Below are 57,671 nucleotides of genomic sequence, written 5' to 3'. Positions count from 1 at the left end.
AATCCACTTTTCTGAAATTTAAAATTCCACGAAACCCGTGCGTAAAAGTACAGGGTTTTTTATTTTTTGAATTTAAGGAGGAGTTTTAAATTATGAGAGGGTCAATTAGGAAAAGAGGAGCTACTTATCAAATCAGAGTTGATCTAGGCAAAGATCCGCTAACAGGAAAAAGAAAAGAAAAATCTATGAGTGGCTTTAAAGGCAAAAAAGAAGCAGAAAAAGCACTGGCCATTTTAATAGCTGATATAGAAAAAGGTGAGTACTTCGAAGCAGATAAAATGACACTAAAGGATTACCTATACTACTGGTTAGAAACCTATGCCAAGGTAAATGTTGCAACTTCTACTTTTATAAGATACAAAGAATTTTGCAATCATATTATAAAACATATTGGTAACTTAATACTTGATAAAATCAAGCCTGCAAATATACAGAAATTTTATTCAACGTTGCTAAGTTCTGGTAAACTATCAAGTGGAACTATACTTAAAATTCATAGAATGTTTCACCAGGCATTAAAGCATGCTGTAAACTGGGAAATTATAAATACTAATCCAACGGAATATGTGACAGCTCCAAAAGCCAATAAAACTCAGATGACTGTCTGGGAGCCTGAGCTAGCTAATAAATTTATGAATGGTGTACGCAATACGAATGCTTTTATTCCTGTAATGTTAGCATTAACTACTGGAATGAGAGCTGGAGAAATATCTGCACTAAAATGGTCCAATATTAACTTTGACAATGAATTTATCTCAATAACTCATAACATGCAAAGAGTTGAAAATGGTTACGAACTAAAGCAGCCTAAAACAGATAAGTCTCGTAGGACTATAGCCATGATGGATATGACAGTAAAAGAATTAAAGGAACATAGGAAGAAACAGCTGGCACTTAAACTTTATATGGGGCCAGATTACAAAGATGAAGATTTTGTATGTGCTTGGGATAATGGCTCCCCATTTAGACCTCACTATATATCGGACATATTTAGGGATAATGTAAAAAAATTAAAATTTCCTAAAATTAGGTTCCACGACCTAAGACATACGCATGCTACTATTATGTTATCTAAAGGAGTGCATGCAAAAGTAGTTTCTGAAAGGTTAGGTCATTCAAATATAAGTATAACCTTAGATACTTATTCTCATGTCCTTCCAAATATGCAGAAAGAAGCTGTTAGCAAAATAAATGATGTATTTGAAAAAAGGGCTTAGAAATAAGCTCTTTTTTTATGCGGTCAAATGGCGGTCAAAGGTCTTTTAGACAAAATAAAAAAGACTTTGAAAGAATTATAAAATTCTCTCAAAGCCTTGATATCACTTTGGCGGGAATATGTGAGAATCGAACTCACCCGTCGTGGTCTTAGCACGGCAACTCGGTTTTGAAGACCGGCAGGCACACCAGCACCTATCTACTCCCATAATCAATTACATCTTGTATTATAAAGTATGCAATTGATTATGTCAACATTTTTAGACAGAATATATATATCATTTTCTGATAGACCATATAAAATTTAGTAATACTTAAATCAAATAGTAAATTACTTAGAAAAATTATACTTTAGTAAAGAATTCTCTTATCCTCTAATCTTTTTGTCAATTTTATGTTGTCAAAATGTTCAATTACAGCCATGGCATATTTTCTGCTTGTGTCTAGCTGATCTCTCAATTGTGCTAAAGTGATACTTTCATTACTCTTTATGAACTCTACCACCAATTCCTTTGCCTTGTTGTAATCTTCTAGTAATAGGTAACAATCCTCTGATACCTTTACTAACATTCCTTCATCTACAATTGAATCGAATACCATTTTAAAGGCTTTTTTATCCTGTTGACTTCCTTCTAAATCTACATATCTAGGCGGTGAAAATTTTGCCTTTTTAAATTCTTTTATAATGTAATCTCTTATTAGTTTTTGTTCTTTGCTATACCTTATAGTAAAGCCTACCACAGATACAAAATTGCCATGCAGGTTTATTTTATTCTCTTCTACAAGTAAATCTAGTAGCTCATCATATATTTTTTGTTTTATATTCTTTCCGAAGACTCTATTCTTTATTTCTTCTTTAGATATTCCCCATTTTAAAGGATTAGTTTCGTGGAATTTATTTAATGTGTCTAGCATTTGCTCCACTTTTTCTTCTAAAAATCCTTTATGAATGTATATTGCTTTATCTCCATTATCTAACTTTATTACTTTATTTTCCTCTATTAGAATGTTAAGCTTTTCCTCTATATTCTGTTCATTTTTTCCCAAGGCCTTAAGTATATCAGAAGCTTTTGGATAACTATCACTAAGGTTCTTAATAGTATTTTCTAAGATACTCTCTGTTTTACCGCTTTCTTTTATTTTTAATTCTTCAATGTATTTTTCATTAAATCTTTTGGCTTTCTCTGCTAAAGGCTCTATTATAGAACCTCCCCCTATAGTGTACATTGGAGAATAGCTTCTTATTACAAATCTATCGTTTCGCTGAGCAGTTAGCGGCTTTTCTAATCTCAGTTGCACATAACCCTCTTCTCCTGGTTTTATTTCCTCTTTATCAAGTATTACCACTCTACATAAAATCTCACTAGTGCCATGATAAAGTCTTACTCTTTGTCTATTTTCTAATGGCCTTGGAGCACTCTTTAGATAATAAAGGTTACAATCGATCATAAGAGAGGGTTCCATTATATTTTCTACTGAAACTACATCTCCTCTATCTATATCGCTAACTTTAATATTAGCTATATTCACAGCACATCTCTGCCCTGCTTCTGCTATCTTTACCGGTTGATCATGTACATGAATTCCTCTTACTTTAGATACAATCTTTGAAGGATAAAGTTCTACTGTTTGGCCTTCTTTAATAGAACCACTTATTACTGTTCCAGTTACTATAGTTCCAAAACCACTTACAGAGAAAACCCTATCTACAGGAAGTCTAAAGTGTCCATGAGTATCCTTAGCTTCTACTTCTTCTGTAAGCTTATCTATTTCCTTTATCAAGTCATCTAAGCCAACCCTTGTTTTTGAAGAAACAGGATGAATAGGAGCTTCTTTCATGAAGGTATCTTTAAATTCATTTCTGATATCCTCTTTTATCATTTGAAGCCAGTCTTCATCTACTAAATCAGCCTTTGTAAGCACAATTATACCCTTCTTAACATTTAGAAGCTGAAGTATTTCAAAGTGTTCTCTAGTTTGAGGCATTATTCCTTCGTCTGCAGCAATTACTAGAAGAACTATATCCACACTACTTACCCCAGCTAACATGTTTTTAACAAACTTCTCGTGGCCTGGTACATCTATAATCCCAGCTCTTCTGCCAGAGGGTAAATCAAAGAAAGTAAAGCCAAGATTTATAGATATTCCTCTCTGTTGTTCTTCCTTTAAGGTATCAGTCTCTCTTCCTGTTAAAGCTTTTATAAGGGTAGTTTTTCCATGGTCTATATGCCCTGCAGTCCCTATTATAATATGCTTCATAGTTATCACCTACTCTTTCTCCATCTTAACCTATTAGTAATGCTTTATAAGTTAACAAAGGCATTTACAATAGTATCAAAATCCTCATCAAATAAGGTTCTTAAATCCATGATAACTTCATCATTGGACACCCTTATGATTATAGATACTTTATTTCCTCTAAGCTTTTTCTCTAAGTCCTGTGGAGAAAATCTACTATTTTTAACCTTTATTACATAGGTTGGAATCTTTTCTGCTGGCATAGATCCTCCTCCAACCATAGAATAGTCCTCTTCAATAGTAAAATCAAAGCCGCTAACCTTGCTTTGAAGCTTTCTCTTAAGCTTCTGTGCTCTTCTTTTATGTAAATCTTTATCACTTAATATCATATGTAAGGTAGGGATATTTTCTACAGCCTCTTTCTCCTCTAGGTAATATTTAAGAGTTCCCTCAAGTGCTGCAAGAGTCATCTTATCTATTCTTAGTGCTCTTGTAAGCTGATTTTTCTTCATTTTATCTATGTACTCTTTTTTACCTACTATTATACCTGCTTGTGGTCCTCCTAGCATTTTATCTCCGCTAAAGGTTATCACATCTACGCCTTTTCTAATACTTTCCTGAACTGTTGGCTCATAAGTAAAACCGTATTTTGAAAAATCTACTAGAGTTCCACTACCTATGTCTTCTATAAAAGGAATCCCTTTGCTTCTTCCAAGCTCTACTAACTCTTCTACGGATACTTCTTCTGTAAAACCAAGAATTTTAAAGTTAGAAGTATGAACCTTTAATAATACTCCTGTGTTTTCACTTATATTATTTTCGTAATCATAAAGATGAGTTCTGTTAGTTGTTCCTACTTCTATAAGTTTTGCACCGCTAAAAGACATAACATCCGGTACTCTAAAAGACCCTCCTATTTCAACTAATTGTCCACGTGATACTATAGCTTCCTTATCCTTACATAAGGTGTTTAGGGCAAGCATTACTGCTGCTGCATTGTTATTTACAACCATAGCTGCCTCAGCACCAGTTACCTTTTTAATTAGTTCCTCCACATGGCTGTACCTTGAACCTCTTTGACCCTTTTTTAAATCGTATTCAAGGTTATTATAGCTATCTGCAATAGTTATAACATTCTCTAAGGCCTTCTTAGCTAAAAGGGATCTTCCTAAGTTGGTATGTATAACAACTCCTGTTGCATTTATTACTTTTCTAAGTTTTGATGCACTGTTTTCCTCAAGTATTTCCATAAAAGTTTCTAATATGTTTTCCTTTGTAAAATCTTCTATGGAATCTTTTAAAATAAGCTCTCTGTAGTTATCTATTGATTGTCTTAATGAATCTATGACCATAGTTCTCATTGTACTTTCAAGTTTGATTTTTACTGCTTCTTCTTTTAAAAGCTCATCTATTTTAGGAAGCTTTCTTAGTAATTGCTTCTTTTCCATATTATTACCCCCTGTTTAAAATTGGGAATGAGGAATTGGGAATGAGGATATAAATAAATCCTCACAGCAGAAAAATACTTTCTGTTTCATCCCAACCTATGCCTAGTGTTCCTGATTCTTATTAACTAACTCCCCGACATACTATAATTACTACTTTTACTATTTGTTCTTTAGTGTCTAATTTAATCTTATCCATTACTTACTCTACTACAATACACTTTTCTCCCTGCTGCTCAACTATTTCTCCTACTACAGCTGAAGGCATATCAAGTTTAGCAAGTTCAGACATAATCTTTTCTCCTTCTTCCTTTGAGCAGGTAATTAAAAGTCCTCCTGAAGTTTGTGGATCAAATAGAATATCCTGCATCCATTCTGGAGTATCTACAAATTCATATTTTCCAGAAAGATATTCTTTATTTCTATAAGCTCCTCCAGGAACAAGACCCATTTTAGCATATTCCTTTGCTTCTTCTATATAAGGAATTCTATCTGCAAATAATCTTAATGTAACTTTTGAAGCTGAGGCCATTTCATATCCGTGACCCATAAGTCCAAATCCTGTTATATCTGTACATGCAGTAACATCATATTTAACAATAATTTCACCAGCATATTTGTTTAGCGTAGACATAACCTTAATTACTTCATTATACGCCTCTTTAGACGCTGCTCCTCCTTTTATTGCAGTGTTTACAATTCCACTGCCTAAAGGCTTAGTTACTATAGCTATGTCTCCTACTCTAGAACCATAGTTTTTAAGCACTTTGTCTGGATGAATAGTGCCCATAACTGATAGACCATATTTAGGCTCATCGTCATCTACAGTGTGCCCTCCAATAACTACTGCACCTGCTTCTATTACTTTATCTGCTCCACCTCTTAATATTTCTCCTAAAACATCAATAGATAAGCAAGATGGAAAACATACTATATTTAAAGCTACTGTTGGTTTACCACCCATAGCATAAACATCACTTAGAGAATTTGCTGCAGCAATTTGACCAAAGTGATATGGATCATCTACTACTGGCGTGAAAAAGTCTAAAGTTTGTATAACAGCAAGTTCATCATTTAATTTATACACTGCTGCATCATCAGAAGTTTCTATTCCAACTATTAAATTTTTATCTTCCATCTTAGGTAATTTACTTAATATCTTTGAAAGGGTTCCCGGCCCTATTTTAGCGGCTCATCCAGCTGTTCTTGATAACTCAGTAAGTTTTTTCTCTGTCATAACGACACCTCCAGTCGAAATTTTTCAATTTTTATTATATAATACTTTACTAAATTTTTAAACAATGAAACTATCTAACATCTATTTTGTCTTTCATGTTTTCTACAGTTTTATCTCCAATTCTATCTATATTTTTTAAATCTTCGATAGAGGAAAATCTGCCATTCTTCTCTCTATAGTCTAATATTTTTTGTGCAGTAACATCACCTATGCCTGGTATAGTTTTCAACTCCTCCTTAGTTGCAGTATTAATGTCTACTTTGCTATTTTGCCCTGTTCCTTTATTAATAGTACTTTGTGAAGCTGTCTGAGAGTCTTTTATTTGATTTTTTCTATCTACATATACATAATCCTCATCTTTTAGCTTTTTAGCTAAGTTTAATTTATCTTTATCTGACTCTGAGTTAAAACCTCCAGCGATTTTAACCAAATCTTCTACCCTACTATCATTTTTAAGCTTATATACTCCTGGATTTTTAACTTCTCCATTTATATACACTGTTATATTACTCTCCTTACTTTCTACCACTGTGGTTTCATTAAATACTTCCTTAGTATCTACCTCTTTATAAGGTCTTGATAAAAAATATCCTAATACTAAAAAAAGTGAAAATATAGTGAAAATAACAATAGAACCTATAACTTTTTTCTTATCTCTCATTATTATCCTCCAATAAATCATGGTTTTCTTGCTTATAACTTAAATTATTGACAGCTTTATTAAAATTCTGTCGCAAAAACGAAAGTTTTTTGATATAATTAGGATTAGTATCGCTTTAGGAGGCTAAAATGAGAAAATTAACAATGTTTATAATATCGTTTACAATTATGCTTTCAAGTATTACATATACAGTTTATGGAAAGGAAGATCCACCTTCTGTTTCTGCAGACAGTGTAGTTTTAATGGATGCTTTAACTGGTGAGCTCTTATATGCTAAAAATCCTGATACTGCTTACCCACCAGCTTCTACAACAAAACTTATGACTGCTCTTTTAACTTTGGAAAGATTAGATTTAGATGATACTGTGAAGGTTGGAAAGAAACCACCATTAGCTGATGGAAGTAAAATATATCTTTTCGAGGATGAAGAAATAAAGGTAAGAGATCTTCTTTATGGACTGCTCCTTGCCTCTGGCAACGACTGTGCTGAGGCACTAGCTGAAAAAATAAGTGGTTCCGTAGATAATTTCGCAGTAGAAATGAATAAAAGGGCTCTAGAACTTGGTGCTAAAAATACTAATTTTATTAATCCTAGTGGTTTATTTCATGATAAACATAAAACTTCCGCAAAAGATTTGGCACTTATAATGAGAGAGTTGTCAAAAAATCCTGAATACACTAAGATTGCAACTACCAGTTCTTACAAGATAGCTCCTACAAACAAATCTTCCGCTGAAAGACCTCTATGGAATGAAAATAAATTAGTACAAAAGTCTTCTATGTATTATTACGAAGGCTGCCAAGGAGGAAAAACTGGCTACACCGTTCAATCTCAGCACTCCTATGTTTCAGTAGCATCAAGAGGCGACCAAAAACTTATAGTAGCTTTAGTTCATGACAACAATAAGACATTTTTCCCTGATGCAGTATCTTTATTTAATTATGGATTTAATAATTTTAAACTTACTCCTTTATTTAAAAAAGGAGATTTCATTACCAATTATGCTAGTGAAGGTTTAACAATTCCACTACTAGCTGCCTCAGACTTTTATTATATTCAAGAAAAAGACAGTACTGGTATTCCTAAGTGCACTTTAAATGATAAAAGCCTAGGGAACAAATATTTTAAAAAGGGTGAGACCATAGCAGATGCATCAATTACTTACAATAATAAAAATATTGGTACATTAAAGCTAATGAGTGGCAATGATCATGAATTAAAACAAGTCTTTCAGGATAATGTTTTAAATAAAAACTACTTAAAAACCAAATATGTAGTTCCAGCATCCATAGTTGCTGTACTTGCTCTCCTATTTTTCGTAAGAAAGTTGAACTCTAGAAGATAACATCTAGCTGAATATAAAATAAAGAGATGATGACCTTATTGTCAATAAGTCATCATCTCTTTATTTTTTCTATTAGTTTTTCCATATCTTCAGGAATAGATGTTTCTAATTCTATATTTTCTCCTGTTCTAGGATGAGGAAACTTAAGTCTATAAGCATGCAAAGCTTGCCTTTCAATATATTCCTTATCATCATCTATGCCGTATAAGGAATCTCCATACAGCGGGTGACCTAAATGGGTTAAATGTACCCTTATCTGATGAGTTCTACCAGTTTCCAATGTTAGCTTCACTAAATCCCCACCATTAAAACTCTCTACAACCTTGAAGTGAGTTATGCTCTCCTGTCCTCTCTCATCAACTATTCTCTTTATGCTATCTCCACCAGTTCTGTAGATAGGGAGATTGATAGTGCCTTCCTTTTCCGTTAAATTGCCATGTACCACCGCTAGATAACTTTTCTCAAAGCTTTCTTTACTCATTTCTCTTGCTAACGCCATATGTGAAAATTGGTTCTTAGCAATTATAATTAGTCCTGAGGTATCCATATCTAATCTACTTACCAGTCTTACTATGCAATTTTCACCTTTTTCTTTAAAGTAATATAATAACCCATTAGCTAAGGTTCCTGTAGGATAACTTTTTGTTGGATGAACTACAATTCCTGGCTGTTTATTTACTACTATTAAATCCTTATCTTCATAAACTACTTTTATATCAATCTTTTCCGGTTCAATATTTTGGCTTTCCTCCTTGACTAAATCAAAGGCAACTTCATCATTTTCTTTAACTACATAATTGAGTTTAACCACATTGCCGTTTACAGTAATTCTCTTTCCCATAGCAGCACCTTTTATAAGTCTACTAGAAAGATTTTTTTCAAGCTTTAAATATTCTCTGAGCTTTTTTCCATCTTGGTGCTTTTCAACTTTAAATACAAGTTTGTTTTCCATAGTCTACTCCCTCTATAAATAATCTTATAACAGTGATATACCCTGTTATATTTATCCTATATAAAAGAGTGAACCTTTTATCAGTTCACTCTTTTATATATGTTCTATTACTCAGCTAATGCTATTACTTCTATTTCAACTAAAGCATCTTTTGGAAGAATTACCTGTACACATGATCTTGCTGGCATATCTTTGTCAAAGTATTTTGCATAAACTTCGTTAACTGCAGCAAAGTCACCCATATCTTTTACAAATACAGTTGTTTTTACAACTTTATCTAAAGATGTACCTGCCTCTTCAAGTATTGCCTTTATGTTTTCTAATGATCTTTCAGCAGCTTTCTTAACATCTCCTGAAACTAATTCTCCTGTAGCTGGATCTAGTGGAATTTGACCTGATGTAAATACAAAGTTTCCAACCTTAACAGCTTGTGAATAAGGTCCAAGTGCTGCTGGTGCTTTTGCTGTGCTTATTATTTGCTTTTCCATAGTTTAAAACCCTCCTACATATTCAAGCGGTAAACGATTTACCACTTTTTAATAAAATTTTTCAGCAATACCATTATACCAAAATTTTTGGTGTTATGTTAAATTAATTCTATATTCTTAATATTAAATTATCTTTTTCTAGTTTTCAATTACTATCGGCGATTTTTTGAAAGCAAGTGATTTCGTCCTTCTATTGTATTTATATGCAAAAGCTGCCCTCTTTCAACAACAAACTTTATAGTATTATCAAAAGCCTTTAATAAAGCCTTATCTAAGTCTTCAAAAGCAGCCTTTCTTAATTCCTCTACACCTTGAAAATTTCTAGATGGTTCTATATAGTCTGCTATATATATTATCTTCTCAAGAAGGCTCATATTTTTTCTTCCTGTAGTATGATAAGTTACAGCATTTAATACGTCTTCATCCTTAATTCCCATATCTTCCTTCGCCATTATAGCCGCCACTGTTCCATGAAGCAGTTGTGGACTAATTTTACTTATGTCATCAATTTCTATTTTATGTTTTTTAACTATTGAAATAATCTGATCATCACTCATATTTTTCGCACAATCATGTATAAGTGCTGCAAATCTTGCCTTTTCAGTATCTTCCTTGTAGTGCTCTGCAAGTTTAATAGCAGTATCTCTTACTCCTAGTACATGCTCATATCTTTTAGTTCTAAGATTTTGTTTTAAATAATTTTTTATTTGTTCCTCGCTCCACATCCCTAATCACTCCAAAACAATAAATAGTTAACTCTTTTTATAAAGATTGAGTTCCTTAATAATATTATAAACATTTTCAGGTAAAAGATAACTTACATTTTTTCCTTCTACTATTTTATTTCTTATATCTGTAGAAGATATATCTAGCAAAGGAATATCTAAAAAGTAGATTTTGTTAAGGTACTTCTTCTCCAGTTTATCTTTTTGTTCCTGTATATTCCTTATAGTATAGCCAGGTCTATTGAAAACAATTAGTTTACAAAGCTGAAAAATTTCTTCAGTATTTTTCCACTTTTCAATATCCATAAGACAATCAACACCAGTTAAAAAGTACCATTCTGTATTCTTTTCAATGGTATTAAAATATTTTAATGTTTGATAAGTATAGCTTAAACTAGATTTATTCATCTCATAATCACTTACCTGGAAACATTTTTCTCCCCTAGTAGCTATCTTCACCATTTCATACCTAAAATAAGAATTAGTTATATCTTTTCCAAGCTTATGAGGCGGTGTTCCTGATGGCATGAATATAATTTTTTCTAATTCTAGCTTATAAAGCGCCTCATAGGCAATATGTAAATGGCCATTATGAATAGGATCAAAGGTGCCACCAAAAATAGCTTTTTTAATCATACCTATCCCACCTTTTTAGTTAATAAGTTAAGAGCTAATAATTAAGATTTTGTTTTTACTGTTCCAAAAGCATGAGGAAAATCTTCTTAATTATTAACTAATAACTATTAATTTTACTTTGGTAGTTCTATTTTAGGATTTTTCTTAGATTTTCTATAAAGTACAATTTTACTACCTATAGACTGAACTCCTTCGCAGCCTAACTCTTGGCAAAGCTCATCTGAAGCTTCCCTTGCACCATAATCGCTATTATTTAGTACTGATATTTTTATTAATTCTCTTGCTTCTAAGGCACTATCTACTTGCTTAATAAAGTTTTCTTCTATGCCTTCCTTACCTATCTGAAATATAGGGCTCATTGTGTTTGCAAGAGACCTTAAATAACTTCTCTGTTTACTCGTAATCATATAAATTACCCTCCAAATTATAATAAATATTCAAATTCAAAATCATTAAGTCTTACTACATCTCCATCCTCAATTCCCATATCTCTAAGTTCTTGAAGAACCCCTTTATTTTTAAGTACCTTATGGAAATATCTTAAAGCGTCTGGATCATTTACATTTACGCTGGCTAACAATCTATCAACAAAGCTTCCTTCTACAATGTATATACCATCTTCTTTTCTTATAGCATAAGTGAAGCTCTTTTCTTCTGGTACGTATCTTTCTTCTTCACTTATTTCTATGTCTGTAACTGGTATTTCACTTAACATTCTAGCAGCTTCCTTCATTAGGTCTTCTACACCATGTCTTGTAGCTGCAGATATCTTAATTACTTTATTGTAGCCAAGCTCTCCAACCTTTTTCTTAAATTCCTCAAAAACAGATTCATCATAAAGCATATCACTCTTGTTTGCAGCAATTATTTGAGGTCTATCCGAAAGCTTTACACTATACTTCTTAAGCTCTTCATTTATTTTCATGAAATCTTCGAAAGGATCTCTTCCTTCTAGCCCGGATATATCAACTACATGAATTAAAACCCTAGTTCTTTCTATATGTCTTAAAAACTTTAATCCAAGACCTACTCCTTCTGCTGCACCTTCTATTATACCTGGTATATCAGCAATTACAAAGCTTTGTATTCCCGGCAAAGCTACCACTCCAAGGTTAGGATTTAAAGTTGTAAAATGATAGTTAGCTATTTTAGGCTTTGCTTTGGATACTACTGAAAGCAAGGTTGATTTACCTACATTAGGGAAACCTAATAATCCTACATCTGCCAATACCTTAAGTTCTAAATATATCCATCTTTCCTCACCAGGCATTCCAGGCTCAGCAAAGTCAGGTGCCTGTCTTGTTGGTGTAGTAAATCTTGTGTTTCCTTTTCCGCCTTTTCCACCCTTTGCGATTACATATGTATCTCCTGGATGAGCTAAATCTGTCATAATTTTATTTGTTTCTACATCTCTAACTACAGTTCCCATTGGAACCTTTATATATAGCGTTTCTCCATCCTTACCAAAGCATTTTGATCCAGCTCCGTTACCGCCTGCTTCTGCCTTATATTTTCTTTTATATGAAAAGTCTAAAAGTGTAGTCATATTAGGATCTGCTACTAAGACTACATCTCCACCTCTTCCTCCATCTCCTCCATCAGGACCACCTAGTGGTATGTACTTTTCTCTTCTAAAAGAAATAGATCCATTTCCACCATCTCCAGATTTAACAAATATTTTGGCTGTATCTACAAACATAATATTTCCCTCCTTTTTTTAAATATTTTACCCATATTTTTAGGTTTTAAAAAAGCACCCTTCATCAGGGTGCTTTTATTATTATTCTGCTACTACTTGTTCTACATCAACTGGGTATACGCTAGCTTTTTTCTTGTCTCTTCCTACTCTTTCGTATTTAACTACTCCGTCAATCTTAGCGAAAAGAGTATCGTCTGAGCCTTTTCCAACGTTATTTCCTGGATGTATTCTTGTTCCTCTTTGTCTAACTAGTATGTTTCCAGCTAAAACAAATTGACCATCAGCACATTTAGTTCCAAGTCTTTTAGATTCACTGTCTCTACCGTTTCTTGAGCTACCTACCCCTTTTTTGTGAGCAAATAACTGAAGGTTCATAACTAACATGTACTACACCTCCTCTACCTTTACATTTATATATTCACCGTAACTTGTTTCTACACTTTTCAAACCAAGTAACATAGTCTCCATAAGTACCTGACAATCTTTTATATTCTTATGTGATAAGTTTTCTAGTGAAAAACTTAAAAATCCATCATCTATAGAATAATCAACTTGAAATTTTAAAACCTCAAGTATGCCAATTAACATAGTCTGAGATATGGCAGAAACAGCACTGCATACCAAATCGTATCCTTCATCTACTGACTCCGCATGTCCTTTCAGACTAACAGAAACTAGGCCACAGGCCTTCTTGCTAAAAACTACATCGACCATAACTATGCATTAATTGTTTCAATTTGAAGCTTAGTGTAAGGTTGTCTGTGTCCTTGCTTTCTTCTGTAGTCTTTCTTTCTCTTGTACTTGAAAACTATAACTTTCTTATTCTTTCCTTGAGATAGAACCTTAGCTGTAACTTTAGCTCCTTCAACTACAGGCTTTCCAACAACTACCTCTCCATTATCCTTGCTTACTACAAGAACATTGTCAAGTTCAACTGTTGAATCTACTTCAGCGTTAAGTTTTTCAACGTATACTACGTCTCCTTCTGTAACTCTGTATTGCTTTCCTCCAGTAACTACAACTGCGTACATTAAAATACACCTCCTCTATACGGTCTCGCCATCCAAGGTACATAAAGATAAATATAAAATTTATTGTTATGATTTAATAACCTCTTCTGTGCGGTCTACAAAAGCCATTCTATCATATATGCATAGGTTTGTAAAGTATTTTTTATCCATTGATTTTAACTCTTGCTACTTATAGGATAAACCTTAAAATTCTGCAAATTTTCTATTTGATTAATAAAAATAAGGGGCTCTACTTTAAAGTTTTCGTTATTTACATAGGTGATATATATTGTCTTATCTAGTGAGTCTATATTGGTAATAAAACTAAGTATATCCCCTTCTATGTCTTTTTTATAGGACTCATCAATTTCTATATGTATATTCTTTATATCCCTTTGTTCATCTATCCTTATTATTTCGTTTCTTATAAGCATAGCTATATAGGATAATTTCATTCTTTTCCCTCTTCCAGAGCAACATTCACAATTTTCCTCTATGTATTCATATATAGACTTTCCTGATCTTCTTCGGGCAATCTGAATTAAGTTTAATTCTGTAAAAGGGTATATTATAGTTTTATTTTTATCATCTTCAAAACCTTTTTTTAATTTTTCCATTACTTTTTCTTTGTTTTCATCATTATCCATATCTATAAAGTCTATTACTATAATACCACTTAGATTTCTTAGCCTTATTTGCCTTACTATTTCTTCTGCTGCCTGATAATTTGTGATATAAGTTGTTTTTTCAATGGAATTACTTTTAACGTTTTTTCCTGAGTTAACATCTACAACATACATAGCCTCTGTCTTATCTATAACTATGTACCCACCGCAATTTAGAACCACCTTATTGTTTCTTAAACTTAGTATTTCTCTTTCAATACCATAGTAGTTAAAAAGGCTTCTAGCTTCCTCATGCAGCTTTATATTTACTTTTATATCTGGTATGCCCTCCGAAAACTTTTTTACATAGTTGTAATCTTCTTCTGTGTCTACATATATTTTATTATTAGTTTCGTTTATTCTATCTCTCAATACTCTTCCAAGAATACCTCCTGCATCAAACAAAAGGCCAGGCTTTATAGAATAGGACCCCTTATTACGCATTTCTAGGTACAAACTATAGAGGCTATCTATTTCTTGATTTATGATATCTATAGAAACATTTACAGCATTTGTTCTTACCATAATACCTATATCCTTAGGCTTTCTTATATTGCTGCTGATAAATTCTTTTTGAGCCTTATCATCTATTTTTTTCGAAAAACTTATATCTTTGCTTAGGGTAAGTAAAACGCAATATCTTCCTGGAATACTTATAGCATTAGTAACCTTTGCACCTTTACTTCCTAGGTCTTCTTTGATCACCTGAAGCAGTAGTTCCTCTCCCTTTTTAATATTAGTGTTTTTGAACTTATTATCTAAGTACATATATACGTTCTTTTTATGCCCTATATCTATAAAAGCAGACTTTATAGCTGGTACAATATTCTTTACAATTCCCTTATATATCTCACCGGGATATGGTTCTCCTGTTTCCTCTTCTATAAGACATTCCTTAAGTTTATCCTTTTCTTTAATAGCAATTCTTAGCAGTTCCTTTTGCCTTTCTATGAATATCTCTCTCATTATGTCACCACCCTTTTAAATAGGAAATGGGAATGATAGAAAATCCCTACATTCCCATTTCTAAACTTACTATCTGATCATTTCTGCATATTTATAAAGCGGAACTAATTTTTTTCCTACCTTTGCATACATCTCTTCTCTTTTTATATTAACAAAGGCTTCTTTATTTGCTTCTCTAGTATTTTCCTGAATAAACTTAGCTAGAAGTTCCGCAGATAAATTCTCTCTGCTGCCGCAAGCAACTACAGTATTAACAGTTAAGATATTATCCGTAGTAGTATAGTTAAACTCTTTAACCATAGGCTTAATATTTACTTCGCCTTCACCACTTTTGCTTTTCTTTAAAATAACCCATTCATTGCTATTTAACAATTTTTCTATATCTTCTTTTAGATAACTTACTTCATTATATTTAAGTTTTATTCTATACTTTGCAGCATCAATTGCTGCCATAGACTTAAATACTTTTTTATTTTGCTCATCTATTATTTTTTTAGCCTCTAAAACTTTTATTCCCATAGGAGCACTTTCATTTAACTTTTCAATTATTATATTTTCATCTATTTCTTCTTCAAAGTATGCATCCATATAATCACCAGATGAGTATACACCTACAGCTAGTGGTTGGGCTAGGGATAAATTTATATGTGGATTAAATCCTTTAGAATATTCTACAGGAAGGCCTGACCTTTTCATCATTCTTTGTATTGTTCTCATAAGGTCTAGATGAGCCACAAATTTTATGTCACTTTCTTTACTGAACTTGATTAAATAATGCACCTTCAAAGCACTTCCCTTCTAACTTAACATTTACTCCACATTTTTCACAGCCTAATCTGCAATCTGGAGTTATATCCGCTTTCTTCGCTCTCTCATTTTCTCTTATTAAAAATTCCTTAGATACACCTACATCTATAAAGTCCCATGGAAGTATTTCATCATAACTTCTTTCTCTATAGGAATAGAAATCTCCGTCTACACCACTTTCCTGTAAGGCTTCCATCCATATGTCAAAATTAAAGTATTCTGACCAACCATCAAACTTAGCACCTTTTTCAAAAGCTTTAACAAGTACATCACAAAGCCTTCTGTCTCCTCTAGCAAATACAGCTTCTAGATAACTTACAGGAGTTTCATGCCAGTTGTAATTAATACTTCTGCTCTTTATCGCTCCCCTTAACGCTTTTATCTCTTCTCTTACATCTTCCATTTTTATCTGAGGTATCCATTGGAATGGAGTAAATGGTTTAGGTACAAAAATAGAAGTACTTACTGTAACCTTTAAACCTTTCTTTCTCACATTCTTCGGAACCTGGAAATATTGATCTACAACTTTTTCCGCTAAATCTGCTATACCAATTACATCTTCCATGGTTTCATAAGGAAGACCAATCATAAAGTATAATTTAATAGTAGACCATCCTGATTCAAATGCATTTCTTGCAGATTCCATTAGGTTCTCTTCTGTTACGCCCTTGTTTATAACATCTCTCATTCTTTGAGTTCCAGCCTCTGGTGCAAAGGTTAATCCAGTTTTTCTAACCTTCTGTATTTGATTTATTAAATCTACAGAGAAAGAGTCTATTCTTAATGATGGAAGAGAAACCCCTACTTTGTCCTTCTCATGCTTTTCCATTAGCTTATATATTAAGTTCTTCAAGTCCGAGTAGTCACATATACTTAGTGATGTTAATGAAACTTCAGAATATCCAGTACTTTTTATTAACTCCTCGGCCATCTCTAATATCTTATCTGTTTTCTTTTCTCTAACAGGTCTATATATTATACCAGCCTGGCAAAATCTGCATCCCCTAGTACATCCTCTAAAGGTTTCTAAAACTATTCTATCATGAACTATTTCTGTATATGGAACAATAAGCTTATCCGGATAAACTACCTCATTAAAGTTCTTTATTATCCTCTTTGTAACCTTTTCTGGCACATCTTCATATAAAGGCTTGAATTCTTTAATAGTTCCATCTTCCTTATATTCTACGTTATAAAGGGATGGCACATAAATACCCTGCATATGAGACAATTCTCTTAAAAATTCCTTTTTCTTTCCCTTACCTTTATACTTCTTATAAAGATCCATAATTTCATTCATCTGCTCTTCGCCTTCACCTATAGCAAAAAAGTCTGCTATATCATAAAGAGGCTCAGGATTATAAGCACAAGGACCTCCGCACATGATTATAGGGTCATTTTCCCCTCTCTCAGAAGCTCTTATAGGTACACCTGCTAAGTTAAGCATGTTCAATATATTTGTATAACTCATCTCATATTGAAGCGTAAAACCTATAAAATCAAAATTTCCAATGGAATCCTTACTCTCTAAACCATATAAAGGCACATTATTTTCTCTCATTAACTTTTCCATATCAGGCCATGGTGCAAAAACTCTCTCACAAAAGGTATCCTCTCTCTGATTTAGAACATAATAAAGAATTCTTGTACCTAAATGAGACATTCCGACTTCATAGACATCAGGAAAACAGAAAGCATATCTAATATCCACTTTATTTTTATCTTTATTATAAGAATTAATTTCTCCACCTATATAACGGGCAGGCTTTTCTACCTTAAACAATATATCATCAGTAACTTTGTTCATCAAAATCCTCCTCTTGTGTATCCTATCATATTTTTACCCGATGACTACCCGCTCTTTGCTCCCATCTTTCTCAAGATGGGAGCAAAGAGCGGCTACGTCCCTGGATAACGACTTCTAACCTTCAGGTGGGCTTCCCCCACTTAAAGCCAAGAATTCTGTTTATATTCTAACATAATAACTTATAAATTAAAAATGTAAATTATTTTCTTTCCTCTTCATTCTTAATAAATTCTTCTATAGTTATGTTTCCATAAACTTTAAGTGTATTTACAACCTCTTCTTCATAGATTATATCCATAACCTTCATTTCTTCATCTAAGATAGTAAAAATATTATACTTATTCTTATCAAATATACTCATTAAACTTAACATATCATTTTTATAGTATACAGAAGTGTTCTTATTTTCAATATATCCATTTTTTATAAATTTATATTTCTTTTTTATAATATCTCCCATAATTATATATGATATCCTTTCCTTCTCTCTTAGTGATGACACTATTATAAATAAACCTATTATTCCTACATTAAAATTATTACTTTCTCTGAGAAACAATAAAATATAAATAAACATAAGGATAGCTCCCATTAAGATTCCGATGTTTATCATTATCTTATTTGCTTTTTTAAAGGTTGTTTTAAAATTTAGTAAATCTCTTAGTATTCTCCCTCCATCTAAAGGAAAAGCTGGTATAAGGTTAAAAAGACCTATGGCTAAATTGCCTTGAAAGAATATATTGAATCCACTTAGTTTAAAGTTTTTGTATAAAAAATAAAAAATCACAGCTAAAGCTATGTTAAGCATTGGCCCAGCCATTGATATAACTAAATCTTCCTTTGGTGAAGCCTCGTCTAATTCTCTGAATTTTAATGCTGCACCTATAGCCAAAAACTCTATATCAAAGCCTGAAAATCCATAGTATCTTGCGGCAATATAGTGAGCTATTTCATGCAAAACTACTATTAGAAATGAATAGAAAAGCTGACCCTTATAGCCTATAATAATTAAAAATATTATATAAGGAATAAAATATTTACTTACTCTAACCACAGAAGTACTCCCACAAATTATTTTTTAATTATATTAAAATATTCTTTAGGATTTTTGTTCTCACCCATATATAAAAGCTCAAAATGAAGATGCGGTCCAGTAGATTTGCCTGTATTACCACTTTTGGCTATAACCTGACTTTTTTTAACCGCATCTTCCTTTTTTACAAGAATGTCATTCAAATGTGCATATTTAGTTTCTATACCATCTCCATGGTCTATTATAATGTACTTTCCCAACTGCTCATCTTCCCCACAAGCTTTAACCTTTCCATTGAAGCTTGCTCTTACTGCCGTATTTTCCTTAGCGTCAATGTCTACCCCCTCATGAAACTTTTCTTCTTTAGTAACTGGGTCAGTCCTATATCCAAAAACTGAAGTCTCTGTTCCTTCTATTGGCAAAATAAAATTTTTTTTAATTTTATCAGTTATAGTTTCCTTTCCAGTAATCTTGCTTCTAAGCTCACCAATGCCATTCAGTATTTTTTCCTGTACATTACTAAGATTGATGGTTTCACTCTTTTCTTTTAGAAGCTTATAATCATAGTTCTGATTCAATACACTTTTGGAATAATTATAAATGCCTTGGGTCTGAGGAGTAACTACTAGTTTACATCCCATTATAATAATAAAAAGTATAAGAACTCCTATTAAATCTGTTGTAAGCCTTCTAACCCAAAAATTCCCCTTCTCCTTTACTCTTCTGCTAAAAGCGGTTCCATTATTATAATAAGGCGAATATCTTGCTCCACTTTTTCTCTTTAAAGAACTATAATAATCTTCATACTCTGAATTATAATGCCCCATAAAACCTACCCTCCAACTTTCAGTTTGTTTACTCTTATATATAAATTTTCTCTAGTATGATATATATATATTTAAAAATTCTTCATTTATGACTTTAAATATTAAACTAAAAGTAGAGCACAAAGGCTCTAACATATATGTTAGAGCCTGTACATAACTATATTTTATTTAATGTTTTAACCTCGTTCTTGGTGACTTTTAAAAGCCTTTAGAAAAACTTCAGCAGTTCCTAAATTAGTTGCAAGAGGTACACAATGAACATCACATATTCTTAATAATGCAGAAATATCCGGCTCATGTGGCTGAGAAGTTAACGGGTCTCTAAGGAATATTACAAAATCTAACTCCCCTTGAGCTACCTTAGCACCTATCTGCTGATCACCACCTAGCGGTCCTGAAAGAAATCTGTGTACATTCATACCTACAATTTCAGCTAAAAGCTTTCCTGTAGTGCCTGTTGCGAACAATTGATGCTCTGCAAAGATATCCTTATATCTCTTCACAAAGTCTATCATATCGTCCTTCTTTTTATCATGTGCGATAAAAGCAACTCTCATGGCCAATCGCCCCCTAAAAATTAATTTTCTTTTTCCTCATTCCTATATTCAAGACAAGCCCTAAACTCATAAAACTTGTCAACATAGAACTACCTCCATAGCTCATATAAGGTAATGTTATACCGGTTATAGGCATTATTCCAATAGTCATTCCTATATTCTGCAGTACAGAAAATAACAAGGTAGATATAACTCCTACACATATAACAGAACCAAAGATGTCCTTAGAATTCTTAGCTATATTTATTAGCTTATATATAACTATTCCATATAAAAACAATAAGGCAATAGCACCAACAAGCCCCCACTCTTCTCCTACAACTGAAAATATAAAATCAGTATGAGATTCTGGTATAAAACCACCGGCAATTTGTGTTCCCTTTAAAAACCCCTTACCTAGAATTCCACCAGAGCCTATCCCAATTTGTGACTGTATAAGCTGTAGACCAGAACCTAATTCATCTGCAGATGGGTTCAAGAAAGAGGTTAACCTTACCTTCCAATAATCCTCCATAAGCGGCGAATTCCACACTATAGCTATTAATGTTACTAAACCTAATATTCCTCCGCCTATTATCTTTAAATCCAGTCCTGCAGCAAAAAATATTCCAAGTACTATAAAGAAACAAACCATTGTCATTCCCATATCTGGCTGAATTACTATCAGGAGCATTGGCAAGGCTGCATATCCTGCTAACTTAACAAAGTTTCTTAAATCGTTTATTTTTCCTTCCATCTTGCTTAATTCCTTTGCCAGCATTATTATCATACCTAGCTTAGCAAATTCAGAAGGCTGCATGGAAAAGGACCCAATCTTCATCCAGGATGAAGCTCCATTGACAGTAGATTTAAATATAGTATCGTTTAGTATAAGTAAAAATATCCCCAGCCAATAAATTATATCAGCGTACCCCTGGATAATAGAATAATCAAATATTAAGATTATATAAGTTAAAACCAAGCCAGCTGCCAGCCAAATGAGCTGAGCTTTTAAATAGTAAATACCAAACTTCATGTTTGTAGCACTATATATATTTAATGCACCAAAGACTACTATAATCACTATAGTAGCAATAATTGTAAAATCTAATTCTCTTAAAAGCTTTCTACTAATCTTGAACTTTTCAAGCATATCCTAATCCCTCCACTACAAATATGATTATATCATATAGAAAAAAAAATGCTATGTACAAATTATACATAGCCTACAAGCCCTTACCTATTTGTCTTCATCCTTTTTATCGGAATGCTAGCAATTAACGCCGGCGAATCTCCTTCAATTTCTTCTAGAGGGGTCATTCTTACTTCTATTTCTCCGTTATCTATTTCAACATATTTTGAAAGAACTGTAAGTATATCTTCTTTTATAGACTCTAATAATTCTGGAGAAAGCATTGCTCTGTCATGTATTAAAATAAGTTTTAATCTTTCTTTAGCCATATTCTTAGGAGAAGGCTTTGAAGAAAACATCTTAAACAAGTCCATTACTCCACCCCCTATTTAATGCGAAATAACTTTCTTATGGATGAGAATAATCCTTCTTGTCCAATGCTTAAATCCATAAAGGGTACTGTCTCACCAGTTATTCTTCTCGCTATATTTTTAAAAGCCTGTCCCGCAAGTGCCTTATCATCTAGTACTACTGGCTCTCCTTTATTAGTCGAAACAGTAATGGTCCTGTCATCAGGCACTACTCCTAATAACTTTATTGCTAAGCTATCTAATATATCATTAACGTCAAGCATATCTCCATTTTGTGTCATTTTATAATTTATTCTGTTTATTATAAGTTGATGATTCTCTAAACCTCTAGCATCTAATTTACCGATAACCCTATCAGAATCTCTTACAGAAGTTACTTCAGGATTTACTACTACTAGTGCTCTATCTGCACCAATAATGGCATTTTCAAATCCCTGCTCTATTCCAGCTGGGCAGTCTATTATAACGTAATCAAATTCTTTTTTCAATTCAGATACTAAGTCTAACATTTGCTCTGCACTTACATCATCTTTATCACGTGTCTGTGCTGTAGGAAGCAGAAAAAGATGCGGTAATCTTTTATCTTTTATTAAAGCTTGCTTTAATCTACATTTTCCTTCTATTACATCTATTAGTGTGAAAACGATTCTGTTTTCTAGTCCCATTAAAACATCAAGATTTCTAAGTCCTGTATCTCCATCAATTACAACGACACTTTTCCCCAGTGCAGCTAAGCCTGTTCCAATATTCGCTGTGGTAGTAGTTTTTCCAACTCCACCCTTACCTGATGTTACTACTATAGCTTCTCCCATCTACACTACCTCCATTAAATAAATTTATTAGGCAAATATGGTTCTACGATTATTGTGTCCCCTTTTACTCTTGCAACCTCCGGATACTGCGGTTTAACATTATCCTCAGGAGACCTAGTCATAATATCTGAAATTCTTAATATTTCTGGCTGTAAATAAAATGCCGCAACCAAAGCTCTAGTGTTTCCTCCAAAGCCAGCATGTACATATCCTCTTAGGGATCCAAGGACTATTACATTACCAGCAGCATATATCTCTGCCCCTGCATTAACATCCCCAATTATAACTACATTTCCTGGGTAATTTATAACCTGTCCACTTCTTATAGTTCTTCTTAGAAATTTTGTACGACCTTCATAAATACCTGAAAAAATCTTAGCACTTTTTTCTTCCTTATCTTCAAGTATACAGTCTTTTATTAAAAATTGCTCAAATAGAACATCCTTTAACTTTCTAAATTCTTTATCATTTATATACTTAAGCTCAGTGGTTATTTTTAGAGTGCATCCTTTGTAAAAGGATTTTCCTGCTGACAGCCTTTTTGTTAATATATCGAGCATTTCGTCAAAATCTTTAAACTTATTCATATTTATAACTGCATTTATTCCATCTCTATTACCTTTAATTACAATATTATCATCAACCATATTAGACCTCCAATAAACCACCATACTTTATATTTCAACATAGCACCCTTAAATCCTTCTAAATTTTAATTTTATTTTCTAAAAAGGAAAAAGGTTTTCAAAATTTATATTTTGTACAAATCAAGACATATTAACATAAAAATAAAATAGGAAACCGGCAATTGGGATTAGAAATAATAGATGACTTTTCGACACTAGTAGAAAAACTATCTCTTATTTCTAATTTCCCATTCCCAATTCCCTATTTTTACTGTTGTCCTTCAGTATTCCCTGAATTATTTCCACTATTGTTTTCAGTATTTCCTTGAGCATCAGTATTTGTAGATGTTTCATTCTGCCCGCTATTTTGTGCATTATTAGAATTTTGGTCTGTGTTTTGTCCGTTCTCTAATTTAAAGTATGCATCATACATAGCTCTTGCAACTGGTGCTACAAAACCTCCGTGTCCACCGTCAAACACTATAGCACATACTGCTATTTGAGGATTTTCATAAGGTGCAAATCCAACATAAAGACCGTAAGAAGTTCTTCCAAAAGCATCCTGAGAGTTACTGAAAGTTGCTGAACCGGTTTTACCTGCAGTTTTCAATGGAAATCCCTTAAAGGCCTGCGCAGCTGTTCCATCTTCCCCGCTGTTAACCAATGACATTCCATATCTAACAGCTTCTAAGGTTTCTGGTTTAACACCTGTTTTTTCTATTACTTCTGGTTTAACTTCCTCAATAACTTTTCCATCAGCATTTAATATTTTGTCTACTAAGTGCAATTTATACCTAGTACCACCATTAGCAATTGTTGCTGCAAAATTAGCCATTTGAAGTGGTGTAAAATTGCTTATCCCTTGACCTATAGATGCGTTATACATATTAGCACCAACTCTTAGCTGACTGTTTGCGTCAGAGACAGTAACATAGTAAATTGCATCTATCATTGAATCTATTTCTTTTTTATTAATACTTTTACCACTGTATTTTGGATCAGAAGCAACTAAGTCTTGTAATAAAGTCCTGTACTTGGATTTGTCAAAAACCTTGCTTCCTTCTTTTATAGACTCTTGTATTAATTTCTTTAAGTCACTTTTGATTCCCTTTACCTTATCTGAATCACCTTTGTCGTCATACAAATCTATAGCAGTGTAACTTGAACCTCTATTATCTGTTCCATTTTTAAGTGTCTCCATAGTTCGCCATAAATACTGACTAGCATAGATATTTTTTATAGAATAACTATTAAACACCTGGCCAAATCTTTCTGGTATCTCTATACCTGTAGCTGGCTTAACATTAGAGTTTGGTTGTGCACCTAATCCAAATTTCCAAGCATATTTGGCTAGTATATCATCACCAAAAGCTTCTCTCATTAGCTTTCCTACAGTCATAAAGTAAGGGTTACTTGATACCTCTAAGCCCTTTGCCAAATCTACTGGACCATAGCCTCCAACAGCAAAATGAGTAATATGTCCTCCACCCATATCAAAGGTTCCATTATCAAATATGGTATATCCTGGTGTTATAACACCACTTTCAAGCCCAGCAATAGCAGTCATAGGCTTAAAGGTAGAACCTGGAGGTACAACAGATTGAGTAGCATAGTTATAAAATGGCTTTGGATATATATCGTAGGTATCCTGTCTTATAGTTGTATTATTTTCAATTCCTTTATCTAAAGGGAATAATACATTTAATACATCTTCTACACTTTTTCCTTGATAATATCCTGTAAGTCCCCGCTGATAAATATACTCTCTTCCAAACTCTCCTAAATCAGGGCTAAAGTACTTTTTGTATAATTCTGAAGACAATCTTCCTGGTGCTGCAAATAAATTAGGATCATATCCTGGTCTACTTGCCAAAGCTATTACTGCACCAGTATTAACATCTATAGCTACAGCAGCTCCTCTGGTAGCATTGGATGTATTTACGTCTCCATTATATGGGTTATTCCTTAAATTAGTCATAACTTCATCTAAGGATTTTTCTGCAGCTGCCTGCACATCCTTGTCAATTGTCAATTGAATACTTTGTCCTGGATAAGGTTCTCTTCTTCCAAGCTCTTCTATTATTCTTCCTTGTTTATTAAGCTTTACTATTCTTCCACCCTTTGATCCTTTAAGTCTATCTTCAAATACACTTTCAATACCTGCAGCCCCTACATAATCTGTGCTTGTGTCATATCCTTTTTCCTGATACTTATCTTGATCAGAGCTGATCTTTGATATATATCCTAAGAAAGCAGAACCTATTTCTCCATTAGGGTAAGTTCTTATAGGCTGAGTATTTACATCAATACCTGGAAGTTCATTTAACATCTGTAAAAACTTAAATGCAGTTTCCTTTTTTATATTACTTGCCACTACTACAGGCTTATACCCTGAAAAGCTCTGCATCTTTAAAGTATCTTTAACTATCATAAATCTTCTTTGCTTATCTAAAGGATATTTACTCTCATCTATTTTATATTGTTTAACTAGCTTTTTAAAGGTTTCTTCTGGGGTTATCTTAAGTAATTCCTCATCAATTTTTTGCTGTTCTTCTTTTGTTACCTCACCTTTTTTATCGTCTAGTATCTTTCTACTAATTTCTTCATGTAATCCTCTGTCTTTTTTAAATCTTAACTCAATAGTTCTCTTTACTTGTGGGTCATCACTTCTAAACTCAAACCTAAAAGGATCTATTTTAAGTTCAAAGTCATCTTGCTGAATTTCGCCGTTTTCATCCAATATTTTAAAGACCTTGTCCATAGTATCAAAAAAAGTCTTGTCACTTTCATCTGTTTGATTGTATACCAAGACGTAACTTTGAGTGTTAACAGCTAGAGGAACTCCATTTTTATCAAGAATATTTCCTCTTGGCGCAGCATCTGGAATTTCCCTTATAGATCTATTATTTGCCTTTTCTTTAAATTCCTCAGCCCTCAGCACCTGAAGAGTAAATAGTTTTGAGGCAATAGCAGTAAATATACCTATCATTATTACTATTAATGCAGTGTATCTAGTAAACTCTCTCTTATTATTTCCCTTCATAGAATCACCATTCCTCTAAAACTTCCATCGTCTCTGCATATATTCTTTTCCGCAGAGTTTATATATACTTTTATAAAGTAGCACGCAGACAATACTATTATAAAGACTTATATAAAGTATGTCTTTAAAGTCCATATATATTGCATTTAAATATAGTATTAAAAGCAACAAAATACCCTTTAAAAAACTAAGCATAAAGCAGGATGCTACCGGAATTAGCCTCTTTTCCTTGAATATGTTGTCTCCTATAACCCCTGCTATTACGCACACTATCATATTTACAAAAGCATTTAGTCCAAAAGCACTAGTAAAATATGCATCTTGAAGCAGACCACAAAACACACCTAGCCACAAACCTTCCCATTTCCCGTTAACAATAGAATAGCAGATTATAAAAACTAAAACCATACTAGGATAGATAGTTTTTACTGCTAAAAAAGGCATAAATATATTATCTAATATAAAAAATAGAATTGATAAAAGAGCCAAAATCATTATTTTTTTCATCTTATATCACCTTAGTACTTTACTTCTATTTTGTTCTTAGGTAAAACTATGAACAGTTCTTCAAGCTTGTTAAAGTCAACATAAGGCTTAATTACAGCATTTTTCATTACTTTGCCCTTATCCTCTTCTACATTTATTACAGATCCAATTCTTATTCCCTTTGGATAAAGTCCGCCAAGCCCTGAAGTTAATATTACATCGCCTTTTTTAACACTTGAATCTAAAGGAAGATAGTATAACTTTGCAAGTAATCTGTTATCACTGTCTTTGTAACCTTTAACTATTCCACTGTTATCATTTGTGCTTTCTATGGTTCCGCTTACTGCCAGATTCTCGTTAGCTAAGGTCTGAACTATAGCCCAGTTACTTCCAACACTAGTAACCTGACCAACTAACCCTTGAGAAGTTATTGCAATCATTTGTTTTTCAATACCATCTTTACTTCCCTTATTTATTACAAATTGATCTAAAAGTCCACTACCACTTTTCCCTATTATGTCACAGCCAATATAATTATATTCTGATCTCTGATCTTTAAAGTTCAGCATTTCTCTTAATCTCTCATTTTCATTTTTTAATGAATCGTAATCAAGAGCCTTGCTTTCAAGCTGACTATTTTTCTTTTTCAACTGCTCATTTTCCTCTTTTACTCTTGAAAAACTAAAAATAAAACTTACAGAATCTTTAACCTTAGTATTAAACTTATACAAACCACCCTGCAGGGAATTAAAGGTTATTCCTATACCATTTCCCATGTATGAAATACTATCCCTCTTAATACTGCGTGAAATTAAAATTAAAAATGTAACTGACAGTACCACTATAGTTACCGCCAGTTTATTCTTCAAAAATTTCATGTCTATTTTCTATTTTCTGCTAGCTACTATTTTATCAATAGTGTCTAGTGCCTTTCCAGCGCCTAGTGCAACACAGTCAAGAGGAGATTCTGCTATATGAACAGGCATATGAGTTTCTTTATTTATAAGCAGGTCTAGTCCTCTAAGCATAGCACCACCACCTGCTAACATAATTCCTTTGTCCATAATATCTGAAGCAAGTTCTGGTGGAGTTTTTTCAAGAGTTGTTTTAATTGAGTCAATTATTGCTGCTACTGGTTCCTTTAAAGCCTCTCTTACTTCTGGTGATGTAATGTTTATAACCTTAGGTAGACCTGAAATAAGGTCTCTTCCTCTTATTTCCATAGAGTTTTCTTCTCCAGTATCAAAGGCTGAACCTAGCTCTATCTTAACATTTTCTGCTGTTCTTTCTCCTATAGCAAGACTATATTCTTTCTTAATATAGCTCATTATAGCATGCTCTAGTTCATCACCAGCAACTCTTAGGGATTTACTTGTAACAATACCTCCAAGAGATATTACAGCTACTTCTGTAGTACCTCCTCCGATGTCAACAATCATGCTTCCTGTTGGCTCATTTACTGGAAGTCCAGCACCAATTGCCGCTGCCATAGGCTCTTCCATAAGCAATACATCTCTTGCACCAGCCTGTTTTGTAGCCTCATCTATTGCTCTCTTTTCAACCTCAGTTACTCCTGATGGAAAGCATACTACTATTCTAGGACTTGTAAAAGCAGACTTTGGACTCACTTTTTCAATAAACTTTCTTAACATTGTTTGAGTTACGTCAAAATCAGCTATAACTCCATCCTTTAGTGGTCTTATAGCAACTATGTTTCCTGGAGTTCTTCCAATCATTTGCTTTGCCTCATCACCAACAGCAAGTACCTTCTTTACATCACTGTTAATAGCCACTACTGAGGGCTCTCTAAGCATAATACCTTTTCCCTTAACATATATTAAAGTGTTAGCTGTTCCTAAATCAATTCCCATGTCCTTAGACATTCCGAAAAATCCCATTCTAAATTCTCCTTTCACTTTTTACACTATTCCTTTTTCCTTAAGACTAGTGTATTTTCCATTTCCTATAATCAAATGGTCTAATAAGTCAACACCTAAAAGTTTTCCACATTCTTTTAACCTGCAAGTTATATTAATATCTTCATTGCTAGGAACGGGGTCCCCTGATGGATGATTGTGACATATAATTATGGAAGCACTATTTTTTCTAATAGCATCGCAAAATACTTCCCTTGGATGAACTATAGATGAATTTAGACTTCCAACGGAAACATCCTTAGTAAAAATTACTACATTTTTTGTATTTAACATTATTACCTTTAGATGCTCCTGTTTTAAACTTCTCATTTCTTCCATAACTAAATCTGCCGCATCCTTTGGTGAGGATATTTTATATTCATCACCATTTTTGTAGGACTTAAATCTTTTAGAAATTTCTACTAAAGCCATAAGTTGTGCCGCTTTTACCTTACCAACTCCATGGAGGCTTATAAAATCTTCTAACGTGGAATTTAAAATGCCACTTAATCCCCCATTTTCCTTAATAATTCTACTGCTTAAGTTTAATATATTTTCTTTTTTACTTCCGGATCTTAAAATCACTGCTAAAAGTTCAGCATTTGATAAAGCCTCAACACCGTATCTTAACAATCTCTCTCTAGGTCTTTCGCCTTCTGGTAAATCCATAATCTTTAAAGTTTCTTCCATAAAATTATACTCCTTATAGATTTACCCCCATCTCCTTCAGCATCTTTGACAATTTATTTAAAGGAAGCCCTACAACATTATAATAGCACCCGTGAATTTCTTCAACAAAAATTCCACCATATCCTTGGATGCCATAAGCTCCTGCTTTATCTGCATACTCTCCCTTTTCTATGTACTTTTCTATTTGCTCGTCGGATAATTTGTCAAATTTTACATCTGTACAGATAAACTCCCTTATTATTTTACCGCTGCTGTTATTTACAACAGCTATTCCAGAGTATACCTGATGTATGTTGCCACTTAGAAGCTTAAGCATATTAAATGCCTCTTTTTTATCCTGTGGCTTTCCTAGTATAGTGTCCTTATAAGACACTATAGTGTCACATCCTATTACAATAGTCTCTTCTTTTACTTTATTACAGACGTCTAAAGCTTTCCCTTCTGCTAACTCCATAACATAGGAACCACAGTCACCTTTAAATTCAACAGAACTTTCATCAAAATCACTAACTATAATTTTAAAATCCTCTGTCAATCTATTTAGTAACTCCTGTCTTCTGCTAGAAGCCGACGCTAAAATGATTTTCATAATCCCACTTCCTAATATCTTCTGTATAGTATTATAGCCACAATTATACCAATTATAGTCATAATATTAATATTAAAATTCAAACCTAAAGTTAAAACCATAACCTTAAGATTTAATATAATTGGTGTTGATGTACCTATCGCATAAGAGTCCTTGAGAAAATTTAAAATACTTAGGCTACTTCCTAGTATATCTCCAATGAGACTGCCACATACAGCGCCTAAGAATATTATAAACCATAAGAAACTTATGCCTTTTTCAACCCCTCTCACAGACATCCCCTACCTTAATAATATATCTAATATAGTTTATCATTTAATAAATTCATAAACAAGTATATATGATATTGTTTAGAAAAATTTTTAAAATAATTTACAGGTTGTTTATTCATGATAAAGACTTATAAAGTTTCTCTTTATCTATTTGAAAACTTAAGTTCCCTTCATTAATAATTAGGATGAAAAACAATAAGCTTTAAGTACCTATACATACTTAAAGCTTATAGCAGTTATCTTATTCTACTTTTGACTCATTTTTTTTAAAATACTATATATGTAAGCGTAATTTTCTGCAGCCTTGTCTTTAGGCAACTCCTTAGGCATATTATTGACATGATTCTTGATATCATTCAGTAAATTTATATTTTTACTATCCTTATCTACTTTTTTTAAAGATGAACACCACTTCTTTAACTCTTCTGTCTGTATAGCCTTAACATCTTTTTCTGATAGCTTGTTTAATATTTGTAGATTAGCATTTATTATTTCCGTTATCTCACTATCACATAGGTCCTTCTTACTTATGGTAAAAAGCATTTTAGAGTTGTCTACCTTTTGTTCTGAAAGAGATTTAATTATTTCCTCTCCATGACTTTCCGTATAAACTCCTAAAAACACTCTAGTTTTGTCATTCTCAACTACTGTAAAAGGAGTTCCGTACTGTATCAATAGATTCTTCTCACTGTCTACATTCTCCTTGTTTTGGTATATACCACCCTGTACTGCTATGTATTTAACAATTTTATCACTAGTATCTGTGTTCTTGCTAGAACTATCTACTGCTTTAGATGAATTATTAACGCTACCCCCATTATTAGTGTTACTTCCCCCACTATTAAAGCCTAAAGCGTTTCCTGTCAACAATCTAAAGATAGCAGTTCCAAGTATAAAGGCTAAAATAAATACCAAAAGTATCATTAATATAAAAGCTTTATTATCGTTTTTCCTTTTCAGATCATACCGTGTGTACTTCATTTTCTCACCCCCAGCTAAAAGTCCTCCCAACTTACTTTTATAAAGATAAACTGTTATATATACTATTAATATTTATATTGTATTAAATTTATTACTGGTTAATATCTTTTTCATAATTAACATGTCTACATACTCATTATCAATACGATAAAAATTCTTTACCATTCTAACTGTTTCAAATCCAACTTCTTTCCAAAAACTAATATTTAGGGAATCGTTTTTCGCTACTCTAGTGAAAAATATATCTGTACCATATTCCTCTGAAAAGTATTTAATTAATTCTTTAATTATTTTGCTACCTAAATCAGTGTCTTTATAGTTATCATTAAGATAGAAAAACCAAATCCATACTTCATTAGGGTTTTTAAATTCCATTCTTCCCTTCAAAATTCCAATTAATTTTTCTCTTTTATTTATCTTTAGGAAAAACTCACATTCGCTTATATAGCTTTCCCAAAACCTTTCTGACAACTCATCTAAATTGTCTATACCTCCTAAGAACTGTTTTTCAAGCTCCATACACATTTCGATCTGCGGCAAATCAACCTTTTCTATCCTTGACACACTGATATCTCCAAAATCTATATTTACATCTAACATACTTCCACCTCTTTACCGCTTAAAAATACATTAAATTTTAAATTCTACATTGGTCTTTAAATTCCTTTATTTTAATGAATTCTATATTTGCTGACCAAATTACTAAAGAGATAATAATAAAATTCCTGAACTATCGTCTAGCCCAGGAATTTTTGCTACTACTCTATTCTAGTTATCAGAAAGTGAAATATTTATTTCAAAAGAGTTACCGTTTTCCATGGTAAGAGGTGCACATACTGAAGTAGATTTCGTTGTAGATATCTCTATGTTATCTCCTATCATTATGGTAGGTGGTGTTATATCTAAAGCTATTTTTTTTGTGGAAAATATTGTTGCAGCATTTCCTGAAATCATATTTGCCAGTTCACTAATAGCGGATCTAGCCATGTCATCTAATTTAGATACAGGCATACCACACATCATACTGGAAGCAATACTACAAGCTGATTCATTACGTAAGTTAAAAATAACCTGTCCTTTCAAATCTCCTGCTATACCTACTATTATAACAACGTTATCTCCGCTAAAGGACGAATTTCTTGAGAAAACTTTACCTAAAGTAGTTTTTGCATTAGCCACCTGGCTAAGCATATCCTGGGTAGCTTCTATAAATGGATCAATATACTCTACGTTCATTGTAGTTCTTCCTCCTAATATCTATCATATATCATTAAATTTACACAAAAATTATATTGTTTATATAAATTATTATACAAATTCAATGTAAATTCAACATAAAATTATATTATTTTGACTTCTAATATTTTTTGTATCAAAATGATTAAAATTTACAATATATATTATCATTATGAGAATTTTATTCTCATAATAAAGCTACTTTTTACTTAATATCATTATGAAACAGTTAAATATTTAATATACTGCTAAAATATGTTACAATAAGCTTATAAGTATTAGTTTTTTTCCACTTCTACATTAATTACTTACTAAATACATTTCTTATGTAAAATAAAGTTTGGGGAGGCACTTTATGAACGATTTAGAATTCTGGTCAGATATAGGCGATATGTGTAGAATAGATATGGATAGTATATTGGAATATGATATTTCTTCCTTTATACTTCAAGCTGTCTTTGACTCTTCAAATGATGGTTTAATTGTTACAGACGAAAATCTTTTAATAAAAAAAGTAAATATTGCTGCGGTTAAAACTCTTGGCATAAAAGAAGATGTATTATATGAAACCTATTTAAACAATATTCTTAAGGATGATATTATAAATACAATTCTTTTAACTGGAGAAAAACATTTTGATGAAGACTGCAGTTTCTACTCAAATGGAACCCAAATAAGGTGTTCCACCAATATTATTCCTGTTAGAGTTAGAGGTAAGAATATTGGACTAGTTCTATCTTTACGAGATACCAAAAACTTACATAATATTGTTAACAAGGTTGTAGGATATAAGGCATCCTTTACCTTTGATGATATAATCACCAGAACTGAGGAAATGAGGAATATAGTTGAGTTTGCACAAAAGGCTGCTAAAACTAATTGTAATATACTAATCGAAGGACAAAGTGGTACAGGAAAAGAAGTATTTGCACAGTCAATTCATAATTATAGTTCAAGACATCGTGGCCCTTTTGTTGCAGTAAACTGTGCTGCAATTCCAAGGGAATTGGTTGAAAGTGAACTTTTTGGTTATGAAAAAGGTGCCTTTACAGGAGCCTCTAAAGGAGGAAATCCCGGAAAATTTGAACTTGCTGACGGCGGAACTATATTCTTAGATGAGATTGGTGAACTTCCTTTAGACATACAATCAAAACTTCTTAGAGTATTGGACAACCTTAAAATTGTAAGGGTAGGCGGCACTTATGAAAAAACCATTGATGTAAGGGTAATTGCTGCAACCAACAGAACTCTTACAGAGGAGATAGAAAACAAGAATTTTAGAAGTGATCTTTATTATAGACTTAGCGTGATGAACCTCCACCTGCTGCCATTAAAAGAAAGAAAAGAAGATATTGAACCTTTAGCTCAATTTTTCATTACTAAATTAAATTCCAAAAATCCATGTAATCCTAAATACCCTGATTCATCCTATATAGAAAAACTAAAAAACTACAGTTTTGATGGAAATATACGTGAACTTAGAAATCTAGTAGAAAGATCTTATTACCTTTGTGAGGACTCCTTAATTACTTCAAATATACTTAACAAGATAAGAACAGTAGTAACCCATACCCACGTAGTTTCTCCAGAACATAAGCACAATCATCCACATCCTAAAGAAATACTTCCTTTGGAAATGGTTGAGAAAAACTGTATAAAGGAAGCACTTGAACACTGCGGTGGAAACGCTGTAAAAGCAGCAGTTTTGTTAAAGATAGGAAAAGCCACAATTTATAGAAAAATAAGCAAGTACGAAATTGATTTAGATGATTTTAATAAACACTAAAAATATATTTATCTCTCATGAAATAAAGTGGACAGTTGGAGAAGAATCTCATAACTGTCCACTTTGTTTTAACTTATATCTTCATATTTAATTATTCTTAGAGCAGAAGTCGGACAAACCTCCATACAAGCTGGTCCTTGATCTCTATCTCTACAAAGATCACACTTGTTAGCGACTATTCTCTCTTTATCTTCAGCTCCACCTTCTTCACCAATACGCTTTAATCTGTCTTGGTAAACTTTCTCTCCATCCTTATACTGTGCAACTAGCTCAATTAATCCATATGGGCAAGCCACTATACAGGTTTTACAGCCTATGCATAGATTTTCATCTACAACTAAACAGCCATCCTTATTTTTTATAGCGTCCACTGGACACACCTTCGCACAATGAGATTCTTCACACTGCCTACATTGAACTGGTGCACTCACCTTTGCTGTCTTAATTACAGTTAAACGAGGATTAAATTGAATATCTCTAGAATCTTCCTCAAAAATACTTGTATCTGAATGAGATACAACGCAGGCAATTTCACAAGTTCTACAGCCTATACATTTTTTAGGGTCAGCTACTACGAAGCGATTTGTCATTACTAGATCTCCTTTCTACATTCATAATGTGTATGCAGAAGTTAGTGGCATAACATGGTTGATATGTCAAAACTATTTTCTACACTTATAACTTGTATGCAGAAGTTCATGGGATTTATGACCTAAAGGTTCTCCAAAGAACTCTTCATATATTTTCTTTATAGCAGGGTTTTCATGGGACTTTCTAATCTCTAAGTTTGCATCATGATTGTAAAGTCCAGCTTTTCTGTTATTATAAGCTAAATCCCTATCTTCATCTAAAATTAGCTTTGGCTGTCCGCCTCCGCTTATACAGCCTTCAGGACAAGTCATAACTTCTACAAAATGTAAATCACATTCACCAGCTTTTACCTTTTCCATTAGAGGTTCAACATGTTTTAGTCCTGAAACTATTCCAACCTTTAACTTTAAGTCTCCAACTTCTACTTCTGCTGTTCTAAAGCCTTCTCCACCTCTTACAGCAGTAAGATCTACACTTGGTATAGCTTGCTTAGTTATAAGTTCATAGCCTGTTCTAAGAGCTGCTTCCATAACTCCACCAGTTAGACCAAAAATAGTACCTGCACCAGAGTAATTTCCTAGTGGATTATCAAACTCTTCTTCAGGTAAGCTGTTGAAATCAATACCTTTATCTTTTATTAATTGTGCTAATTCTCTTGTTGTTATAGCCACATCTACATCTCTATGGCCACTATCCTGCATTTCCTCTCTATCTGCTTCAAAAGGTTTACATGTACATGGCATAACGGATGCGCTAAACACTCTAGCTGGGTTAACATTATTGATTTTAGCACCATAGGTTTTAAATACTGCTCCAGCCATCTGCTGTGGTGATTTACAGGTTGAAAGATGAGCAATAAGTTCTGGATATGTTTGTTCTACATACTTAACCCATGCTGGACAGCAGGATGTAAACATTGGTAAGGTTCCACCTTCTGTTACTCTTTTTATAAGCTCAGTTCCTTCTTCCATTATGGTAAGGTCTGCAGTAAAGTTTGTATCATATACTCTGTCAAAACCTAATCTGCGAAGTGCTGCTGCTAGTTTTCCAGGAGTAAGTGTTCCCAGTTTTAAGCCAAAATCTTCAGCTAATCCTACTCTTACCGCTGGTGCACATTGTACAACCTTAAACATATCTTTATTTTCTAATAAGTCACTAACTTCATTTACACGACCTTTATTAAAGGCTGCAAATATAGGTTCTTTTACACTTTTTAACATTCCTCTATCATAGAGTTTTTTACTTCTAGGTGTTGGAATTTCCTCATACATAGGAGCATAGCCTTTACAAGTCTGTACACATTGTCCGCACATTACGCATTTATCTGCATTTATTTGCTGTGGCTCTCCTTCTTTGCCTTCTATTGCGTCAACAGGACAAACATCTGAACAACGTCTGCAACCTGTACATAATTCTTTATCTATATTTATTATGGCAGTATTTGTTGACATCTCTAACATCCCTTTCTTTTCCGGATTTTTACATCCTACAGATTTTTGTTAAGGTTAAGTAACCCTAAAACCGCTTTAACATTACGATCTGTCTTATCTTCTTTTGGGGTAGCTATTTTTAAAGCATCTTTTGGACATGCCTTAATGCAATTTGGTGTACCACCAGCTTCTTTGCACATGTCACACTTATACGCCATTATAGTTAACTTACGGTCAATTCCGCCATTTACTACTTTTCCTACATACCTTGGTAATAAATCAATTGCTCCAACTGGACATACTAGACTACAAGTCTTACATCCTATACAAGCTTTATCATCTATTACTATACTTCCATCTACTTCAGTTATTGCTCCAGCTGGACACGAATTTGCACAAGGAGCATCTTCACAATGTCTACACTGAATTTCCATAGCTGCATTTTTATTTTTTATAAAAAACAATCTTGGTATTATAGGGGTATCCATAGTACCTATTGTTGCACCTGTATTATCTTCTCTATGAGCTGCTGCACAAGCTACTTCACAGGATCTACATCCGATACACTTATTTGGGTCCCCCATCACAAAAGAGTTAAGATCTGGTTTCATTTAACTTACCACCCTTCCTTAATTTCCAATTCTCAATTCTAAGTAACTCTAAGCTACAGCTCTAAACCTTCAAAAATATTTTTTATGTTCTCTAAACTAGCCTTTCTCTTACAATCTTCACAGAGGGCCTTTTCCATTTCCACTCCGGATCTCTTAAATGCAAATCTTAAATGGTCTACAGTAGCAAATTCCTTACCACAGCTTTCACAAGCTTGTAATTTAAGCTTTTTGCCCCATATTTCTCTTTCTCCATCCTTGTCCACCATTTTTATTGCATTAGTTGGACATACATTAACACAAGCAGCACAACCTATACATTCTGGTGATGGGTCTTCAAATGGTGTAGATACCTTTTTAAAGATACCTCTGTCAACTGTGGATATAGCACCAGTGCCCATTTCTTCACAAGCTCTTGCACAAAGTCCGCAAAGTACACAGTTTTCACTTCTATCAAGCTTAAATCTATTTACTCTCTCTTCCTCAACTCCAAATTCTGCTGCCATTTTCTTAAGTTCTTCATTCTCAGGGCATCTAGCTTGAAGAAGCATGATTATATCTTTTCTCATTTCTCTTATTTTTTTAGAATTTGTTACAACTTCAACTTCCTTAGTAATAGGGAATATACATGAAGTTACAACCTTTGACCATCCACGGTCTATTACTTCAACTACACAAAGTCTGCAGCTTCCGAGCCCTGAAAGAGCATCGCTGTGACATAATGTAGGTATATATATGTTATTTCTTCTTGCCACTTGTAGTATATATTCACCATGTTCTGCTTCACATGCTTTTCCATCAATTATAATTTTCATAGCAGCACCCCCTATTTAACTTTAACTGCATTAAACTTACAAATGTTCATACAGTTACCACATCTTACACACTTGTCAGTATCAATTGTGTGAGGCTTTTTAATCTCACCACTGATAACATCCACAGGGCAGTTCTTCTTACATAAGTCACAACCAATACACTTTTCTTCATCTATGACAAAAGTTGTAAGCTCCTTACATACTCCTGCACGACATCTCTTATTTCTTATGTGCTCTTCAAATTCGTCTCTAAAATATCTAATAGCTGCTGCAACTGGATTTGGTGCACTCTTTCCAAGTCCGCATAATGCTGCACTCTTTACAGTCTTACAAATTTTTTGAAGTTCTTCTATATCTCCTTCTCTTCCTCTTCCTTCACATATATCTGTTAATATCTCAAGCATTCTCTTTACGCCTTCTCTGCATGGAACGCATTTTCCACAGGATTCTTCTGCAAGGAAGTTTAGATAGTATCTTACAACGTCAACCATACAAGTTCTGTCATCCATAACGATCATACCGCCAGAACCCATCATAGAATCAGCCTTAACTAGAGTATCATAGTCTACTTGTAAATCTAAGTATTCCTCAGGCAGACATCCACCAGAAGGACCTCCTATTTGAACTGCTTTAAAGGCTCTATCATTTAGTACTCCGCCGCCGATATCATATATTATCTCTCTAAGAGTAGTTCCCATTGGCACTTCTACTAGACCTGTATTCTTAACTTTACCAACTAGTGAGAAAGCTTTTGTACCTTTACTATCTTTCATAGTTCCTATAGAACTGTACCATTCTCCACCCTTATTCATTATTATTGGAATATTAGCCCAAGTTTCTACGTTATTTAGTACTGTAGGCTGTCCCCATAATCCCTTTTCAGTAGTATGGATATACTTAGCTTTTGGTTCTCCAACCTTTCCTTCTATTGAAGATAGTAATGCTGTAGATTCTCCACATACGAAGGCTCCACCACCTCTTACTATGTCAATATCAAAGTCAAAACCACTATTCATTATGTTTTTACCAAGATATCCTCTTTCTCTTGCCTGTTTTATTGCTAGCTTCATATTTTCAATAGCTAGTCCATATTCATCTCTTATATATGCAAAGCCTTGGTTTGCTCCGATAGCATAAGCACATATAGCCATACCTTCTATAACACTGTGAGGGTCGCCTTCCATTATACTTCTATCCATGAAAGCACCTGGGTCACCTTCGTCACCATTACACACAACATACTTTTGATCAGTATCTATACCAAAGGCAGTTTTCCACTTACGTCCTGTTGGGAAACCTGCACCACCTCTTCCTCTAAGGCCGGATTTAGTTACCTCTTCTATAACATCTCCTTTTTTCATATCGAAGATTACTTTATGAAGGGCCTTGTATCCATCTTTCTCTAAATAGTCTTCAAAAACAACAGGATCTATTTCTCCTACGTTTCTAAGTGCTATTTTTATCTGTCTTTTCATGAATTCACTTTGTTTATGATTTCTTAATCTTTGTTTTGTTGAAGTTTCAAGGTAAAGAAGTCTATCAATAACCTCACCCTTCATTATTGTTTTTTCTACAATTTCCTGTGCATCTTCAAATTTCACCTTAAAGTAAGCAATATCATCAGGCTGAATCTTTACTACAGGTCCTTTTTCACATAGACCATCACAGCCTGTAGCTTTGAACTCATATTCAGCTTGCACATCAGCTGCTGCCCCTAATTCAGCTACTTTTTTCTTAAGTTCTTCATATAGCTCCATACTGTTTCTAGCTAAACAACCTGTTCCACAACATACATAAATAGTTTTCTTTATACTCATCACTACTCACCTCTATATTCATCAAGAATTTCTTTTACCATTTTAGGTGTTAGGTTCCCATAGTATCTCTCATTAATCATCATAACAGGTGCTATAGCGCAACATCCTATGCAGTTAACAGTATTAATTGAGAACTTAAGATCTTCTGTTGTCTGTCCAGCTTTAATACCTAAGCACTTTTCAATCTCATCAAGAGCAACCATTGAACCTGCAACGTGACAAGCTGTTCCATCACATACAGTTACTATATATTCTCCCTTTGGTGTTAAGCTTAAAGCTTTATAAAAAGTTGCCATACCATATAACTTACTTACAGGTATATCTAAGTATTCAGCAAGAGTTTCTAATGCTTCTCTTGGTATATACTTATGCTTTCTTTGTATGTCCTGAAGTATAGCTAAAGTAAATCTCTGTTCCTTAGGATATTTTTCTATTACGTCTCTTGCACATAAGGAGTCATTTTGTAGAATTTCTTTTTGTGCCGCCTCCATAAATTAATCCCCCTTCTATTGGTAATTATATATAAACAGAATAGTATGACTATTCTGCTTAACCCTTAACTAGAACTGATTAAATATAAAACTTATTAATTTTTCTCTGTTACTCTATAAGAATTTGTATATATATTAGCCTTCTCTCCCCGTACAAAACCAATTAATGTTATATTTAGCGCATTGGAAAGTTCTATTGAAAGATTAGTCGGTGCTGATTTTGAAACTACTATTGGTATGCCTGATTTTGAAGTTTTCAAGACCATTTCAAAGGATACTCTCCCACTTATAAGTAGTATTTTATCTTCAAGAGATATATTACGTATAAGTGCTTCTCCCATTACTTTATCCACTGCATTATGCCGTGCTACATCTTCACATATAAACAATATCTTTTCCTTATCACATAAAGCAATAGAGTGAGCTCCCCCTGTTTGTTTAAAAGCTTCTGAGTATGAAAGATTTTCTTTCATTAGGTGGTAAATCTTTTCGATTCCTATGGTAATGTTGTTGTCTTTTACAACTTTGCAGTTCAAATCTTTAATAAGCTTTTCAAAAAACTCTTTTTTGTTATTTTCATTAAACCCTACAGGTAAAACCTGCCTGTAGGGCTTTTTATCCATATTTGAATTTATATTAACTCTTGCTATTCCATTTTTCTCATCTATTTCTAAAGTCTTTATGTCCTCCATGGAATCTATTATTCCCTGAGTCCTTAGATATCCAACTACTAAAGCTTTAAGGTTCTCTGGAGTACATGTCAAAGTTGTGATATGAGTATCATTTAAAATGATACTCAATGGATATTCATATATCATAATTTCTTCTACAGTTTCAGTTTCAGTTCTATCATACTTAACTACAGAATACTTTATTGTCTTATTCAAATTATTGAGTCCTCCTCAAAAAGTTGTCTTCAATGAATTTAGTTACTGTCTTTGCATCATTTAAATCTAAGACAGGAATATCTAGTTCTAATTTTTCATTGCTGGCAACAGCTATAAAATTCGATATATCACTATTTTTATATAATAAACTCTCATTTATTTCTTTTCTATGAACCTCTATCTTAGGAAAAATATTTCCTTTAAAACCTTCACAAATAATAATATCCACATTAGGAAAGAGCCACAGTAGCTCTTCTACAGTTTTTGGTACTTCTAGTCTTTGTATTAATGCTAATTTAGACCCTGAAGCAATTACAACATTATCTGCTCCTGCTTCAGTAAACTGATATGTATCTTTACCAGGATAATCTATTTGAAATTTATGTACATCATGTTTAATAACTCCTACCTTATAACTTTTACTTTTAAGGTTTTTTATAATTTCTTTAATTAAGGTAGTTTTTCCAGTACCAGACTTAGATGCTAATATAGAAATTACTGGTATTCTATTTAAATATAAATCTTCCATTTAAAATCTCTCCTGCTCTCGCTATAGATGTATCTTTATCAATAATTATAATTCCATTTGCTTTGCTTATAGTTAGAAGTTGATTTGACCCCTGTGAGCCAGTCTTATATGCATAATAAGCCCCATTTTCTTTTCTTATATCCACATAAACATAGTTGTCTCTGCCTTTTTTAACTTTAAAGTCTTCTGCTAAAATTACAGGAAACTCATCAGTATTTACCTCATCAATTCCCATCATTCTCTTGATAGCAGGACTTACAAACTGTTCAAAGGTATTTATCACAGACAAAGGATTGCCTGGAAGGGCAAAATATAACTTATTTTTGAACTTTGCAAAGGTTACTGGTTTTCCTGGCTTAATAGCTACTGCTTCAAACTTAGTATCTACCTTTAATTTTTTTAGACTATCGTGAATAAAATCATAGTCTCCAACAGAAGCACCACCAGAACTTATCACTATATCTCCCTCTTCAAAGGCCTCTTCAATCTTCTCAAAAATCAAATCCGGATCATCTCTAATTACTCCATAGGATTTTACCTCTGCACCAAGATTTTTGGCAAGGGCTAGAAGAGAATATTCATTGCAATTTCTTATTTTTCCTGGTGTTAACTTTTCTTCAATATCTATTAGCTCATCTCCAGTAGTAAGCAAAATTATTTTAGGTATTTTATGTACTTTGATTTCACTATATCCTAAAGAAGCTAATAAACCTATTTCTGCTGGTCTTATTTTCTTTCCTAAAGGTATTGCTAATTCACCATTTCTAATTTCTTCACCCATCTTTAGTATGTTTTTTTCTCTGCCTATAGGTTCAATTATAGTTATCTCATTACTGAATTCTTTTACTTTCTCAACTTGAATAACTGTATCAGCTCCCCTAGGTAATGGTGCTCCAGTCATGATTTTTATTGCTTCTTTACTATGTAATTCTTCTTCATAGAGGTCTCCTGCCTTTATGACTCCTTTTACCTTTAACCTTGCTGGTTTTTCAGTTGAACATCCCTCGGTATCGTTACTCTTAATTGCATATCCATCCATAGCTGATTTATCGAAAGGAGGTAGATTGTCCTTCGAATAAATATCTTCTGCTAAAACCCTATTAAGCGAAGATATTAAATTTAATGTTTCCGTTCCTAAAACTTCTGTTTCTGCAATTATTGTACTTAAGGCTTCTTCAACAGTTATCACTTCATATTCCTCCCTAAATGCTGTCATATTATATTATTGTAATTAGAAACTACTTTCTTATTTTTAATGCATCCGATGGAATATTACCATCGGATGCTAGTTATTATATTTAGTAAAAACCTACGAATATATACCTACTTAAACTGTACATTCATCTTTTTTCTAATATTGTCGTACTCATCTTTAACAAATCTTTCTGCCGCTTCTTGATCTTCTATAGCCTCCACCTTTACTGCACAGTACTTATACTCTGGTGTTTTGGATATAGGATCTAAATTATCTAAAGTCAGCTCATTACATGCACCTACCCACCATTGGTAAGTCATATAAACAGCTCCAGCATTAGCCCTATCTGTTACCAATGCTCTTGCTACCACAGAACCTCTTCGTGAAGTTATTCTAACTAATTCCTGATCCCTAATTCCAAATCTTTCTCCGTCCTTTGAATTTATTTGAACATATCCAGGCTCATCAGCAAGTTGTTGAAGGGCGCGGCAGTTTCCAGTCATAGTTCTTACAGAATAATGTCCTACTTCTCTGACTGTTGATAAACTAAGTGGGTATTCCTCATCAGTAAGCTCCATAGGAGGTCTCCACTCTGCTGCAAATAATCTTCCTTTGCCATTTGGAGTATTAAATTTATTGTCTTTGTATAGGTAGGAAGTTCCAGGATGATCCTCTGTAGGACAAGGCCATTGAATTCCACCAAGTTCTTCTAAACGCTTATAAGTTACTCCTGAGAAATTTGGACATAAGCCTCTAAGCTCATCCCATATCTCCTCAGTATTATTGTACTTCATTGGATATCCCATAGCTGTAGCTATTTCAGAAATTATTTGCCAATCAGGTTTTACATCACCCTTTGGCTCAATTGCCTTTCTAAATCTTTGGAATCCACGATCAGCACAACTAAATACTCCTTCATGCTCTCCCCATGATGTAGCCGGAAGTATTACATCTGCATGAAGTGCTGTTTTATTCATAAATATATCTTGAACAATTACAAGCTCCATTTTATCTAAAGCTTCTCTTACCTCTGCGGAATTTGGATCACTTTGAACCGGATCTTCTCCCATTATGTAGTAAGCTTTAATCTTGTCTTCTTCTAACACAAGCTTTGGAACTTCTGTTAAATGATAACCCTTTTTATTAGAAAGGTCTACTCCCCATACTTTTTCAAACTTTTCTCTTATAGCATCATCCTCAACACTTTGATATCCAGGGTACACATTTGGTAGTGCTCCCATATCACAAGCCCCTTGAACGTTGTTTTGGCCTCTTACAGGTCCTATACCTACACTTGGCCTTCCAAAGTTTCCAGTTAATAATGCTAAGGAGGCTAGTCCCTTAACTACATCAACAGCTTGACCAAATTGACACACTCCCATACCGTAAAGTATCATAGCATTCTTTGCTTCAGCATACATTCTCATAGCTTTTCTTATGTCTTCTGCTGGAACACTTGTCATCTTTTCCGCATATTCTGGAGTGTATTTTTCAACTAAAGCCTTATACTCTTCAAAACCTTCAACATATTTTTCAACATATTCCTTATTATAAAGTCCTTCATTTATTAAAACATTAGCAAAGGCATTAACCAGTATCATATTAGTACCGTTCTTTATTGGAAGCCACAAATCAGATATTCTAGCAGACTCTGTTATTCTTGGATCAGTTACAATAATCTTTGCTCCCTTTTCCTTTGCTTTAACTATTCTTTTAGCCACTATAGGGTGTGAATCCGCACCATTATAACCAAAAATAAATAGTAAATCAGTATCGTCTATTTCATGAATTCCATTTGACATAGCTCCATTTCCTAATACGTAAGCCAGACCGGCTACGGAAGGGGCATGTCAAACCCTAGCGCAGTGATCTACATTATTAGTGCCGATTACTGCCCTCATAAACTTTTGCATTATATAGTTAGCTTCATTACCAGATCCCCGTGCACAGCCTGTTCCCATTATAGCATCAGCACCATACTTGTCCTTTATTTCCTTTAACTTAGATGCAGTAAAACTAATAGCTTCATCCCAAGAAACCTCTTGTAATTCACCATTTCTTCTAATCATTGGGCTTTTTAAGCGTGCAGTTAAAATTTGGGGATCATTTAAAAAATCCCATCCATAATACCCTTTAAGACAGAGACTTCCTTCATTTGTTCTACCATTAGCTGGTTCTGCTCTTACTATTTTATCATCTTCTAAAATCAAATTAAGGTTGCATCCAGCACCACAATAAGGGCATATTGTTAGTATTTTTTGTTCCATTCTTTTCCCTCCCTTTAAGACCTACTCATACCTGATGTTATATATATAAGTTCATTAGTTGTTCATTATGACTATTTTAATTAACTACATATTATTAATCATATTTTGTTCTATTATCTGTAAGCAATTCCTTCTTATAGCAAACCGTGTAATATAATTACATTTTAAAATATTCTGAAATCAAAGTCAAGCTAACTTTGTTAAAAGATACTACAGCCCTAATTGGCCAAAATAAAGGTTAAATTCTAAAATGCCATTGAAAGACATGGATATTTTAGCTTTCCTTTAATATAGTTAAATTAAAATCGAAAACCTTTTTTTGAATATTGTGACCTTTTATAATATTTTCTTGGTAATTTATGTTATTTTTTTAACAAAACTCTACCCCTTTGTACCTTAATTTGGTACCTTTATAATTGAATAGTATTATGTAAGGAGGGAATTATATTAATGGTTTTAAAATAAATACTAAACTAATATTTTTGGAGGGAGTAAAATTTATGGATAAAAACTATTTAGAAGAAACAAAACAACTTAATCAACAATCTAGACAAAAATCTTCAGGTGCTGGAATGACTAGCAGCATAAGCAGCAGCTCAAGTGACTCAGATGTTCAAGAAGCAAGACAACTTAATGCAGAATCTAGACAAAACTCCTCCGGTATGGGAGCTTCCAACATGGGAATGACTAGCAGCATAAGTTCTAGTATGAATAGTTCAAGCGACCCTGCACTTGAAGAAGCAAGACAACTTAATGCACAGTCTAGACAAAACTCTTCTGGTATGGGAGCTTCCAACATGGGAATGACTAGTAGTATAAGTTCTGGTATGAACAACTTTAGTGATCCAGCACTAGAAGAAACTAGAAAATTAAATGAAAAATCAAGACAAAGTAAAAGATAACTGATATTTTTAATAGCTACTGAACCATTAGGTTTAGTAGCATTAACATCTCCTTCATTAAGGCATTACTAAATATATTTTAAATAAAGTATATTATATTTAGTAATGTCTTTTCCTTTTAACATTTTACTAGATATAGTATACTTTATAATTATTTATTTCACATAGTTATTAAATTTATTGATAATTATAAGAAAATTAATAAAAGAAAAAACAATTTTTTTGTCCTAAAAATGTCGTCAGTATTTATTTAAGTATACTATTGGAATATTGGTGTATGGTTAGTCATCTATGTATGTTATCTGTTACTGTAGCTTTAATTCTAAAACTGAAGCACCCCAATGTTTTAAGAATGAGTTTCTCTCCTATGGACAACTTCCCCATTTATAATAGTCATTATTACCTTCGTATTAACTACATCTAGCGGATCACCATTTAACACTATTATATCTGCATCATATCCCTTCTCTATTTTTCCCAGCCTATCATCACATTCTAGCAACTCTGCCGCACTTATAGTTATACACTTTATAGCATCTAATCTTTTTAATCCCTCTGATACAGCTAGTGCAGCAACAGCTCTTAGCTGATCTATGGAATTGTAGGGATGATCCGTCATCAAAGCTATCTTTACACCAGACTCTACTAAATCTACTGCAGAACCGTAGTTTCTTTTTCTCAACTCCATTTTTATTCTAGGAGTCAGCATTGGTCCAAAAGCTATTGGTACATTCTTTTCTTTTAAATATTCCTTAACTAAGTGTGCTTCTGTGCCATGTTCTATAACTAATTTTTTAATATTGAATTCATCTGCTATTCTTATAGCTGTAACTATATCATCTGCTCTGTGGGCATGGGCTCTTAAAATCATTTCTCCCTTTAACAGAGGAACTACTGCCTCTAATTTAGCATCTCTTTCTGTTATCTTACCTGCTTCTTTGCGCTGAATATAATCTTCAGTCCTCATAAATAATTCCCTTATTAGTGATGCAACTCCCATTCTTGTAACAGGACATTTATCCTTTTGTCCATAGGTACTCATAGGATCTTCACCGAAGGCAATTTTAAGACCAGAAGGATTTTTTATAACCATTCTATCTATTATATTACCATGGGTCTTTAAAACTATGTTTTGACCTCCTACCGGATTGTTGCTTCCTGGTCCACTCATAACTGTAGTAACTCCTGATACTATTGCATCTCTAAATGCAATGTCTAAGGGGTTTATGCCATCTAATGCCCTCAAGTGTGGTGTTATAGGATTTGACGTCTCGTTATTATCAATTCCTAGTTTTCCTGTAGCTTCTTCTATAATTCCTATATGGGTATGACAATCTACAAATCCTGGTAAAACATAATTTTCTTTAATATCAAAAACTTCTATATCTTCAGCTTCATAGTTGATAACATTATCTATGTCAGTTATTTTTCCATCCTTAACTAATATATCCTTCTTTATTGTAGTTCCCTTGCTATCTTCTATTAACAAACAATTTTTAAGTAATATTGACTTCATATATTCCACCTCATATTATGCATACTTAATTAATTTTTATAGAAACTATAAACAAAACCATATCTCATTAAATATCATCCATAAAACAAAATCCACCCTTAGGATAACCTAATATTAGTATTTTATTCTACATATTCTCATAACCTAGTATGGAAATTTGATTCACTTTAACTAAGATTGCACTTACATATAAATCTAGTTATAAAAAAGACTAAAGGTGGCACACTAGAATATATAAAAGAATTACTAATGGAGGTTTTCAGATATGGCAAAAAAATATTCAGTAATATTAATGCAAGATGAAAACTCTTGTGCAGTTAAACAGATAAGCCAGAATACCTTTGATCAAATACATGATATGAAGAAATCTGGAGAAAATGATGCTAAAATTGTAAAGAGTCTTACAGAGATAAATACTACAGAAGATAACATAGTTATAAACGGTGTCAGCAGAAGTGAAGCTATAGATTATGCTTTAGATGACGGTGCTGATTATGTTATTATAAAGGCCTTTGATACTTAATAAGCAAATAAATAAGAGAGGTAATTTTACCTCTCTTTATTGCATAATTTAAATTCAAAATAAGTCTTAACAAATATTTTATAATTTTATTAATTGGTGCAGATGATGGGATTTGAACCCATACGCCCTGTGGACACTACCCCCTCAAGATAGCGTGTCTGCCGTTCCACCACATCTGCACTTTATGGTTATATTATACTACATTTTTATCAATTGTCAACTTTATAATTGAAGCATACTGCCTGTTTATTCTTTACCATATAGATATTTATAAACACTATAATTTACTTTAACCTTTTTTACATACTTGTCCGTTTCTTTAAATGGTATGTAGTGAAGATTTTTACCGTCTGCAGAATTTTCCTCATTGTTGAGCCACTTCTGCACATTTCCCCTTCCTCCATTATAGGCTGCTAGCACTAGTTCCATATTTCCGTTAAATTCTCTTCTAAGATCATCTAAATACCAACAACCCATTCTTATATTAAACTCTGGATCATAAAGCATACTGTCACCAGGATAAGCTATATCCATTTTTTCAGCTGCCCACTCCGCTGTGTCTCCTGTGATCTGCATAAGTCCATATGCATTTTTGTTAGACTTAGCTTTTTCTTCAAAGTTGCTCTCAGTTTTTATTACTGCTGCAACTAGGTATGGATCTAAATCATACTGTTGTGAGTATTTAAATATATGCTCTGAATACTTAAGGGGAAAAAAGTGTTTCCCAATATTTTTTCCATTCATCAGTAGTATAACTATCAATATAAGCACAAATGCACGTTTTATAACTTTCAATCTAAATTATGCCTTTAGACCTTTAGGTTCTAAGGCACTCCACCCCCCTATATTTTCTGCCTATTTCCTTTAGCGTATTTTCTAGTTCCTGTTTTGTTCTTTCTATTGTATGAGAATTATCAATTATATAGTCTGCAAACTCTCTCTTTTCTTCCAAAGACATCTGTGAGTTTATTCTATCAATTATTTCAGTGTCTAACAAATCATCTCTTTTTTTTATTCTTTCTATTTGAGTGTCTATATCCACCCAAACAAGTATGTTTATATTCATTTCTTTATGTAGCCCATTTTCAATTAGAGTAGGAGCATCAAGAACACAAATTTCATTTTTCTCTTCTTCGAATCTTTTAATTCTATGAAAAATTTCTTTTTTAATATAAGGTAATATTATATCTTCGTAGTGTTTTCTTCTCTCTTCCTCTGCAAAGATAAAATTACCAAATTCTTTTCTTTTTAGCTGCCCACTTTCATCAAAGAAGTTTTCTCCAAAACATTCTTTTACTTTTTCTAATATTATAGGATATAACAGCAATACCTCTCTAGCAATTACATCTGCATCTATAATATTGAAGCCTTTTTCTCTTAATATACTAGAAATCGTACTTTTCCCACTTCCTATTCCACCTGTTAGACCAATTCTTAACACCTTATCACCTCAGATATAAATAATCTTAAGCTTATTTCAATTAATAGATTTATGGTTAATCTGAAGGCATTGTTCCTTATCCCAATACCTTCAAATTACTTATTTTGCTTCGTACCAATTCTCTCCTATATTCATATCTATTTCAAGGGGTACCTTTAGCTGAAGGACTTTCTCCATTTCCTCTTTAACTATAGACTTAACTTCATCTATTTCATCTCTATAGGCATTAAGAATTAATTCATCATGAACCTGAAGTATAACCTTGCTTTTAAGATTTCTTTTCTCAAGCTCATTATATACGTTAACCATAGCTAATTTTATAATATCTGCTGCACTACCTTGAATAGGAGCATTCATAGCCAGTCTTTCTCCAAAGGATTTTACCATCTTATTTGAAGAATTTATCTCTGGTATAAATCTTCTTCTATTCATTATTGTCGTAACATACTCATTTTCCTTTGCATGTTTTATTATATCATCCATGTATTTTTTTACACCTGGATATCTTTCGAAATATGTGTCTATATAGTTTTTTGCTTCTTTTCTTGAAATCTTTAGATCTTTTCCTAAGCTAAAATCTCCTATACCATATACTATACCAAAGTTTACTGCCTTTGCATTACTTCTTTGTAAAGATGTAACCTCCTCCATAGGAACTCTAAAAACTTCAGATGCAGTTTTTGTATGTATATCACTATGATTTAAAAAGGCATCTATTAAATTGTCATCTCCAGAAATATGTGCAAGTACTCTGAGCTCTATCTGAGAATAGTCTGCTGAAATTATAATACTGTCTTCATTATTTGGTACAAAAACCTTTCTTATCTCTCTTCCCATTTCATATTTAATGGGAATATTTTGCAGATTAGGTTCTGTACTTGAAAGTCTTCCAGTAGTTGTTACAGTTTGATTAAAACTAGAATGAATTTTGCCGTCCTCATCTATTACAGCTTTTAAACCCTCAATATAAGTTGAATACAATTTAGTAAGTTGTCTATAGTAGGTAATCTTTTCTATTATAGGATGTTTATCTGATAGTTCCTCCAGTACCTCTGCATTAGTGGAATATCCAGTTTTAGTCTTTTTAATTACAGGTAAATCTAATTTTTCAAATAATATCTTTCCAAGTTGCTTAGGAGAGTTTATATTAAATTCTTCCTCTGCTAAATCATAAATTTCCTTCTGAATAGAGCTTATTTCAGATTTAAATTTCTTTCCAAGCTCATCTAACTTTTCCTTATCTACTTTAAAGCCCTCGTATTCCATAGATGATAGAACATCAGTTAAAGGCTGTTCCATTTTATATAAAAGTTCTTCCATTTCAGCTTCTCTTATATGGGACTCTAAGGTTGTGTATAATTTATATAAAAGAGAAGTTGCTCTAGCCTGACTATCTTTATCATCTTCTTGAATATTTACCTTTAAGTAATGTTCTATAATATCACTTAACTCATATTTTCCTCTTGAAGAATCTATTAGATAAGCAGCTATCTTAGTGTCAAATTTCATCCCTACAAAGTCTACCCCCATTTTATGCAGTATAGTATGAGGTACCTTTACATCATGACTTACCTTTTCAACACTATGATTTTCAAATATTCTCTTTAACAGAGCTATAACTTCATCTCTATTTTCATCATATAGTGTCTTTAGTTCTACTACGTAATTCTTTTCCTTTATATTTATAAATATTTGCTCTATATAACTTTTTGAATATACATTTGCTTCAGCTATTTTAAAGGTCAAATATAATAGTTCCTTACTTTCACATAAGTGGTCTGTTAATTCTCTAAACTTTTCTATACTTTCAATTATATCGTAACTTATCTTTATATCTTCTGTATTGTCTTCAGCTTCACCTTCATCAGTACCTTCTGCACCAGGAATTTTATCTAAGAGAGATTTAAATTGAAGCTTAATAAATAATTCTTTTACCCCTTTAGCGTCATAGTTCTCTTTTGATTTTATTGAATCTAAGTCTATTTCTATAGGTGCATCAGTCACAATAGTGGCTAGCTTCTTACTAAAAACTGCCTGTTCGCTATACTGCATTAAATTTTCTTTAATTTTTTTGCCACTTATATTATCTATATTCTGAAGGACATTTTCTATACTTCCATATTCCTTTATTAACTTATAAGCAGTTTTTTCCCCTATACCAGGAACTCCCGGTATGTTATCAGATGCATCTCCCATAAGTCCTTTAACATCAATAAATTGAGTTGGAGTTACTCCTAATTCTCCAATCATTCTATCTTTATCATAAAGCTCTTTTTCTGTAATACCCTTTTTAGTTATAATAACCTTTATGCTATCTGAAGCTAGTTGAAGGGCATCTCTGTCTCCAGTAACTATATAAACCTCTATATCCTTCTTTTCTGCAAAGATTGAAATAGTACCTATCAAATCATCTGCTTCAAAGCCATCTATCTCGAATATGTTAATAGCCAAAAGCTCTAAAAGTTGTTTCACTACTGGAAACTGCTCCCTTAATTCATCTGGCATCTTCTTTCTTCCAGCTTTATAATCCTTATACTCGTTATGCCTAAAAGTAGGTGCACTTCTATCGAAAGTACATACTATATAGTCTGGTTTTATCTCTTCTTTCATTTTTAAAAGCATGTTTGTAAATCCATATATTCCATTAGTATGTAATCCCTCTGCATTGGTCAAAGGTGGCAGTGCATAATAAGCTCTGTTCATCAAACTGTTTCCGTCCAATATTAATAACTTTTCCTTAGACATATCGTACCTCCATTATTATATTAACTAAATTTATTCAGGCAACCTCAAAACCACTGCTTCCCCCAATGGTGTCTCTTTCTTCTTTATAACCAGTTCTTTTTTATTTTTCCTCAGCTTCTCTATTATAACATTTAACACTATTATTCTCTATTTTTTCAAAAATTTTATCCTGTAAATAATTTATAAATAAAACCCCTCTAAACTAATAAGAGGGGTTTTCAGTTCATACACATTTTAAGTTTTTTACAACATTAATTAAAATATACTTAAATCTAGTTCCTTTGATAGTTCTTCTAGAAGTCTCATACCACCACTGCTGTTACCCTTTTGGTCTAATGCTGGTCCAAATACTCCTATGCCCATTCTTCCTGGTGATGCTGCAAGTATTCCTCCGCCTACGCCACTTTTGCAAGGTATTCCTATCTTAACTGCAGCATCTCCAGATGCATCATACATTCCACAGGTAAGCATTATAGTTTTAACAATTCTGGCAACATACACAGGTATTATTCTTTCTCCGCTCCATGGAAGTACACCATTGTTTGCCAGTACTGCACCTACTCTAGCTATATCTTTACAAGTTCCTTCTATAGAACACTGTTTAAAGTATACGTCCAGCACATCCTCTACATCATTTTCTATAACACCAGTGCTTTTCATAAAATATGCTAGAGCTCTGTTTCTATCCCCTGTTATACTCTCAGAATGGTATACATCTTCATTTATATTTATATCTGGGTTACCAGTTATCTTTCTTGTAAATTTCAATATTCTTTCAAAGGTGTTATCTCGTCCATCCCCTGCAATTAAAGATACCGTAGCAATAGCACCTGAGTTTATCATAGGATTTAAAGGTCTCTGAGGATTTTTGGTTTCTAAATTGATTATGGAGTTAAAAGCATCAGCAGTTGCTTCCATTCCTACCTTTTTAAATACATACTCTTTGCCGTTATCCAATAGAGCTAGCATTAAAGTTATTACTTTAGAAATGCTTTGAATCGTAAACCTTTCCTCAAAGTCTCCTGCAAAGTATTCTTCTCCCTGTAAAGTAGTAATCCATATGCCGAGAGAATCCTTGTTGGCTTTGCCCAACTCTGGTATATAAGAAGCCACCTTTCCCCCTGCTGTATATACCCTGTTATTTTCTACTAGACCTTCTAATAATCTTTTCATATGTTCATCATCCACCTTTGATTAATATAATATGCCAATTGCAACAATAATTGTCGCAAATTTAAACTAATTCCCTCAAATGTTTATCATTAAAGATTTAATTCATTCATATAATATTATATATCCTTTTGGTGATTTTGTAATCCTTTTTATAAATTTTTTTCAGAAAAAACAGCAGATTAAATCTGCTGTCCTATATAGGTGATAATAAAATCTTACTTAGAAAATACTCTTCCTATCATGTCAAAAAGAAACTTACAACTTTCTCTTTTGTCTCCTTTTCCTTTTTTAGGTTTTTTTAATTTATCCTGGTTGTTATTGATGTTTTTTGTCTTTTCTTGCACACAAATCACTCCTTTATATTTATTTTATATAAAAATAAAAGCATTCAATTAAAACTCTTCAAAAAACGGAAAATCTATATTAATAATTATTATAATATGTTTATAAAGAAATGTCACTACAAAATCATAATTTTTCAAATATTTTTAATATTTAAAAAATAACAAAATCCTATATAAGCTATATAGGATTTTGCTGAATATATGTTAATAATTATTTTATTATTTAGTCGCTGATTCTTCTATAGCAACTGCTACTGCAACAGAAGCCCCAACCATTGGGTTGTTACCCATTCCTATAAGTCCCATCATTTCAACGTGTGCTGGAACAGAGGATGATCCTGCGAATTGCGCATCTGAATGCATTCTTCCCATAGTATCTGTCATACCATAAGAAGCTGGACCTGCCGCCATGTTATCTGGGTGTAGTGTTCTTCCAGTACCACCACCGGATGCAACTGAGAAGTATTTCTTACCCATTTCTACACATTCTTTTTTATAAGTTCCTGCAACTGGGTGCTGGAATCTAGTTGGGTTAGTTGAGTTACCAGTTATTGATACGTCAACGCCCTCGTGATGCATTATAGCAACACCTTCTCTAACATCATCTGAACCATAGCATTTAACCTTAGCTCTTGGTCCATTTGAGTAAGCTTTTTCTTTAACTATTTCTAACTTTCCAGTATAGTAGTCAAATTTAGTTTGAACATATGTAAATCCATTTATTCTTGAGATTATGTAAGCAGCATCTTTTCCAAGACCGTTTAATATAACTCTTAATGGTTCTTTTCTAACTCTGTTAGCTTTTTCAGCTATTTTTATAGCTCCTTCAGCTGCTGCAAAGGATTCGTGTCCTGCTAAGAATGCAAAACATTTAGTTTCTTCCCTTAAAAGCATAGCAGCTAAGTTTCCGTGTCCTAAACCAACTTTTCTGTCATCAGCAACAGATCCTGGTATACAGAAAGCTTGTAAGCCTTCTCCTAGAGCTTCTGCAGCTTCTGCAGCTTTTATACAACCCTTCTTTATAGCTATTGCAGCACCTAAAATATATGCCCAACAAGCATTTTCAAAACATATTGGTTGTGTTGATTTAACTATATTATAAACATCTATTCCCTTTTCATCACAAAGAGCTTTAGCTTCTTCTAAAGTCTTCATACCATACTTTTCAAGCACTGGTGTGATTTGATTAATTCTTCTTTCATAACTTTCAAATAATGCCATTTTCTGCGTCCTCCTTATATATTATTCATGTCTTGGATCGATAACTTTTACAGCTTCATCGAATCTACCATATTGTCCAGTAGCTTTTTCCATAGCTTCGTTAGCGTCCATACCTTTTCCTATAAACTCCATCATTTTTCCAAGGTGAACGAATTTATATCCTATTACTTCGTTGTCAGCATCTAAAGCTACCTTTGTAACATAGCCTTCTGCCATCTCTAAATATCTTGTTCCTTTAGCCTTTGTTCCGTACATAGTACCAACTTGGCTTCTTAATCCTTTTCCTAAGTCTTCAAGACCTGCTCCGATAGGTAGTCCACCTTCTGAGAAAGCAGTTTGACTTCTTCCATAAACAATTTGTAAGAATAATTCTCTCATTGCTGTATTTATAGCATCACAAACTAAGTCTGTGTTTAATGCTTCAAGTATAGTTTTTCCTGGTAGTATTTCTGAAGCCATAGCTGCAGAGTGAGTCATTCCTGAACATCCTATTGTTTCAACTAATGCTTCTTCTATGATACCATCTTTAACATTTAAAGTAAGTTTGCAAGCACCCTGTTGTGGAGCACACCAACCAACTCCATGTGTTAGACCTGAAATATCTTTTATTTCTTTAGCTTGTACCCATTTTCCTTCTTGTGGAATTGGTGCTGAACCATGGTTTGGTCCTTTAGTTACACAACACATTCTGTCTACTTCTGTTGAATAAATCATCTTTTATTCTCCTTCCTGTTTGGTAAATATAATTTAGATTAGAGCATAAAAATTGTTTTTTGCACTCTAAGAATTAGCATTTATTTTGATTGGAACATTTTTGTACCCAGCGGGACACAAAATGACTAATTAATAAACAATTACATTTTAGCAAATTTAGTCTTTTATAACAATAGATTTTAAGAATAATTTGAAACAAAAGCCATAGACATAAAATTTTGACATATAATAACTTTTGTTTAATGATATTTATTGGTTTTGAATTTTTTATATTTTGTAGAGTAATATAAAAGATATTTTCTTGCTTGATTATGAATAGATTATTTATGATAATATTATATAGCCATTACCAATTATACTATTTATTAGGCATATAAATCTACAAATCCTAATATTATTTTCCCCTGTACTTTTTTCTAATCTAATTTTTAATTTCTATATGGAAGATGCTAAATTTATAGCTTTAGAGGTGCCAGCTGATATTATATCTATAATAGTGTACTAAGTTCTATTATGTAAAAGTTAAAGATAATAATCTTTTAATTAGATTTTACTAATAGTAAATATAACAAAAAAGAGCTCTTTAGGGAGCTCCTATTTAGGAAAGGCTTTCTAATCTATCTCTTAGCTCAATAGCTTCCTTAGCCTCATTTAGTGCACTATTTATTTCTTTATTAAATCTGTTCTTTTCTTCTTTATTACTTATTATATTATTTGTTAAACTTTCAAGTATGTTTATCTTCTCCAATTGTATTCTATAGTAATTATATCTCTCTTGACAATCATTTATTATTTTATTTTGTGCCTCAATTAACTCATCAATAGCTCTTTTTCTGAGTTCTTCACTTCTTATTTCGTTAAATACATCCATGAATTTACCACCCCCATATTTCTTTATATTCCTTAAGGAAAAAATTTATTCTAGTTATTTCTCTTCTATATTAGGGTGAAATTTTCTCTAAAACCTTGACTATATTGTTTTTTTATGATAAGATAACTTTGTAATTTGCCGAAGTGGTGGAACTGGCAGACGCGCCGGACTCAAAATCCGGTGGTAGCGATACCGTGCGGGTTCGATTCCCGCCTTCGGCACCAAATAAAAAAACCTTGGAGTGTATCCAAGGTTTTTTTATTTTTCTAAAGATATTAATTCATTCACTAGTATAAATTCTTTTAATCTGGTTATACTATTAGTTGTTAAAGTTTCTATAACTAAAATTTCCTTTAATAATTTCATAATTAAAAAATAAGTACATCTCTAAGTCAGGGATGTACTTATTTTTTACAGAAATATCTATTCTTCCTTTAACTCTAAAATAGGAACTATCTTCAGTTCATTTGTTTCCAAATCCTTAACATGAGCAACTTCACTTTGCTCTGAAATGCTTTCAATCCATACTGGCCTATCTTTGTAAGTTACATTTATTACACCCCGTGAATTATATATTTCCTCTGCTTTGTGTAATTTCACTATAGAACACCTCCTCATTAGTATTTTTAGTAAAAACCTTCTTGTATATTCTCTAAAGATTTATGAAGTCAAACTTGAATCAGGTAAGTCTATTTTCTATGTACTAATACACTTTTCATAGACGAGATTTACAATGAATTTTACCTTCACAATTTTTATTATTAATACATATATTATTATGGTACGAGTTAAATTTATGGAGGTAAATGATTAAATGTACAATGATATGATGTATAATATGCCTTTCCGTGGAGTAATGCCTTGCTGTCCATTTATGCATCCTATGTATGGCATACCTAATGATGCCTATAATATGATGCGTTCAGAGGATATGGAGCTTCAGGAAGATATACCTTTTGATGATAACCTAGATGATAGTGTTGATAATAACTTAGACAGTGGTGTGGATGAGGATTTGAGAGATACCACAGAGGAAAATATCCAAGATGAAGCTGTAGAAAATATAGAAGATAATAGAGATGAGGTGGAAGATTCTCCAGCAGAAATAGAATATGATGAAAATCAATTTAGAAGCCCTGCTGATGTAAATAGCATTCTAAGAAAAATAGAAAAAAATAATCCTATGCTAATCAGAAGATTAGTTATGTATGGAGTTCCTTATCCAGTTGCAGTAAGAATGGTAAGAAGGATAATTTACTTAACATTAGAATATGAATAACAATCTAATAACTTATTATTTTCTCTAAAATACTTGGGGCTGTCGCATTAGCATAAAAAATATGCTAACGCGGCAGCGT

59 protein-coding genes and 3 tRNA genes are annotated in these 57,671 nt (G+C 32.8%); 7 read left to right on the top strand and 55 right to left on the bottom strand.

The features are described from left to right. Positions 1-92 precede the first annotated feature (92 nt). The gene (locus N4T77_RS16905) at positions 93-1,217 is read left to right on the top strand and encodes a site-specific integrase (protein WP_261673026.1); all 1,125 of its coding nucleotides are present in this window, start codon (positions 93-95) and stop codon (positions 1,215-1,217) included. A 108-nt stretch (positions 1,218-1,325) separates the two neighbouring features. On the opposite strand, the gene N4T77_RS16900 is transcribed toward N4T77_RS16905, so the two are convergent. The 5 genes from N4T77_RS16900 to N4T77_RS16880 all read right to left on the bottom strand — a co-directional run bounded on the left by N4T77_RS16900 (position 1,326) and on the right by N4T77_RS16880 (position 6,796). Then, positions 1,326-1,422 (bottom strand) — tRNA-Sec (locus tag N4T77_RS16900). Positions 1,423-1,566: 144 nt separating this feature from the next. Then, positions 1,567-3,474: a selenocysteine-specific translation elongation factor gene (gene selB, locus N4T77_RS16895; RefSeq protein WP_261673025.1), complete on the bottom strand. Its 1,908-nt coding sequence runs from the start codon at positions 3,472-3,474 to the stop codon at positions 1,567-1,569. A 44-nt stretch (positions 3,475-3,518) separates the two neighbouring features. Continuing rightward, positions 3,519-4,901 carry an L-seryl-tRNA(Sec) selenium transferase gene (gene selA, locus N4T77_RS16890; RefSeq protein ID WP_261673024.1) on the bottom strand — a complete coding sequence of 461 codons (1,383 nt, stop codon included), beginning with the start codon at positions 4,899-4,901 and terminating at the stop codon, positions 3,519-3,521. Positions 4,902-5,100: 199 nt separating this feature from the next. Then, complete coding sequence (gene selD, locus N4T77_RS16885) at positions 5,101-6,135, bottom strand: selenide, water dikinase SelD (RefSeq protein WP_261673023.1); 1,035 nt, start codon at positions 6,133-6,135, stop codon at positions 5,101-5,103. Between the two features lie 70 nt (positions 6,136-6,205). Further along, positions 6,206-6,796: a helix-hairpin-helix domain-containing protein gene (locus N4T77_RS16880; protein WP_261673022.1), complete on the bottom strand. Its 591-nt coding sequence runs from the start codon at positions 6,794-6,796 to the stop codon at positions 6,206-6,208. 128 nt (positions 6,797-6,924) lie between these two features. On the opposite strand from N4T77_RS16880, the gene N4T77_RS16875 reads away from it, so the two are divergent. Next, entirely contained in the window at positions 6,925-8,142 is a 1,218-nt protein-coding gene (locus tag N4T77_RS16875; protein WP_261673021.1) for a D-alanyl-D-alanine carboxypeptidase family protein, read from the top strand. Between the two features lie 52 nt (positions 8,143-8,194). Here the strand turns inward: N4T77_RS16875 and N4T77_RS16870 are convergent, their stop codons facing one another. From N4T77_RS16870 to N4T77_RS16730, 29 genes are all read right to left on the bottom strand, one after another. Next, positions 8,195-9,094 carry an RluA family pseudouridine synthase gene (locus tag N4T77_RS16870; protein WP_261673020.1) on the bottom strand — a complete coding sequence of 300 codons (900 nt, stop codon included), beginning with the start codon at positions 9,092-9,094 and terminating at the stop codon, positions 8,195-8,197. Positions 9,095-9,201: 107 nt separating this feature from the next. After that, a complete protein-coding gene (locus tag N4T77_RS16865) occupies positions 9,202-9,582 on the bottom strand; it encodes a RidA family protein (protein ID WP_261673019.1) in 381 nt (126 codons plus the stop codon). A 152-nt stretch (positions 9,583-9,734) separates the two neighbouring features. Next, complete coding sequence (gene yqeK / locus N4T77_RS16860) at positions 9,735-10,307, bottom strand: bis(5'-nucleosyl)-tetraphosphatase (symmetrical) YqeK (protein WP_261673018.1); 573 nt, start codon at positions 10,305-10,307, stop codon at positions 9,735-9,737. Between the two features lie 27 nt (positions 10,308-10,334). Next, positions 10,335-10,943, bottom strand: coding sequence for a nicotinate-nucleotide adenylyltransferase (gene nadD / locus N4T77_RS16855; protein WP_261673017.1), 609 nt, complete (start codon positions 10,941-10,943; stop codon positions 10,335-10,337). A 113-nt stretch (positions 10,944-11,056) separates the two neighbouring features. Then, complete coding sequence (yhbY, locus tag N4T77_RS16850; protein ID WP_261673016.1) at positions 11,057-11,350, bottom strand: ribosome assembly RNA-binding protein YhbY; 294 nt, start codon at positions 11,348-11,350, stop codon at positions 11,057-11,059. A 17-nt stretch (positions 11,351-11,367) separates the two neighbouring features. Beyond that, positions 11,368-12,642 (bottom strand): GTPase ObgE, encoded by a 1,275-nt coding sequence (obgE, locus tag N4T77_RS16845; protein ID WP_261673015.1) that lies wholly within the window; start codon positions 12,640-12,642, stop codon positions 11,368-11,370. Between the two features lie 81 nt (positions 12,643-12,723). Further along, a complete protein-coding gene (gene rpmA, locus N4T77_RS16840) occupies positions 12,724-13,026 on the bottom strand; it encodes a 50S ribosomal protein L27 (protein ID WP_261673014.1) in 303 nt (100 codons plus the stop codon). 3 nt (positions 13,027-13,029) lie between these two features. Then, positions 13,030-13,356 (bottom strand): ribosomal-processing cysteine protease Prp, encoded by a 327-nt coding sequence (locus N4T77_RS16835; protein ID WP_261673013.1) that lies wholly within the window; start codon positions 13,354-13,356, stop codon positions 13,030-13,032. A gap of 2 nt (positions 13,357-13,358) precedes the next feature. After that, a complete protein-coding gene (gene rplU / locus N4T77_RS16830) occupies positions 13,359-13,673 on the bottom strand; it encodes a 50S ribosomal protein L21 (RefSeq protein WP_261673012.1) in 315 nt (104 codons plus the stop codon). 155 nt (positions 13,674-13,828) lie between these two features. Further along, a complete protein-coding gene (locus N4T77_RS16825; RefSeq protein WP_261673011.1) occupies positions 13,829-15,283 on the bottom strand; it encodes a ribonuclease E/G in 1,455 nt (484 codons plus the stop codon). 69 nt (positions 15,284-15,352) lie between these two features. Continuing rightward, on the bottom strand, positions 15,353-16,069 hold the full coding sequence (locus N4T77_RS16820; RefSeq protein WP_261673010.1) for a TIGR03936 family radical SAM-associated protein: 717 nt from the start codon (positions 16,067-16,069) through the stop codon (positions 15,353-15,355). Beyond that, a complete protein-coding gene (locus N4T77_RS16815) occupies positions 16,038-17,897 on the bottom strand; it encodes a TIGR03960 family B12-binding radical SAM protein (RefSeq protein WP_261673009.1) in 1,860 nt (619 codons plus the stop codon). The genes N4T77_RS16820 and N4T77_RS16815 overlap by 32 nt, the downstream gene beginning before the upstream one ends. Before the next feature lie 199 nt (positions 17,898-18,096). After that, a complete protein-coding gene (locus N4T77_RS16810) occupies positions 18,097-18,951 on the bottom strand; it encodes a M50 family metallopeptidase (RefSeq protein WP_261673008.1) in 855 nt (284 codons plus the stop codon). A gap of 17 nt (positions 18,952-18,968) precedes the next feature. Next, on the bottom strand, positions 18,969-19,757 hold the full coding sequence (locus N4T77_RS16805) for a M23 family metallopeptidase (protein WP_261673007.1): 789 nt from the start codon (positions 19,755-19,757) through the stop codon (positions 18,969-18,971). Between the two features lie 176 nt (positions 19,758-19,933). After that, positions 19,934-20,314: a methylglyoxal synthase gene (gene mgsA / locus N4T77_RS16800; protein WP_261673006.1), complete on the bottom strand. Its 381-nt coding sequence runs from the start codon at positions 20,312-20,314 to the stop codon at positions 19,934-19,936. Between the two features lie 13 nt (positions 20,315-20,327). Then, positions 20,328-21,446, bottom strand: coding sequence for a rod shape-determining protein RodA (gene rodA, locus N4T77_RS16795; RefSeq protein ID WP_261673005.1), 1,119 nt, complete (start codon positions 21,444-21,446; stop codon positions 20,328-20,330). Positions 21,447-21,529: 83 nt separating this feature from the next. Next, positions 21,530-21,799: a cell division topological specificity factor MinE gene (minE, locus tag N4T77_RS16790; RefSeq protein WP_261673004.1), complete on the bottom strand. Its 270-nt coding sequence runs from the start codon at positions 21,797-21,799 to the stop codon at positions 21,530-21,532. Positions 21,800-21,810: 11 nt separating this feature from the next. Beyond that, the gene (minD, locus tag N4T77_RS16785; RefSeq protein WP_261673003.1) at positions 21,811-22,608 is read right to left on the bottom strand and encodes a septum site-determining protein MinD; all 798 of its coding nucleotides are present in this window, start codon (positions 22,606-22,608) and stop codon (positions 21,811-21,813) included. Positions 22,609-22,622: 14 nt separating this feature from the next. Then, positions 22,623-23,255 carry a septum site-determining protein MinC gene (minC, locus tag N4T77_RS16780; RefSeq protein WP_261673002.1) on the bottom strand — a complete coding sequence of 211 codons (633 nt, stop codon included), beginning with the start codon at positions 23,253-23,255 and terminating at the stop codon, positions 22,623-22,625. 247 nt (positions 23,256-23,502) lie between these two features. Next, on the bottom strand, positions 23,503-26,277 hold the full coding sequence (locus N4T77_RS16775; RefSeq protein WP_261673001.1) for a penicillin-binding transpeptidase domain-containing protein: 2,775 nt from the start codon (positions 26,275-26,277) through the stop codon (positions 23,503-23,505). Between the two features lie 15 nt (positions 26,278-26,292). After that, positions 26,293-26,784 (bottom strand): rod shape-determining protein MreD, encoded by a 492-nt coding sequence (gene mreD / locus N4T77_RS16770; protein ID WP_261672999.1) that lies wholly within the window; start codon positions 26,782-26,784, stop codon positions 26,293-26,295. 11 nt (positions 26,785-26,795) lie between these two features. After that, positions 26,796-27,641, bottom strand: coding sequence for a rod shape-determining protein MreC (gene mreC / locus N4T77_RS16765; RefSeq protein ID WP_261672998.1), 846 nt, complete (start codon positions 27,639-27,641; stop codon positions 26,796-26,798). Between the two features lie 9 nt (positions 27,642-27,650). Further along, positions 27,651-28,661 (bottom strand): rod shape-determining protein, encoded by a 1,011-nt coding sequence (locus N4T77_RS16760; protein ID WP_261672997.1) that lies wholly within the window; start codon positions 28,659-28,661, stop codon positions 27,651-27,653. Between the two features lie 21 nt (positions 28,662-28,682). Further along, positions 28,683-29,369, bottom strand: a complete 687-nt coding sequence (gene radC / locus N4T77_RS16755; protein WP_261672996.1) for a DNA repair protein RadC — start codon at positions 29,367-29,369, stop codon at positions 28,683-28,685. 13 nt (positions 29,370-29,382) lie between these two features. Then, entirely contained in the window at positions 29,383-29,958 is a 576-nt protein-coding gene (locus N4T77_RS16750) for a Maf-like protein (protein ID WP_261672995.1), read from the bottom strand. A gap of 11 nt (positions 29,959-29,969) precedes the next feature. Beyond that, the gene (locus N4T77_RS16745) at positions 29,970-30,230 is read right to left on the bottom strand and encodes a DUF4321 domain-containing protein (protein WP_318796548.1); all 261 of its coding nucleotides are present in this window, start codon (positions 30,228-30,230) and stop codon (positions 29,970-29,972) included. Positions 30,231-30,476: 246 nt separating this feature from the next. Further along, positions 30,477-31,211, bottom strand: a complete 735-nt coding sequence (locus N4T77_RS16740; protein ID WP_261672993.1) for a hypothetical protein — start codon at positions 31,209-31,211, stop codon at positions 30,477-30,479. 72 nt (positions 31,212-31,283) lie between these two features. Continuing rightward, positions 31,284-31,811, bottom strand: a complete 528-nt coding sequence (locus tag N4T77_RS16735; RefSeq protein ID WP_261672992.1) for a GNAT family N-acetyltransferase — start codon at positions 31,809-31,811, stop codon at positions 31,284-31,286. Between the two features lie 168 nt (positions 31,812-31,979). Then, the gene (locus tag N4T77_RS16730; RefSeq protein ID WP_261672991.1) at positions 31,980-32,447 is read right to left on the bottom strand and encodes a chemotaxis protein CheX; all 468 of its coding nucleotides are present in this window, start codon (positions 32,445-32,447) and stop codon (positions 31,980-31,982) included. A 355-nt stretch (positions 32,448-32,802) separates the two neighbouring features. On the opposite strand from N4T77_RS16730, the gene N4T77_RS16725 reads away from it, so the two are divergent. Then, complete coding sequence (locus N4T77_RS16725) at positions 32,803-34,233, top strand: sigma-54-dependent Fis family transcriptional regulator (RefSeq protein WP_261672990.1); 1,431 nt, start codon at positions 32,803-32,805, stop codon at positions 34,231-34,233. Between the two features lie 68 nt (positions 34,234-34,301). Here N4T77_RS16725 and N4T77_RS16720 read toward each other — a convergent pair whose 3' ends face one another. The 10 genes from N4T77_RS16720 to fdhF form a co-directional block, all read right to left on the bottom strand. Next, positions 34,302-34,823, bottom strand: a complete 522-nt coding sequence (locus N4T77_RS16720; RefSeq protein WP_261672989.1) for a 4Fe-4S dicluster domain-containing protein — start codon at positions 34,821-34,823, stop codon at positions 34,302-34,304. A gap of 72 nt (positions 34,824-34,895) precedes the next feature. After that, positions 34,896-36,275: a [FeFe] hydrogenase, group A gene (locus N4T77_RS16715; RefSeq protein WP_261672988.1), complete on the bottom strand. Its 1,380-nt coding sequence runs from the start codon at positions 36,273-36,275 to the stop codon at positions 34,896-34,898. A 35-nt stretch (positions 36,276-36,310) separates the two neighbouring features. Continuing rightward, positions 36,311-36,865: a 4Fe-4S dicluster domain-containing protein gene (locus tag N4T77_RS16710; protein WP_261672987.1), complete on the bottom strand. Its 555-nt coding sequence runs from the start codon at positions 36,863-36,865 to the stop codon at positions 36,311-36,313. Positions 36,866-36,918: 53 nt separating this feature from the next. Continuing rightward, entirely contained in the window at positions 36,919-37,677 is a 759-nt protein-coding gene (locus tag N4T77_RS16705; RefSeq protein ID WP_261672986.1) for a 2Fe-2S iron-sulfur cluster-binding protein, read from the bottom strand. A gap of 11 nt (positions 37,678-37,688) precedes the next feature. Continuing rightward, a complete protein-coding gene (locus N4T77_RS16700) occupies positions 37,689-39,494 on the bottom strand; it encodes an NADH-quinone oxidoreductase subunit NuoF (RefSeq protein WP_261672985.1) in 1,806 nt (601 codons plus the stop codon). A 2-nt stretch (positions 39,495-39,496) separates the two neighbouring features. Next, complete coding sequence (gene nuoE / locus N4T77_RS16695) at positions 39,497-39,985, bottom strand: NADH-quinone oxidoreductase subunit NuoE (RefSeq protein ID WP_261672984.1); 489 nt, start codon at positions 39,983-39,985, stop codon at positions 39,497-39,499. A 95-nt stretch (positions 39,986-40,080) separates the two neighbouring features. Then, complete coding sequence (gene fdhD, locus N4T77_RS16690) at positions 40,081-40,872, bottom strand: formate dehydrogenase accessory sulfurtransferase FdhD (RefSeq protein ID WP_261672983.1); 792 nt, start codon at positions 40,870-40,872, stop codon at positions 40,081-40,083. A gap of 1 nt (position 40,873) precedes the next feature. Further along, positions 40,874-41,401, bottom strand: coding sequence for a molybdopterin-guanine dinucleotide biosynthesis protein B (gene mobB, locus N4T77_RS16685; RefSeq protein WP_261672982.1), 528 nt, complete (start codon positions 41,399-41,401; stop codon positions 40,874-40,876). Further along, positions 41,379-42,590 carry a gephyrin-like molybdotransferase Glp gene (gene glp, locus N4T77_RS16680; RefSeq protein ID WP_261672981.1) on the bottom strand — a complete coding sequence of 404 codons (1,212 nt, stop codon included), beginning with the start codon at positions 42,588-42,590 and terminating at the stop codon, positions 41,379-41,381. Before glp ends, mobB begins: the two co-directional genes overlap by 23 nt. Positions 42,591-42,724: 134 nt before the next feature. Beyond that, a complete protein-coding gene (fdhF, locus tag N4T77_RS16675; protein WP_261672980.1) occupies positions 42,725-44,863 on the bottom strand; it encodes a formate dehydrogenase subunit alpha in 2,139 nt (712 codons plus the stop codon). 500 nt (positions 44,864-45,363) lie between these two features. Here fdhF and N4T77_RS16670 point away from each other — a divergent pair, with 500 nt between their 5' ends. Further along, positions 45,364-45,765 (top strand): hypothetical protein, encoded by a 402-nt coding sequence (locus N4T77_RS16670; RefSeq protein WP_261672979.1) that lies wholly within the window; start codon positions 45,364-45,366, stop codon positions 45,763-45,765. A 346-nt stretch (positions 45,766-46,111) separates the two neighbouring features. Here N4T77_RS16670 and N4T77_RS16665 read toward each other — a convergent pair whose 3' ends face one another. After that, the gene (locus N4T77_RS16665; protein WP_261672978.1) at positions 46,112-47,281 is read right to left on the bottom strand and encodes an amidohydrolase; all 1,170 of its coding nucleotides are present in this window, start codon (positions 47,279-47,281) and stop codon (positions 46,112-46,114) included. Positions 47,282-47,546: 265 nt separating this feature from the next. Here N4T77_RS16665 and N4T77_RS16660 point away from each other — a divergent pair, with 265 nt between their 5' ends. After that, positions 47,547-47,804 carry a hypothetical protein gene (locus N4T77_RS16660; protein ID WP_261672977.1) on the top strand — a complete coding sequence of 86 codons (258 nt, stop codon included), beginning with the start codon at positions 47,547-47,549 and terminating at the stop codon, positions 47,802-47,804. Between the two features lie 94 nt (positions 47,805-47,898). Here the strand turns inward: N4T77_RS16660 and N4T77_RS16655 are convergent. The 9 genes from N4T77_RS16655 to N4T77_RS16615 form a co-directional block, all read right to left on the bottom strand. Then, positions 47,899-47,983 (bottom strand) — tRNA-Leu (locus tag N4T77_RS16655). A gap of 67 nt (positions 47,984-48,050) precedes the next feature. Then, on the bottom strand, positions 48,051-48,599 hold the full coding sequence (locus N4T77_RS16650; protein WP_261672976.1) for a lytic transglycosylase domain-containing protein: 549 nt from the start codon (positions 48,597-48,599) through the stop codon (positions 48,051-48,053). Between the two features lie 22 nt (positions 48,600-48,621). Continuing rightward, positions 48,622-49,245, bottom strand: a complete 624-nt coding sequence (gene coaE, locus N4T77_RS16645; RefSeq protein WP_261672975.1) for a dephospho-CoA kinase — start codon at positions 49,243-49,245, stop codon at positions 48,622-48,624. A gap of 99 nt (positions 49,246-49,344) precedes the next feature. After that, the gene (gene polA, locus N4T77_RS16640) at positions 49,345-51,990 is read right to left on the bottom strand and encodes a DNA polymerase I (RefSeq protein ID WP_261672974.1); all 2,646 of its coding nucleotides are present in this window, start codon (positions 51,988-51,990) and stop codon (positions 49,345-49,347) included. 255 nt (positions 51,991-52,245) lie between these two features. After that, on the bottom strand, positions 52,246-53,163 hold the full coding sequence (gene glsA / locus N4T77_RS16635) for a glutaminase A (protein ID WP_261672973.1): 918 nt from the start codon (positions 53,161-53,163) through the stop codon (positions 52,246-52,248). Positions 53,164-53,378: 215 nt separating this feature from the next. After that, entirely contained in the window at positions 53,379-53,507 is a 129-nt protein-coding gene (locus tag N4T77_RS16630) for a hypothetical protein (RefSeq protein ID WP_261672972.1), read from the bottom strand. A gap of 219 nt (positions 53,508-53,726) precedes the next feature. After that, positions 53,727-54,728 (bottom strand): GGGtGRT protein, encoded by a 1,002-nt coding sequence (locus N4T77_RS16625; RefSeq protein ID WP_261672971.1) that lies wholly within the window; start codon positions 54,726-54,728, stop codon positions 53,727-53,729. A 21-nt stretch (positions 54,729-54,749) separates the two neighbouring features. Then, the gene (locus tag N4T77_RS16620) at positions 54,750-55,442 is read right to left on the bottom strand and encodes an iron-sulfur cluster assembly scaffold protein (protein ID WP_261672970.1); all 693 of its coding nucleotides are present in this window, start codon (positions 55,440-55,442) and stop codon (positions 54,750-54,752) included. Between the two features lie 598 nt (positions 55,443-56,040). Next, positions 56,041-56,313 carry a hypothetical protein gene (locus N4T77_RS16615; protein ID WP_261672969.1) on the bottom strand — a complete coding sequence of 91 codons (273 nt, stop codon included), beginning with the start codon at positions 56,311-56,313 and terminating at the stop codon, positions 56,041-56,043. A gap of 137 nt (positions 56,314-56,450) precedes the next feature. On the opposite strand from N4T77_RS16615, the gene N4T77_RS16610 reads away from it, so the two are divergent. Next, positions 56,451-56,537 (top strand) — tRNA-Leu (locus tag N4T77_RS16610). A gap of 199 nt (positions 56,538-56,736) precedes the next feature. On the opposite strand, the gene N4T77_RS16605 is transcribed toward N4T77_RS16610, so the two are convergent. Beyond that, a complete protein-coding gene (locus tag N4T77_RS16605) occupies positions 56,737-56,913 on the bottom strand; it encodes an H-type small acid-soluble spore protein (RefSeq protein ID WP_261672968.1) in 177 nt (58 codons plus the stop codon). Positions 56,914-57,127: 214 nt separating this feature from the next. Between N4T77_RS16605 and N4T77_RS16600 the strand changes: the two genes are divergently transcribed. Beyond that, positions 57,128-57,592 (top strand): hypothetical protein, encoded by a 465-nt coding sequence (locus N4T77_RS16600; protein ID WP_261672967.1) that lies wholly within the window; start codon positions 57,128-57,130, stop codon positions 57,590-57,592. Positions 57,593-57,671: the final 79 nt, after the last annotated feature.

The sequence above is a fragment of the Clostridium sp. CX1 genome (assembly GCF_025398335.1).
Lineage (GTDB): Bacteria > Bacillota > Clostridia > Clostridiales > Clostridiaceae > Clostridium_AM > Clostridium_AM tanneri.
This window is presented reverse-complemented; position numbering and strand designations above follow the sequence as displayed.

What these genes read in the sequence shown, in the direction of transcription:
- N4T77_RS16905 (WP_261673026.1), top strand. Translation starts at nt 93, where the DNA reads ATGAGAGGGTCAATTAGGAAAAGAGGAGCTACTTATCAAATCAGAGTT.
- selB (WP_261673025.1), bottom strand. Translation starts at nt 3,474, where the DNA reads ATGAAGCATATTATAATAGGGACTGCAGGGCATATAGACCATGGAAAA.
- selA (WP_261673024.1), bottom strand. Translation starts at nt 4,901, where the DNA reads ATGGAAAAGAAGCAATTACTAAGAAAGCTTCCTAAAATAGATGAGCTT.
- N4T77_RS16880 (WP_261673022.1), bottom strand. Translation starts at nt 6,796, where the DNA reads ATGAGAGATAAGAAAAAAGTTATAGGTTCTATTGTTATTTTCACTATA.
- N4T77_RS16875 (WP_261673021.1), top strand. Translation starts at nt 6,925, where the DNA reads ATGAGAAAATTAACAATGTTTATAATATCGTTTACAATTATGCTTTCA.
- N4T77_RS16870 (WP_261673020.1), bottom strand. Translation starts at nt 9,094, where the DNA reads ATGGAAAACAAACTTGTATTTAAAGTTGAAAAGCACCAAGATGGAAAA.
- N4T77_RS16865 (WP_261673019.1), bottom strand. Translation starts at nt 9,582, where the DNA reads ATGGAAAAGCAAATAATAAGCACAGCAAAAGCACCAGCAGCACTTGGA.
- yqeK (WP_261673018.1), bottom strand. Translation starts at nt 10,307, where the DNA reads ATGTGGAGCGAGGAACAAATAAAAAATTATTTAAAACAAAATCTTAGA.
- nadD (WP_261673017.1), bottom strand. Translation starts at nt 10,943, where the DNA reads ATGATTAAAAAAGCTATTTTTGGTGGCACCTTTGATCCTATTCATAAT.
- yhbY (WP_261673016.1), bottom strand. Translation starts at nt 11,350, where the DNA reads ATGATTACGAGTAAACAGAGAAGTTATTTAAGGTCTCTTGCAAACACA.
- obgE (WP_261673015.1), bottom strand. Translation starts at nt 12,642, where the DNA reads ATGTTTGTAGATACAGCCAAAATATTTGTTAAATCTGGAGATGGTGGA.
- rpmA (WP_261673014.1), bottom strand. Translation starts at nt 13,026, where the DNA reads ATGTTAGTTATGAACCTTCAGTTATTTGCTCACAAAAAAGGGGTAGGT.
- N4T77_RS16835 (WP_261673013.1), bottom strand. Translation starts at nt 13,356, where the DNA reads ATGGTCGATGTAGTTTTTAGCAAGAAGGCCTGTGGCCTAGTTTCTGTT.
- rplU (WP_261673012.1), bottom strand. Translation starts at nt 13,673, where the DNA reads ATGTACGCAGTTGTAGTTACTGGAGGAAAGCAATACAGAGTTACAGAA.
- N4T77_RS16825 (WP_261673011.1), bottom strand. Translation starts at nt 15,283, where the DNA reads ATGAGAGAGATATTCATAGAAAGGCAAAAGGAACTGCTAAGAATTGCT.
- N4T77_RS16815 (WP_261673009.1), bottom strand. Translation starts at nt 17,897, where the DNA reads ATGAACAAAGTTACTGATGATATATTGTTTAAGGTAGAAAAGCCTGCC.
- N4T77_RS16805 (WP_261673007.1), bottom strand. Translation starts at nt 19,757, where the DNA reads ATGGGGCATTATAATTCAGAGTATGAAGATTATTATAGTTCTTTAAAG.
- mgsA (WP_261673006.1), bottom strand. Translation starts at nt 20,314, where the DNA reads ATGAGAGTTGCTTTTATCGCACATGATAAAAAGAAGGACGATATGATA.
- rodA (WP_261673005.1), bottom strand. Translation starts at nt 21,446, where the DNA reads ATGCTTGAAAAGTTCAAGATTAGTAGAAAGCTTTTAAGAGAATTAGAT.
- minE (WP_261673004.1), bottom strand. Translation starts at nt 21,799, where the DNA reads ATGGACTTGTTTAAGATGTTTTCTTCAAAGCCTTCTCCTAAGAATATG.
- minD (WP_261673003.1), bottom strand. Translation starts at nt 22,608, where the DNA reads ATGGGAGAAGCTATAGTAGTAACATCAGGTAAGGGTGGAGTTGGAAAA.
- minC (WP_261673002.1), bottom strand. Translation starts at nt 23,255, where the DNA reads ATGGTTGATGATAATATTGTAATTAAAGGTAATAGAGATGGAATAAAT.
- N4T77_RS16775 (WP_261673001.1), bottom strand. Translation starts at nt 26,277, where the DNA reads ATGAAGGGAAATAATAAGAGAGAGTTTACTAGATACACTGCATTAATA.
- mreD (WP_261672999.1), bottom strand. Translation starts at nt 26,784, where the DNA reads ATGAAAAAAATAATGATTTTGGCTCTTTTATCAATTCTATTTTTTATA.
- mreC (WP_261672998.1), bottom strand. Translation starts at nt 27,641, where the DNA reads ATGAAATTTTTGAAGAATAAACTGGCGGTAACTATAGTGGTACTGTCA.
- N4T77_RS16760 (WP_261672997.1), bottom strand. Translation starts at nt 28,661, where the DNA reads ATGGGATTTTTCGGAATGTCTAAGGACATGGGAATTGATTTAGGAACA.
- radC (WP_261672996.1), bottom strand. Translation starts at nt 29,369, where the DNA reads ATGGAAGAAACTTTAAAGATTATGGATTTACCAGAAGGCGAAAGACCT.
- N4T77_RS16750 (WP_261672995.1), bottom strand. Translation starts at nt 29,958, where the DNA reads ATGAAAATCATTTTAGCGTCGGCTTCTAGCAGAAGACAGGAGTTACTA.
- N4T77_RS16740 (WP_261672993.1), bottom strand. Translation starts at nt 31,211, where the DNA reads ATGAAGTACACACGGTATGATCTGAAAAGGAAAAACGATAATAAAGCT.
- N4T77_RS16735 (WP_261672992.1), bottom strand. Translation starts at nt 31,811, where the DNA reads ATGTTAGATGTAAATATAGATTTTGGAGATATCAGTGTGTCAAGGATA.
- N4T77_RS16730 (WP_261672991.1), bottom strand. Translation starts at nt 32,447, where the DNA reads ATGAACGTAGAGTATATTGATCCATTTATAGAAGCTACCCAGGATATG.
- N4T77_RS16725 (WP_261672990.1), top strand. Translation starts at nt 32,803, where the DNA reads ATGAACGATTTAGAATTCTGGTCAGATATAGGCGATATGTGTAGAATA.
- N4T77_RS16720 (WP_261672989.1), bottom strand. Translation starts at nt 34,823, where the DNA reads ATGACAAATCGCTTCGTAGTAGCTGACCCTAAAAAATGTATAGGCTGT.
- N4T77_RS16715 (WP_261672988.1), bottom strand. Translation starts at nt 36,275, where the DNA reads ATGTCAACAAATACTGCCATAATAAATATAGATAAAGAATTATGTACA.
- N4T77_RS16710 (WP_261672987.1), bottom strand. Translation starts at nt 36,865, where the DNA reads ATGAAACCAGATCTTAACTCTTTTGTGATGGGGGACCCAAATAAGTGT.
- N4T77_RS16705 (WP_261672986.1), bottom strand. Translation starts at nt 37,677, where the DNA reads ATGAAAATTATAATTGATGGAAAAGCATGTGAAGCAGAACATGGTGAA.
- N4T77_RS16700 (WP_261672985.1), bottom strand. Translation starts at nt 39,494, where the DNA reads ATGAGTATAAAGAAAACTATTTATGTATGTTGTGGAACAGGTTGTTTA.
- nuoE (WP_261672984.1), bottom strand. Translation starts at nt 39,985, where the DNA reads ATGGAGGCGGCACAAAAAGAAATTCTACAAAATGACTCCTTATGTGCA.
- mobB (WP_261672982.1), bottom strand. Translation starts at nt 41,401, where the DNA reads ATGGAAGATTTATATTTAAATAGAATACCAGTAATTTCTATATTAGCA.
- N4T77_RS16670 (WP_261672979.1), top strand. Translation starts at nt 45,364, where the DNA reads ATGGATAAAAACTATTTAGAAGAAACAAAACAACTTAATCAACAATCT.
- N4T77_RS16665 (WP_261672978.1), bottom strand. Translation starts at nt 47,281, where the DNA reads ATGAAGTCAATATTACTTAAAAATTGTTTGTTAATAGAAGATAGCAAG.
- N4T77_RS16660 (WP_261672977.1), top strand. Translation starts at nt 47,547, where the DNA reads ATGGCAAAAAAATATTCAGTAATATTAATGCAAGATGAAAACTCTTGT.
- polA (WP_261672974.1), bottom strand. Translation starts at nt 51,990, where the DNA reads ATGTCTAAGGAAAAGTTATTAATATTGGACGGAAACAGTTTGATGAAC.
- glsA (WP_261672973.1), bottom strand. Translation starts at nt 53,163, where the DNA reads ATGAAAAGATTATTAGAAGGTCTAGTAGAAAATAACAGGGTATATACA.
- N4T77_RS16625 (WP_261672971.1), bottom strand. Translation starts at nt 54,728, where the DNA reads ATGGCATTATTTGAAAGTTATGAAAGAAGAATTAATCAAATCACACCA.
- N4T77_RS16620 (WP_261672970.1), bottom strand. Translation starts at nt 55,442, where the DNA reads ATGATTTATTCAACAGAAGTAGACAGAATGTGTTGTGTAACTAAAGGA.
- N4T77_RS16615 (WP_261672969.1), bottom strand. Translation starts at nt 56,313, where the DNA reads ATGGATGTATTTAACGAAATAAGAAGTGAAGAACTCAGAAAAAGAGCT.
- N4T77_RS16600 (WP_261672967.1), top strand. Translation starts at nt 57,128, where the DNA reads ATGTACAATGATATGATGTATAATATGCCTTTCCGTGGAGTAATGCCT.